Below are 55,565 nucleotides of genomic sequence, written 5' to 3'. Positions count from 1 at the left end.
CGCGCTGCCCCTGTGTATCGGCCCACTCCCGCAGCTCGTTGTTGCCCACCTCCTCGATCGCTGTCTGCAGCGTGGCCCGCGCCGCCGCATCGCGTTCCGCGGGCGGCAGCAGCAGATAGCGGTCGACGGCTCGTCGCAGGGTCTCATGGGACTGACCGCCGGCGATCCAGCGTGCGCCCGGGTTGAACAACTGCCGTACGCCGGTGAAGAAGACGGCGCCGCCCGCGATCAGCGCGGTCAGCCAGGCCGGGGCGTGCAGCCCGGCCGCCACGACCGTCGCCGACGTGGAGGCGAGGGCGCCCAGTTCCGTGGCGTGGTGCAGCCGTCGGGCCCGATCGCGGGAGCGCCCGTAGAACGCCAGGTCCTGCCGCGCGAGCGCGAGTACCGGGTCCGGCTCCGCGGACCAGTCCGGGTCGGTGACCGTGCTTCGTCTCATCGGCACATCATCGGGGGCGCACACGCGCGGAGGAAAGGCCGACCGGGCGGCAACCCGGCCGGCAGTACACCGATCCCGCCTCCGGGCCGTCTTACGCATGCCGCACGTACGACGCGCGAGAACGACGAGGCCTGGCTGCCGACACCTCGGATGCGCCGCCGGGCCCGTGACCCCGTATCCGCACCCGTGCCGCAAGAGGAGCGGTGTCTCTCCCTTGCGGTACCCGCATTCCGGCGTATTCCCGACCCCCCGGTTCTCTGCTTAGCTGCCTCTCGACAGCGCGGAGCACCGGGGATTGCCGCTGTCACTCAACTACGGGGGTACGGCTGTGAAAGCCTCTCAGAGAATGTGATCTCTCCCAGGCGGAAGGCGGCGAACAGCGCCGTCCGCCCCGCCGTTTCGTAGCTGCCACCGTTTCCAGCGTTTCCCGCCGTGCGGCGACGTGTGCCCGCGCGGCGTGACGGACGCGCCCCGCCCCGTCCGGGCCCGGCCGCGCTCCGCCCTGCCCTGCCCGCCGTGCGACGGCCGGCAGGTGCCCCGACACGCCCCGAGCACGAAGGAGGGTTCCTCATGCCTGTCAACGACCCGCTGGACCTCGACCACCTCAGGTCGGTACTCGACCAGGCGGGCAATCCCTGGCACATGACCACGACCAGCATGACGGCGCTCACCGAGGAGCAGCGCGTGGTGCGCCTCGGCGTCCCCGTCGAGTCGGGCGACCGCTCCGCGATCGAGAGCGCGAAGCAGAGCAACATCGCGGCCGCCGTGTCCGCCACCGCCGACTCGGTGGGCGCGCCCGCCGCGTTCGACCTGCGCAACATCGGCGGCGTCAACTACACGACGCCCGTCAAGAACCAGGGCTCGTGCGGTTCCTGCGTGGCCTTCGGCACCGTGGGCATGATGGAGCACGTCACGCGCTTCAGCTACGGCGCGCCCTATCTGCCGGTCGACCTCTCCGAGGCGCAGGCGTTCTACTCCTACGGCCGCCAGGCCGGCCGCACCTGTTCCACCGGCTGGTTCCCGGAGCCGCTGGCCGACCAGGCGCGCGACAACGGCCTCACCATCGAGGAGTACTTCCCGTACACGGCGGGCGACCAGGACGCCTCCAAGCTCAACGCGGACTGGCCCAACCGCCTGGTGAAGATCCGCTCCTGGCAGTCCGTCACCAACAACCCGGCGGCGATGAAGGAGAACATCGCCCGCTACGGCTCCATCACCGCATGCTTCCTGGTCTACCAGGACTTCTTCAGCTACTCGAGCGGCGTCTACCGACACCGCACCGGTGACCTCGCGGGCGGCCACTGCGTCACGCTCGTCGGCTACGACGACGCGCAGCAGTGCTGGATCGGCAAGAACAGCTGGGGTCCGGGCTGGGGCGAGCAGGGCTTCTTCCGCATCGGCTACGGCGAGTGCGGCATCGAGACCTGGCACAACGTGGCGGCGCTCGGCACGCTCATCCACAACTGGCTGCCCGACCAGCGCATCCTCGCGCTGTGGAGCAACGAGACCGACGCCAACGTGTGGGCGTACGGCGAGCTGCGCGGCTGGCTGAACCTCAACGGCTCCGTCGGCGCGACGGATTCGGCGATGCTCGCCGAGCTGGCCGCGTCCAAGGCGAACGGTGCCAAGGTCGGCCTGTACGAGGACAACGGCAGCGTCCAGCAGATCTACGCCTGGTGAGACCGGGGAACCAGGGAGAGGAGAGCACGACATGAGCCCGCAGAACAGCGGCCCCAAGCAGCCGAAGCAGCAGCCGCCCTCGACGCGGTCGGTCCGCTCCGCGGCCGAGCAGGACGAGGCCGGGCGGCCCGTACTGCTGCCGCCGGGCGTGGACATCGGCCTGAACGGCAGTGCGCTCACCGCGCCGGGCAAGCCGGCCAGTGATGTGATGGTCGCACGCTTCGAGCAGACGGCGTCCGGCGAGGCCCGGCCGACGATCACACCCGAACTCCGCGGAGACCTCCAGGCGTTCGCGGCGGCGCAGGCCGCCACGGCGATCACGGGCACGTGGACGCAGAACGCGATCGTCGACGCGATGTGGTCGATCAACCAGACCCGCAACGCCTTCCTGCACGTCAAGGGCGGCGCCTGGAAGAAGATCTTCAACGGCAGCGACTGGGCGTTCACCGCGCTGACGACGCTGGCCTCCCAGGCCCGTCAGACGGGCCGGCCGATCTCCTTCCGTGAGGAGGCGGACGGCCTGGTCCACGAGATCTACCTGCTGTAGCCCTGCCCGGCGAGGGGCCGCGTCCGGGCAATGCCGGGCGCGGCCCCTCACGCGTCACTCGACGGTGATCCGCAGCGCGTACCGGTCGGCCACGTCCTCGCCCCACGGTTGCCTGAGCACGAGCTCGAGGCGTCCCTCACCGGCCTTGGTCGGCCGCAGCCGCAGCACCCGGGTGCCGCCGGCGCCCGGGGCGAGCTCTCCCGGCGGCGCATAGTCGCTGGCCGCCACCTCAAGGCCGCCCTCGATGCCCTCGACGTGCCACCGGTAGCCGGTGGTGGCGTTCTCGGCCAGCCGCACCACGAGGTCGTCGCCGAGCCCCACCCGCACCTCGCCGTCCTGCGCCGTCACCTGCACCTCACCCACGGGACCGCACCTCCTCGGCTCTGGTCCTATCGGTGTACCCCGCCTTCCGGGGCCTGGCCAGCCGGTGCGTCGGCCGGACCGACCGCGGTGTCAGAGCCGGAACAGGGCCCAGACGAGCTTTCCGCCGACGGCCCGCGGGTTCCATCCCCATGCGTCGCTCAGCACCGAGACGACCTGCAGTCCCCGTCCCGACTCCGCGAGTTCGTCGGCCTGCACGGCGGCGGGGATCAGGTCGCTCTCGTCGGTGACCGCGCACACGACGCAGGACCAGCGGTCCCAGTACGCAAGCCACAGTGCCGGCTGCAACTCCGTCTCGCCGTCCGCTGCTCGGCCGTAGCGCAGGGCGTTGCTCAGCAGCTCCGACACGGTGACCGCCACGTCCTCGACGCGTTCCCGCGTGGCCCGGTCGACGAGCGTGGTCCGCGTGAAGTCGCGGGCGATGTGGGCGGACTGGGCGATCGGCGGTACGGCGAGCACCGAGCAGTGGGCGGGCCCGGGGACGTCCGCGGAACTCGGTGGGAGGGGAAAGCTCAGCCCGGGTCCGGGCCGGCCGATGTGGTCCACGGCCTGGCACAGCCACTGCCAAGTCGCCTCGATACGCAGGGGGTTGACCGGTTGTGCGACTTGCTCTGCGGACATCGCGACCCCTGGTACCCCTGCGGAGAGAACAACCGAGCGCTACACCTGTGCGAAGTATCGTGCTACGTCCGGCAGTCCGCACGCAAGTGCATCGGCAATTACCGCTGCAATTGCAGATGATCTTGCGAGCAGCGGGCGCCGGGCGCTATCGTCCCGCACACCACCCGTGGATGCAATTGAAGATGCAATTGCAGCGCCGACCACGGGTCCACTCAACGCGACTACATCTCAAAGAGGTTCAGATGCAGCACGTGAGCAACGGCATGCCCGCCACCGAGCTGGCGGGGGCGGTCTGGCGCAAGAGCCACCACAGCAACCCCGAGGGCAACTGCGTCGAGCTCGCCGCCCTCCCGGACGGCAGCGTCGCCGTCCGCAACTCCCGCCACCCCCAGGGTCCGGCGCTCGTCTACACCGGCGCCGAGATCTCCGCCTTCGTCCGCGGTGTGAAGGACGGCGACTTCGACGGCCTACTCCCCGCCGGCTGAGGTCGGGCACACCCGCGGACAGCCGGAGGGCGCGGGCCACCGGTCGGCGCCCTCCGGCCACTTCACGCACCGCAGCCGTACGACGCCTCGGTGCTACCCTCCTTGGTTGAGTCCCGAACACATGCAGCAGCCGGTGCGGCGGCGAGGGGATGACCATGACGGCAGTTCAGCGAGAACCCGCTCCCTCCGGTGCCGACGTCCTGAGCCCGGGGCGCGGCGGGCCGACCGTGCAGCGCATCATGCTGGGCACCCGGCTGCGCCGCCTGCGCGAATCCCTCGGCATCAGCCGGGAGAAGGCCGCCGCGGCCATACGCGCCTCGGACGCCAAGCTGTGCCGCATGGAGCTCGGCCGCGTCGGCTTCAAGCAGCGCGACATCGCCGACCTGCTCACCCTGTACGGCGTCCAGGACCCCGCCGTGCGCCAGGACTTCCTGGACTCGGTGCGGCGGGCCAACGAACCCGGCTGGTGGCGGGCGTACGGAGACGCCTTCCCGACCTGGTTCGAGCAGCACCTGGGCCTGGAGGAGGCCGCCTCCGTCATCCGGACCTACGAAGTCCAGTTCATTCCCGGCCTGTTGCAGACCCCGGAGTACGCCGAGGCCGTCATCCGGCTCGGCCACCCCATCACCTCCCCGGACGCGATCGCCCGCCGGGTCGAGCTGCGCATGACCCGGCAGGAGCTGCTCTCCGGGCCGGACGCGCCGAAGCTGTGGGTCGTGGTGGACGAGGCGGCGCTGCGCCGCCCGCTCGGCGGGGCCGAGGTGATGCGCGCCCAGCTCCAGCACCTGATCGAGGCGGCCGCCTGGCCGAACGTGACGCTCCAGGTGCTGCCCTTCCACGTCGGCGGTCACGCGGCGGCCGGCGGACCGATCACCGTGCTGCGCTTCCCCGTGCCGGACCTGCCGGACGTCGTCTACCTCGAGCAGCTCTCCAGCGCCCTGTACCTGGACAAGCCCGAGGAGGTCGACCACTACCTCGCGGTCATGGACCGCCTCAGTCTGGTGGCCTCACCGGCCGTGGACTCGGTGCCCTTCCTCGAAAAGGTCCTCAAGGAGATCTGAGCCCGCCGCACCGCGAGAACCTCGCACCCGGCGCTTCGATCGCGCATTCGATTCATAGGGCCGGCGAGCAAGGCCCCCGCTGCCGGGTACTCGTACCCGGCAGAGAAGGGGGTCGGCAGATGCACGCTCTTGTCGACTGGCTCGCCGACCTGTCCGGGCCCGTGGTCTACCTCGTGATCACGGCCCTGGTGTTCGCCGAGGACGCGCTGTTCTTCGGGTTCGTCCTGCCGGGCGAGACCGCAGTGATCGTCGGCGGTGTGCTGGCCCGGCGGGGCAATGTGGAGCTGGTCTGGCTGACGCTCGCCGTCGTCCTCGCGGCGATCGCCGGGGACAGCGTCGGCTACGAGATCGGCCGGCGCGCCGGACCGCCGCTGCTCTCCCGCGGGCCCCTGCGCCGACGGGCCGAGCGGGTGGAGAAGGCGCGCGACCTGATCCGTCGGCGCGGTCCGGCGGCGGTCTTCGTCGGCCGCTTCGTCGCCCTCTTCCGCTCCCTCGTCCCGGCGCTGGCGGGCGCCTCGAACATGCCGTACCGCCGCTTCCTGCTCTACAACGCCCTCGGCGGCCTGGTCTGGGGCGTCGGCAACGCCGTCCTGGGCTATGCCGCGGGCGCCGCCTACGAACACGCCGAGAGCCTGGTCGGCCGCACCGTCGCCCTGGCCTTTGCGGCACTCGTCGTCGTGGCCCTTGTCGTCTGGCGCATCCGCAGGCACCGCCGCTCCCACTCCTGAGTCTGCCGACGGGCGGTCACCGGCGCGCCGACGCTCCCTGAACTCACCCATGCCACTCCACCTTGAACACCCACACGTGCTGTCCCGACCTCCGGGCCGTCTCGGGTACGTCGATCACCAGTGCCCCCTTGCTGACGGTCCAGGTCAGTGGCCGGTCGTGGCCGAGCATCGTCACCTTGTCGCCGGCGCGGATCGGCACCGGTGCCTCGACGGTGAGCTTCGCGCCCGGACGGGTCAGGGAGTGGACGTAGAAGGCCTGGTCCGGGCGGACCGTGAAGCGCAGGTCGTCGCCGAGCTGCGCCATCCGCGACCAGTACGTCGTGTCGTAGATCGCCTCGCCGTTGACCTTGAGCCAGGCGCCCGTCTCGCGCAGCCGGGTCTGCATGATCCGGGGGATGGTGCCGTCGGCGCGCGGGCCGATGTCGAGCAGGAAGTTGCCGTTCTTGGAGACGATGTCGACGAGACTGTGCACCACCTCCTCGGCGGTCATGTAGGCGTCGTCGGGGGTCGCGCTGTTGTAGCCGTAGCTGAAGGGGTCCAGGCCGCGGCTGGACTCCCACTTGGCGACGACGGTGTTCTCGTAGGTCGTGTACTCGGGGGTCGTGAAGTCGTGGAAGGCGATGCCCGAGCGGTTGTTGACCGTGACGTCGATCGGACGGGCCCGGTTCTTGGCGTGGTTGAAGTACTCGGCGAGGACGTGGAGGCTGTCGTTCACGCCGCCGATGTCGCACCAGATGAGCTCCGGGTCGTAGCCGTGGATCAGCTCGAGCAGCTGCGGGGCCTGGTAGTCCTTCACATAGTCCTTGCCCGCGGTGTATCCGGTGTACGGGACCGGTTCGAGGGTGTACGGATTGCGCGGGGCGTGACCCGTCCACGGGTTGTCGGGGTTGAACCACTCGGGCATCGAGAAGTAGAGGCCGCGGTGGAGTTCCGGGGCGTACCGCCGGGACGCCTCGAACAGCTCCTTGACCAGGTCCCGTTTCGGGCCCAGCTTCACGGCGTTGCGGTCGGAGACCTTGGTGTCCCACAGGGCGAAGCCCTCATGGTGCTTGCTGGTCAGCACGTGGTACTGGGCGCCCGCGTCCCTGAACAGCTCCACCCACGCGCGCGGGTCGAACTTCTCGGCGGTGAAGCGCGGGATGAAGTCGTCGTAGGCGAAGTCCTCGCCGTAGGTGGCCCGGTGGTAGGCGTAGGTGGGGTTGTCGGGGTCCTGCATCTGGTCCCAGTACCACTCGGCGTACTGCTTGCCGACCGGCGCCCAGGCGGGCACCGCGTAGACGCCCCAGTGGATGAAGATGCCGAACTTGGCGCCCTGGAACCAGTAGGGGGCCTGGTGGGCGGAGAGGGAGGCCTCGGTGGGCTGGTAGTCGGCCGTGCCGAGCGTCAACGGGCCCTTCTGTACGGCGACTTCGGTACCCCGTCCGGCGACGGTCACCGAGCCGTCCCGCCGCGTTCCGGGTGCGGTGCCCGTGCGGTTGCGGATGCCGACGCGGACGCGGGCCTGTTCGCCGGGGTCGAGGCGGCGGATCCTGGCGGGTTCGACGGTGCGGGCGCCGGGGACGTCGACCCGGACGGAGACGTCGTCGGCGGGCAGGACGGCGACGGTGCCCGCGTTGACGACGGTGGCCTCGACGCTCTGGGCGCCGGTGGCGGGCAGCAGGCAGTGGGTGGAGTGGGCGTCCCGGAGGGCCAACGCCCTTCCGTGGGCGGCGGGTTGGAGGGAAAGCGCGAAGACGTGCAGCGCGGTCTTGTTTGCCTCGGCCGGACTCGTGACTGGCAGGGTGACTGCGACGGCCTCGCGCTGCGGGTCCAGCCACACCTCCGAGGTGCCGATGCCCACGCCGTGTTCGTCCTTGGTGCCGTCCGGCTTGTAGCGGTAGGGCGCGGAGAGGGAGCCGCCGGCCGCGTACCAGTCGGCGCCGGTGAGGCCGGCGGTGCTGGTCGAGCCGTCGGCGTAGTGGACGGTGGCCTTGCCGGAGGCGTTCCCGTAGCTGCCGGCGGTGAGGAAGACGGCCGACAGATAGCGGCCCTTGGGCAGGCCGATGCGCTGGCCCAGTGCGACGAGGTTGTTCTTGGCGCCTGCCGTCGCGGCCGGGAAGAGGAAGGGAATGCCGTCGACCTCGACACGGCCCGCGGGCAGTTCCTCACCCGGGAACGTGTAGCCGGAGCCGTCGAAGTCGCCGCCGGGGGCGGAGGCGGTGTCGATGCCGTCGTTGTCGTAGAGACCGTCGAGCGGGACGGGGACCGGGTCGGGGACGGGGACCCAGCCGGAGGTTGCGACCTGGTCATCGGCCGGTTCGGCGGCGTGCGCCTCGGTCGCGATCGTGAGGGGCAGGGCGGCCGCGGCGGTGACTGAGGCGGCGGCCGTCAGGACCTGACGTCTTGGGCAGGGACTCATACTCATGAGCGGCTCCTGATTCATCCGATGTCTGATGATTGGATGGACTCCGGGACCTGTCAATGGGGCCTGATCGCACGATAGTTACCGCATTGATCGGATGACCGGCGAGTGAAGGCGCAATGACCGACGGACGCCCCGCAAAAAGTCCAGGAAGACCCACCCGAATGTCCCGGAGCGAGTGCTCTCGACGCGGGGGCCGCGGCGGGGCAGAGTGCTCTGCGTACTGATGAGTAGTCGCCTGCACCGCACCCCGAGGAGCGCCCGTGACCAGCTGGGTCGGCCGGACCGCCGCCGAGATCGCCGCCGCCGTACGCGAGAAGCGGGCCACGCCCCGTGAGGTGGTGGCCGAGCACCTCGACCGGATCGAGCGACTGGACGGACGGGTCGGGGCCTTCCGGGTGGTGCGGGCCGAGGCCGCGCTCGCCGAGGCCGACGAGGTGGCCTCCCGCGACGATCTGGCCGAACTGCCGCTGGCCGGTGTACCGGTGGCGGTCAAGGACAACCTCGCCGTGCGCGGCGAGTCCCACCGCGTGGGCTCCGCCGCGACGCCGGACACCCCCGCCACCGACGATCACATCACGGTGGCCCGGCTGCGCGCGGCCGGCGCGGTGGTGGTGGGCCTGACGAACGTGCCCGAACTGTGCGTCTTCGGCACCACCGAGGGCGTCCACGGCACCGCCCGCAACCCCTGGGACCTGACCCGCACGGCGGGCGGTTCCTCTGGCGGCAGCGCGGCCGCGGTCGCCGCCGGCCTGGTGCCGATCGCCCTCGGCAACGACGGCATGGGCTCGCTGCGCATCCCGGCCGCCAACTGCGGCCTGGTCACCATCAAGCCGGGACACGGGGTCGTCCCGGCGGGCATCAGCGACGGCGACTGGTTCGGCATGTCCGAGAACGGTCCGCTCGCCACGACGGTCGAGGACGCCCGCCTGATGCTGGCGGTGCTGGCGGACACCGGGGCGGCGCCGCCGTCCGAGCCCGCCATGCGCAAGATCGCCGTCTCACTGCGCAGCCCCCTGGCCGGCGTCACCATCAGCACGCCGTACACCACCGCGGCCCGCGACGCGGCCGGCGTCCTGATCAAGGCAGGTCACCAGGTCCGCCGCGACGACCCGCCCTACCCGCTCTCCCTGAGCACGATGTCCCTCGCCCACTGGACGGCGGGCACGGCGGTGGACGCCCAGGGGCTGGACCCGCGCCTGCTCAACCGGCGCACCCGGGTGCACGCCACCATCGGGCGCCGATTCCTGAGCAGCGTCCGGGGCGGCGACAGCCGGGAGCGACTGCGCCGCCGGATGGAGCCCTTCTTCGCCGAGTACGACGTGCTGCTCACCCCGGCGCTCGCCCGCCGCTCCCCCAGGTCGGTGGCCTGGCACGAGCGGGGCTGGCTGGCCAACGTCCTCGCCAACACCAACTACTCACCCCTGACCCCGCCGTGGAACCTGACCGGCTGGCCCGCCATGTCCGTCCCCTTCGGCATCCTGCCCTCCGGCGCCCCCTGCGCGATCCAGCTGGTGGGCCGCCCGGGCTCGGAGGCGATGCTCCTGGAGGTGGCGCAGCAACTGGAGAAGCTGCATCCGTGGCAGCGGACGGCCCCGCTGGACTGACCTTGGTACGGTGCCCCGATGTCAGCGATCAAGAAGTTCCAAGTCACCTTTGACTGCGCCGAACCTGAGCGTCTCGCTCGTTTCTGGTGTGAGGTGCTGGGGTACGTCGTACCGCCGCCGCCCGAGGGGTTCGCCACTTGGGATGACTTCAAGCGTTCGCAGCCACCCGAGCAGCGGGATTCATGGTTCGCCTGTATGGATCCCACAGGTGTCGGCCCGCGACTGTACTTCCAGCGCGTTCCCGAAGGGAAGGCCGTCAAGAACCGGGTGCATCTTGATGTGCGGGTCGGCACCGGACTCGTGGGGGAAGAACGCCTCGCCGCACTCGAGGCCGAATGCGCACGGCTGGTCCCGCTCGGCGCGGTGCACGTGCAAACGCTCTACGACGGCAATGATGCGTGCATCCCGATGCTGGACATCGAGGGCAACGAGTTCTGCATCGACTGAGCGGAAGCCCGTGGTCCCCGGAAAACAGGGCTGAAGAGCGGCCCCTGCCCGTGCTTGCATGGATCGCATGATGTCCACCGACCGTCTGCTCGCCTTCGCGGCGCTGTCCTTCCTGCTGATCGTGATACCCGGACCCAGTGTGCTGTTCGTGATCGGGCGGGCGCTCGCGCAGGGGCGCCGGGCCGCGCTGACCACCGTGGTGGGCAACACGCTCGGCGCCTATCTGCTGGTGGTGGCGGTGGCGTTCGGCATCGGGTCCGTCGTGGAACGCTCGGTGCTGCTCTTCACCGTGCTCAAGCTGGCCGGCGCGCTCTACCTGGTGTATCTCGGGGTGAAGGCGTGGCGTGAACGAGGGTCGCTGCGGGCCGTGTTCACGGGCGGCGAGGTGCCGGCACACAGCGGGCTGCGCACCTTCTGGGAGGGGTTCGCGGTCGGCGTCACGAACCCGAAGACCATCGTGTTCTTCGCGGCCGTACTGCCGCAGTTCGTGGAGCGAGACAGCGGACACGTCACGGCGCAGATGCTGCTGCTCGGCCTGGTCTTCAACGTGATCGCGCTGGCCTCCGACAGCGTCTGGGGCCTGATCGCGTCCACCGCCCGCGGCTGGTTCGCGCGCTCCCCGCGCCGGCTCTCGATGGTCGGCGGCGTCGGCGGCCTCACCATGATCGGCCTCGGGGTGACGGTCGCCGTGACGGGGCGCAAGGACTAGGCAGTCCCTGGGCTGGGCGTGACCTCAGCGTGCGAACTTCTCGACGGCCTCCCGGGTGACGGGGGTGAAGAAGTTGACGAGGTTGCCGTCGGGGTCGCGGAACAGCAGCGACCGGTTGCCCCAGGGCATCGTGGTGGGCCCGGCTACGAAGTCGGTGACGAAGCCGGTCAGGTTCTGGTGGACGCGGTCCACGTCCTCGACGAGGAACTCGGTGATCACGCTGTGGTTGTCCGCCGGGCGGGCCGAGCCCGGGGCGAACAGCGGGACGGTGCGGGTGCCGGCGATCGCGAGGGTGGCGCCCGCGGTCCTGAGTTCGGCGAAGTCCTCGGTGGCCCACGTCGCCCGCGCCCCTGTGGCTCGTTCGTAGAACGCGACGAGCCGTGCGACGTCGCTGGTGATGATGCGGATCGAGACGAAGTCCATGGGGAATCTCCTTGGCCGTGCTGAAGGCGTGCATGTCGCAGGCTAGGAGAGATAGGGGACAGAATCGGTCCTGTATTCGCGTTAGGCTGCGAACATGCCACGACCCACCGGCCGGGTGCTGACACTCCTGGAGCTGCTGCAGTCGGGCGGCACCCGTACGGTGGCCGAGCTCGCCGACCGGCTCGGCGTCGAAGGGCGCACCGTGCGCCGGTATGTGGACCAGCTGATCGACCTGGACGTGCCCGTGGAGTCCTTGCGCGGCCGCTACGGCGGGTACCGGCTGGCCCCCGGGTACCGCCTGCCTCCGCTCATGCTCAGCGACGACGAGGCACTGGCCGTGCTGCTCGGCCTGGTCGCCGGCCGCCGAGCGGGCCTGACGACGGCGCAGCTCACGGCGAACGAGACGGCGTCGGCGAAGATCCGTCGGGTGCTGCCCCTGCACATCGCCCGCCGCTTCGACACCCTGCTGGACGCTCTCGCCTTCACCGATCAGCCGGGCGAGATGGACCACCCCGACGCCGGGCTCCTGCTCACCCTCGCCGATGCGGCGCGCCACCGCCGGCCGGTCTCGATCCGCTACACCGACCGCGAGGGACGGCGCAGCGAGCGCACCCTGCACGCGTACGGGATCGTCGCCCACGCGGGCCGGTGGTACGTCACGGGCAAGGACGCCCGGGTCGGCGAGGACCGGACCTTCCGGCTCGATCGCATCGCAGACGCGCGGACCCTGCCCGGTTCCTTCGAAGTGCCCGCGGGTCCCGGTCCGGCACAGCGCGTGCTGTCCGGATTCGCCACGGCCGAGTACCGGCACCGGGTGACCTTGCGGATCCACGGGACGGTCGAGCAGATCCGCGCCCGCCTTCCGGCCGGCGTCGCGAGCCTGGAGGAGCACGAGCCCGCCGCCGGCCAGGACCCGGCGGCCGAGCACTGGCTGCGCGTCGAGCTGCGCGCGGAGCGGCTCGACTGGTTGCCTCCGGTACTCGCCGCACTCGACCGGCCGTTCGTCATCGAGCGCCCCGACGAACTGCGCGAGCTCGTCGTCACGCTCGCCGATCGCCTCACGTCCTGCGCCCGCCGGGCCTGACGCAAGGAACCACCGTCATCGGACGGCACGACCGGCGGGCCCTACAGCGCCCGGTACATCACATGCAGTCCCACCCGCCCGTAACGCGGATGCTCGTACGCCTCCGGGACCGTGCCCAGGATCTCGAAGCCCAGGGACGTCCACAGCTGCACGGCCGGGTTCGTCTCGACGACGGCGTTGAAGACCATCCCCCGGAAGCCCTGGGACCTGGCGGCGGCCAGGACGTGTTCGGCGAGGGCGCGGCCGATGCCGCGGCCGGCCCGGTCGGGGTCGACCATGAAACCGGCGTTGGCGATGTGCGCCGCGGGGCCGCCGTAGTTGGGGGTGACGAAGGCCGAGCCGACGACGGCGCCGTCCTCGTCCTCGACGACGTAGACCCGTTTTGCCGGGTTCATCCAAAGGGCCCGGGCCGCCTCCTCGGAGGTGTCCGGGTCCCAGGTGTAGGTCTCTCCTGCGGCGACGATGCGGTGCCAGAAAGGCCAGATCCGCGGCCAGTCCTCGGCCGCGGCTTCTCTGATCTGCATGGGCGTGAGTCTCGCACGCCCATGCAGCCGGCGATCGCGAAGGTCCTGCCGGGTCAGTCCACGCTGGGCAGGATGTGGGGCTCGGCGAGGTCGTCCTCGTAGCCTGCCAGACGGATGGGGGCCGCGTGGGCCCAGACTTCCAGGCTGCCGAGTTCGTCCGACCGTCGGCCGGGGCGCTCCGTGCGTTCCTTGGGGCGCTGTTCGCGATTCGTCTTCTCCGGTGTCACCGCGCACTCCTTATGTGTCGGGTCACCCTCGGGGCATGCAGGCCACTGTGCAGTCCGGCGCCTGACGCCCGCTCGGGTGTGAGTCGAAAGCAGTTCGGACGCGGTGGCGCCGGCAACTCGTGTCAGAACAGGCCGTTGTCTGCCGGCTTGCCCCGGGACGGACGTGGGTGTGGGTTGGACCCGTTGGTGCTGTCCGTCCGCTCCAGATTAACCAAATGAGCGGGCGTCCGCTCTATGGGGCTGAAAACTTGGGGTTACTGTCATAAGTCGTCCGGTTTCCAACCCCTCTCCTGTCACTCGTTCGGTAGACAGGGCTGCCGAAAAGGCAACACCCGTTCCATGCTGGGTGCTAGGGGCCTGTCCGGGAGGGGGATGTCATGTCGTCCGTCACCTTCGACCGGGCCACCCGGTGCTTCCCGTCGATGGACCGGCCGGCCGTGGACTCGCTCGGCCTCGAGATCGGGGACGGTGAGTTCATGGTCCTGCTCGGTCCTTCCGGTTGTGGAAAGTCGACCTGTCTGCGCATGCTCGCCGGACTTGAGGACGTCGACTCGGGTTCGACCCTCATCGGCGTCCGGGACGTGACCCATCTTCCGCCCAGGGACCGCGACATCGCGATGGTGTTCCAGGACTACGCCCTCTACCCGCATTTGTCGGCTGCCGACAACATCGGCTTCGCCCTGAGGATCGCCCGCATGTCCCGGGCGCGTGCCCGGCAGCGCGTCGAGTACGCCTCGTTCGTCCTCGATCTGGAGCAGTTCCTGGGCCGTCCGCCCAGGTCGCCGGCGGGCGGCGAGCGGCAGCGTGTCGCGACGGGGCGGCTGCTCGTGCGGGATCCGCGGGTCTATCTGATGGACGAGCCCTTGTCCCATCTCGACGCCCGGCTGCGGGCGCAGACCCGGATGCAGATCGTCCGGCTGCAGCACCGTCTCGGCATCACCACGGTGTACGTCACCCACGACCAGGCCGAGGCGATGGCCGTGGGTGATCGCCTCGCCGAGCTCAAGGACGGTGCGCTGCAGCAGGTGGGCACGCCGAGGGAGGTCTACGCGCACCCGGCCAACACGTTCGTGGCCGGTTTCGTCGGCTCATCCGCGATGAACCTCTTCCGGCTTCCGCTGTCCTCGGCCGGGGCCCGGTTCGGCGCTCTCGACGTGCCGCTGCCCCGGGACACGGTGGCCGCGGCCGCGGCCGGGGGCACCGACGAGATCGTGCTCGGTGTCCGGCCCGAGCAGTTCGAGTTCCTCTCGCCCGAGGACCGGGACACCCCGGGGCTGGACCTCGTGGTGGAGAGGGTCGAGGACACCGGTGCCGTCGCCTACCTCCACACGACGGCGTGGTCGGGCGAGGGGCTCGCCCGGCTCGTCGTCCGGCTCCCGGGACGCCCCACGTACGGCGCCGGGGCCACGCTGCGGGTGGCGATCCGCGCGGAGGGCGTGCACTGCTTCTCGGCGCTGACGGGACAGCGGCTTCCCGGGGACACGGCTGCCTGACCGGTGACCCGAGGTCACGGAGCACGGTGAACCGGCCACGCAGTTCAAGTCCCGTTGGCCGAATCGCAAGGCGGCCATGATCTGCTGACGGGACGGCAACGGCTTGTCCGGCGGAAGGACTGGCGCATGGAGCTGCGCAGTGTCGAGGAGCTGATGGATCTGCTGTACGCCTGCCGGGGTTCGTGGGACGCCCCCGGCCTGCGAAGTCGCCGGGTCGATCTGCACCAGCATGCGCTGCAGACCGCCGCACTGCTGCGGCGCCGCCGCCCCGCCGACAAGGAGCTCCAGGTCGCGGGCCTGGTCCACGCGATCGGCCCCCTGCTGCGGCCGGGCGACGAGAGCGCCCACCCGCAGTGCGCGGCCGACGCGGTGCGGGGCCTGCTCGGGGAGCGCGTCGCCCGGCTGGTGCGCGAGCAGCATCGCGGCGGGCTGGCCGCCGACGAGGATCTGCAGTGCCTGCGCCAGGCGGACGAGGAGGGCCGCAGCGCCGGCTTCGACGCGGGCGTGCTGGAGGACTGGCGCACGGTGCTGGGGCTGGTCGCCGCACGCAACTCCCCTCTCGGGGCTGTCGACTGACGGCTCGTCATGAGACGGTACGGCGATGACGTCGTCGTACGCACACAAGGGCCACGCATTCGACGGGTACGGGCTCGACGGCAGGGCCGCGATCGTCACCGGGGCGACCCGCGGGATCGGACGGGCCGTCGCCGGACAGCTGGCCGCGGCGGGGGCGCTGGTGTGCGTGACCGCGCGGGACGCGGACGAGGTGCGCTCCACGGCCGAGGAACTGGGCGGCATCGGGGTGAGCGGCAGCGTCGCGGATCCGGATCATCTGCGGGAGGTCACGGAGCTGGCCCTGCGCGCGTTCGGCCGGATCGACGTCGTGGTCAACAACGCGGCGACGAACCAGCCGTACGGGCCGCTCATGGACGCCGATCCCGAGGCCTGGCGGGAGGCGTTCGCCGTGAACGTCGAGGCGCCGCTCCGGCTGGTGCAGTGGGCGTGGCGGGCCTGGATGCGCGAGCACGGCGGCTCGGTCGTCAACGTGTGCACGGAGGGGGCGGGGCATGTCGGGCCGAACGTCGGCGCCTACGGCACCAGCAAGGCGGCGCTGCTGCATCTGACGCAACAGCTCGCCGGGGAGCTGGCGCCGAGGGTGCGGGTCAACTCGGTCTCCCCCGGCCTTGTGCGCACCGAGATGGCACGGTTCGTGTGGGAGCGGGGCGAGAAGGAACTGGCCGCCGGGCTGCCGCTGGGGCGCATCGGTGAGCCGGAGGACGTCGCACGGGCCGTGGTGTGGCTGGCCTCGGACGCCGCGCAGTGGATCACCGGCGCGGATCTGCTGGTGGACGGGGGCACACGCGTCAGGACGGCGCACTCCGCGCGGGAGTACGCCGTCCACGACCGTCTTCGCTCATACGCACCACCTCGCTCGTGACGGTGGCTGTGGCTCCCTCACGGGAACAGTGCGATCCCCAGGAGGATCAGCAGGATGATGCCGGCGACGAGCGCGACCGTGGCCCACGTGCCGCGGTGCTTCACCGAACTCGTGCCCCCGCCGCCGCGCGGCCGGTCCTCCGGCAGTTCGGCATGGTCGGGGCGGTCGCTGCCATAGAACTGTTCGTCGGTCGGATAGCGGTTGCGCGGGTCGTTCTGCGCTCGCGGATCAATGCCGTGTGGACTGCTCATTGGTCACTCCCTGGCGCGGTAATCACCAGGGTCCGGGTTCCCTGCGGGCGCCGGGCCACACGTCGGGGCCGGTGGTTCACCACTTGCCTGGCGCGTAGTCCTTCAGGAAGACGCCGTACAGGTCCTCGCCCTGCTCGCCGCGCACAATCGGATCGTAGACCCGTGCGGCCCCGTCGACCAGGTCGAGCGGGGCGTGGAAGCCCTCCTCGGCCAGGCGCAGCTTGTCGTAGTGGGGGCGCTCGTCGGTGATCCAGCCGGTGTCGACCGAGGTCATCAGGATGCCGTCGGTCTGGAACATCTCCTGGCCACTGGTCCGGGTGACCATGTTCATGGCGGCCTTGGCGGCGTTGGTGTTGGGGTGGCCCGCGCCCTTGTAGCCGCGGCCGAAGACGCCCTCCATCGCGGAGACGTTCACGACGTACGCGCGCTTGCTGGCCGCCTTCCTGGCGGCGTCCGCCATGACCGGGCGCAGCTTGCTGATCAGGATGAACGGCGCCGTGTAGTTGCACAGCTGGGTCTCGAGGAGCTCGACCGGGGAGATCTGCTCGATGGTCTGCACCCAGGTGTTGGTGTCGACGACGTCGGGGACCAGGCCGCCGGCGTCGATGGCGGTGCCGTCGAGGTGCCGGGCGACGCTGGCGTTGCCCGCGACCAGGGCGAGGTCGGCGACCTGCTGGGCGTCCAGGCCGCTGGTGCCGAGGGGCAGTGCGGCCAGGCCGTCGACGGCGCCGGAGTTGAAGGCGCCGATGACGTGGTGGGCGGGCAGCTCACCGGCGGGCAGCGGGGCGCTCTCGCCGTCGACCAGGGCGGCGTAGGCGGAGGGCAGGCGGCGCACGGTCTGCGTCGCGTTGTTGACCAGGATGTCGAGCGGTCCCGCCTCGGTGACCTGGTCGGCGAGGGCCACGGCCTGCGCCGGGTCGCGCAGGTCGATGCCGACGACCTCCAGGCGGTGCATCCAGTCCGCGGAGTCGTCCATGGCCTTGAAGCGGCGGATGGCGTCCTTGGGGAAGCGCGTGGTGATGGTGGTGTGCGCGCCGTCGCGCAGCAGCCTGAGCGCGATGTACATGCCGATCTTGGCGCGGCCGCCGGTGAGCAGGGCGCGCTTGCCGGTGAGGTCGGCGCGGGCGTCGCGCTTGCCGCGGTTGAGGCGGGCGCAGTCGGGACAGAGCTGGTGGTAGAAGTAGTCGACTTCCACGTACCGGGTCTTGCAGGTGTAGCAGGAGCGGGGGCGCTGGAGTATGCCCGCGATCTTGCCCTCCTCCGTCGCCGACGACGGCAGGATGCCCTCGGTCTCGTCGTCGATGCGCTGGGCGGAGCCGGTCGCCGTGGCCTCCGTGACCGCCTTGTCGTGGGCCGTCTTGGCGGCCCGGCGCTCCTGGCGGCGGCGCTGCTTGACCGTGCGGTAGATGCCGGCGGTGGCCCGGCGCACGGCGATCGCGTCGGGGTGGTCGACCTCGAGCTTGTCGAGTTCCTCCAGCACGCTGAGGCAGACGGCGAGCCGCTCCGGGTCGATGCCGGGGCCGTACACGACCTCGTCAACAGGCTCGTGCACGACCTCGTCCGTGATCGCCGAGCCCTCGTCTGTCACCGTCATCGCGCTGCCGTTCCCTGATCACCCGCGCGGCGCTCCGACCGCGTCCGCTTTCGAACGGGGAATTGTACGGAGCGCCGGGCCAGTCCTCCAAAATCCGGGAGGCTAGGAACCGCAGGCGGTGAGGAGCGTGTCGACCTCCTCGGTGAGGGCGGCGGCCAGCCGGTCCAGGTCCGGTACGGCCCGGGCGTCGGCGACGAGGCCGTAGTGGACGTGTCCGCGGTAGGTGGAGACGGCCACCGCCAGGGACTGTCCGCGGGCCAGCGGCGCGAACGGGAAGACCTGCGTGACCGGGTTGCCGCCGAGCTTCAGACCGAGGCTGGGCAGCGGCACGCTGGTGACCAGGATGTCGAACCAGAGCCGGGCGGCCTGGCTGACCAGCGGTCCGCCGAGCCGGTGGCCGAGCGCGGGCACATGGTCGGCGAGCAGGGCGACGGCGCCCGCGCCCCGGTTGGGGCCGGCGTCCTTGTTGCGGTCCATGGCGGAGCGGACCGTGTCGAGGCGGCCGAGCGGGTCGGGGTCGTCGACGGGAAGCCGTATCACGTAGCCGGAGAGCCGGTTGCCCTGTGGGCTTGCGGTGCGCGGGCGGCGCTTGGAGACGGGGATCAGGGCGCGCGGCCGGACCCCGTCGCTGCCGTCGCCGCGCTCGTCCAGCCAGCGGCGCAGGGCGCCCGCCACGAGGGCGATCAGGACGTCGTTGACGGTGCCGCCCTGGGCCTTGCGGATGCGGTGGACGTCGTCGAGGTCGAGGACCACGCCTGCGGTGCGGCGGGTGCCGGTGGCCTCGGCGGTGAACGCGGGCGAGGAGCGCACCCCCAGGCTGGACACGGCCAGCGAGGCGCCGATGTCGAGGGCGCGTCCCACGTCGGACAGGGTGCCCCGGACCAGCCCGGGCAGCTTGCGCACGTCGGGCAGCAGGCCGGGCCCGGGCTCCGCGGGGCGGGGCTTGCGCTCCGGCATGTCCATCGGGTCCAGGATGGCGGCGGCGAGGGTCAGCGCTCGCAGGCCGTCGGCCAGGGCGTGGTGGAACTTGAACAGCACCGCGAAGGACACCCCGTCCTCCCCCGGCAGCACATGCGCCTCCCACGGCGGCCGCCCGCGCTCCAGCGACCGCTCCATGAGCCGGCCAGCCTCGGCGTGGAAGTCCGCGGTCGGCGCGTGCAGCCGCACATGGTGGAGCGGGTCGAAGCCGGGGTCGGGCTCACGGGTGGCGCTGCCGAAGGACAGCGGCCGCAGCGGGGACGGCTGCCATACGTCCCGGATGCGCATCCGCAGTCCGGGTACGGCCGCGGCCCGCGCGGCGAGCAGGTCGGCGGCGTGGGCGCCCGCGGTGGGCGAGTGCGCCGAGAAGATCCCCAGCGCGCCCAGGTGCATGGGGTGTTCCGCGGACTCGATGTTCCAGAACGCCAGGTCGAGAGGAGCGAGCAGGTCAGAAGTCAATGGCTTGCCTCGCGTCGACGAAGGGTGAGCCAGCAGTCAACCGCCCCCAGGCGATTACGGTCAAGTACGATCAAGCTACGCACAGTTAACAGCAGATTAAGTCCCGTCCCTCCGTGAGAGGCGGGACTCAAGACACACCCGAGGTCACTTCAGCACAGATGGCGCCACCCGCCCCGGCGCACCCCACTCAGACGGGCGCGAGCCGACCGTGAACTCGGGCGGGTGCGGGGAGCGCAGGGAAGCGGTTGTCAGGGGCGTGGACAGCCCCAAGGGCCCTTCAGGACACGGTCAAGTGCGGACCGGCCCGCGGGCCCCCAGTTCGGCTTGCCGCCGGGCAGGCCGTGGTCTCCGTTCCGGCCCATCGACATCAGGAACAGGCTCCTCATCGCGGCCAGTCCGCGCGCTCGCCGCACCGCTGCCTCGTCCGCCTGCGCGTAGCTGTCGAAAAACCGTGCAGCGCCGCCCGCGGGCAGTAGCAGCCAGGCGGCCGCGAGGTCCCACGCCGGGTCGCCGGCGACCAGGGCGCCGAAGTCGACGACCCCCGCCAGTGTCCCGTCCGCCACGACGACGTTCGCAGGATGCAGGTCTCCGTGCACCCACACCGGTGGGCCCTGCCACCGTGGGGCCGCCACCGCCTCGGCCCAGACCGCACGGATCTCGTCGGCGAGGTCGGCAGGGGCGACGGCCTCGAAGAAGTGCTCGAAGCCGTCCGCGCAGTCCTTGGGATGAGCACCGAAGTCCGAAGCGGTCGGTGCGTCGGCGGGCGCCTCCACGTGCAGCGCCCTGAGGAACTCCGACAGCGTCTCGGCCGCGTGGTCGCCGCGGGTGATCGAGCCGTGATCCAATGGCGTGCCCTCGACCCACGTCATGACGGTCCAGATCTTGGGGAAGCGCTCGGACGGTGCGCCGTCCCGTACGGGAACGGGAATCGGCAGCGGCAGGCGCGCGGCCAGCATCGGCAGCCACCGGCGCTCCTTGAGCTGCAGTTCGGGGCTCGTGTCCATCCGCTGCATCCGAACGGCCAACTCGTCACCGAGTCGCCACATCTGGTTGCCCCAGCCGCCCGCCACTTCGCGGATGGGCAGGTCGGCCAGGTCCGGATGCTGTTCGCGGAGCAGATGACGGACCAGATCCTCGCTGATCTCCATCTCCGATTCGATCATGCCGAGTCACCGTACTTGACGTGGGCGGAGGCCGCCCAGCACTTCGGGAGGCGAGGTCAGTCAGGCACGTAGGTGAGGATGACCGACCCGTTCTGCAGCCGTTTCTCGTCGGTGAGTCTGAGGTGCAGCCCTGCGGTGTCCACGTGTTCGAAGAGCCGTTGCCCTGAGCCCGCCACGACCGGCATGTACCAGAAGCGGAACTCGTCGATCAGGTGGTGTCGGACGAGGTCCGCGTCGAAACGAGTGGTGCCGTATTTGATGAGGTCCTTGCCGGGCCGGCTCTTCAGCTTCGCGATCGCGCCGGACGGGTCGGGACCGAGCAGGGTGGCATTCCACGTCGTCTCGGTCAGTGATCGGGACGCGACGTACTTGGGCATGGCGCTGATGCGCTCGATGTACGGGTTGCCGGTGACGTTGCCCCAGTTGGCGTAGAAGGTCTCGTAGGTCGTCCGGCCCATGACGAACGCCTCGTAGCTGCCGAGCTGTTCGAGCGAGTACGCCGAGGACTCGTCGTCGAAAAGGGACCAGCGTTCAGGGGCTTCGATGACGCCGTCAAGCGTGACGAGTGTCGATTCGATGAGTTTGCGCATGGTGGCTCTCCTGAGGGGTGATGTCGGTACGCCGGATGAGGAAGAAGGCGATGGGAACGGCGGCCAGGGCGATCAGTCCGCAGACCCACAGGGCGGTGTGGAAACCACCGGTGAGCGCGTCGGTGAGGGCGTGGCCCCGGGCCTGGAGGTCGCGGGCCCGGGTGGCCGCCAGGGTGGAGGCGACGGCGATCCCGACCGCGCCGCCGAGTTGCTGGGACGAGTCGATGAGGCCGGAGGCGATGCCTGCGTCCCGTTCGGTGACGCCGACCAGGGCTCCGATCGACACCGGGATGAAGATCCAGGTGACGGTTCCGGTGAGGAAGAAAGGGCCGGCCAGGTGCGCCCAGAAGCTGCCGTGGGCGGGCGCCTGGGCCGCCCACAGGATCCCGGCGCCGGTCAGGGTCAGTCCGGCCGCCATCACCAGCCTGATGGAGGTGCGGGTGACGAGCATCTGCGCGGGCCCGGCGAGGACCACTCCGGTCAGGCCTACGGTGAGCCAGGCGAGGCCGGTGTTCATCGCGGAGTAGCCGACCACCTGCTGCATGTAGAGGGTGCCGATGAAGATGTATCCGTAGAAACCGGCGCCGAGCAGAAACCCCACGGCGTTGGACCCGGCGAGGGTGCTCAGCCGGAACAACCGCAGCGGCAGCAGCGGCGCTTCTGCCCGGGCCTCGATGGCCACGAACGCGGCCAGCAGGACCGCCGACAACGCGAGCAGGGCCAGGGTCCGGGTGGCCGTCCACCCGGCGGTCGGCGCCTGCGAGATCGCGTACACCATGATCACCAGTGCCGCGGTCACCGTGACGGCGCCCAGCAGGTCGTAGCGGCGGCGTGCGTCCCGCAGCCTGCTTTCCGGCACCACTCGCCGGGTCAGCAGCAGCGCGGCGCCGCCGACGATCACGTTCAGGTAGAAGATGTAGGGCCAGCCGGCATACCGGGTGAGGGCACCGCCGGCCAGCACGCCGACGGTCGCACCGCTGGCTCCGATGGCACCCCACAGGCCGAGTGCCTTGTTGCGTTCGGCGCCCTCGGTGAACATGTTCATCACGATCGACAGCGCGGCGGGCAGCACCAGGGCGGCGCCCAGGCCCTGGACGCCCCGCATGATGATCAGGAAGATGCCGTTGTCGGCCAGCGCGCAGGCCAGCGAGGCCGCGGTGAACAGCGCCAGCCCGGCGGTGAACACGCGCCTGCGTCCGAGCAGGTCGGCGGCGCGCCCTCCCAGCAGCAGGAACCCGCCGAAGGTGAGGGCGTAGGCGGTCACCACCCACTGCAGGTCCGGCGGCGCGAAGTGCAACTCCCGGCCGATGGTCGGCAGCGCGACGTTGACGATCAGCATGTCGACGGCCGTCATGAAGTACGCCACGGCCAGCAGCGAGAACGCGCGCCACCGGTGCACGTGGCCTGATGGCACGGCATTGCCGCCGCCGAGGTCGTTGACGGGGTCTACCGCGGTGGCGCCTGTCGCACTGCGTTCGAGGCCTCGGCGTCCCGTCGCGGGCGGAGGTCCTTCTTTGCAGGGGTCCTTGATGAGGTCGTGTGACGGCTCCGGCATCGGTCTCTCCTGGTCTGATCGGGCGATCTCAGGAGGAGGACGAACGGCGGCCGCCGAAACCGGACACGCCTCTAGGAGATTTTCAGGCTTTCGATCCGGCGCTCGAAGGCCGCGCGCTCAGCGGGGCTGCGGGCCAGCGCGATCGCGTGCTCGTAGTGCTCCCGGGCCGGCACATGGCGACCCGCCCGCCGTTCCAGGTCGGCACGTGCCGCCCAGTAGAAGGGATACCGGGACAGCTTGGGCTCTTGTGCCAAGGCGATCAGCTCGCGGCGGCCCTCGTCCACGCCGTCCCGTTCGGCCACGGCCAGCGCACGGTTGAGCGCCACGACGGGGCTCGGGGACTGTTCGGCGAGGAGCTGGTAGAAGCCGATGATCCGGTCCCAGTTCGTCTCCTGGACCGACGGCGCGATCGCGTGCTCGCAGGCGATGCCCGCCTCCAGATGCCAACGGGACATGTGGTCCCCGGTGGCCGCGTGGGCGAGATGGATCAGACCGCTCTCGATACGCGCCCGATCCCAGCGGCTCCGGTCCTGGTCCTCCAGGGGGACGAAGACGCCTTGCCCGTCCATGCGGGTGGACAGACGGGCAGCGCCGAAGCAGAACAAGGCGGCCAGAGCGTGCACGTCCGGATGCGCGGTCGTCTTCGTCTGCAGCAGGAGCTCGGTGAGACGCAGAGCGTCGTCGCACAGAAAGGGACGGACCGGGTCCTGCGGGTTGCTGCCGTGGTAGCCCTCGTTGAACAGCAGATACAGCGATCGCAGGACCGAGCCCCGCCGGACGTCGAGGTCGGGCAGTTCGTCCACGTCGGGCAACCGGCCCAGCGCACGCAGGCGTCCGCGGCCGCGGTGCAGGCGCCGATCGATGGTCTGGGTGTCCACCAGGAACGCCTGACCGATTTCCTTGGGCGACAGACCACACAGCCACCGTAGGACCAGGGTGACTTGCGTCTCGCGGCTCAGGCTGGGATCACAGACAGCGAACATCATCGCCAGCTGGCTGGTTGCCTCGGCAGCCGGAGCCAGGGCCGCCTCGATGGTGTCGGTCAGCGCCGTCGTCGTCGCCAGTTCGGGCAGGAACGAGCGGCGCCGCTGTTCCCGGCGGATGATGTCGATCGCCCGGTTGTGGGCTGCCCGGATGATCCACGCCTTGGGGTCCCGCGGCAGCCCGAAGCGCCACGCCTGCATGGCGCTCACCAGCGCGTCCTGGACGACGTCCTCGGCGAGCGGGATGTCCGACGGGCCCAGGACCCGGACCAGCGCGCTGACCAGGTGCGCGTACTCCCTGCGGAACAGGTCCTCCACCAGCTCCGCAGGTGGGAGCGGATCGGGGTCTTCGGTCATGAGTGTCAGACCCGATGAGCGTGGGCCGGCCGCACCTCGACGGACCCGCCGAACTCGTACGTCGGGCACCCGCGCGCGACCTCGACGGCGTCTTCCAGCGAGGCCGCCTCGAAGATCATGCTGCCGGTCACCAGATCCTTCGACTCGGCGTACGGTCCGTCGGTGACCAGGTCGCGACCGTGAACTGTGGCCCCCGGACCCCCGAGCTCGATTCCGGTGTTGCGCCTGCCCTGTCCGGCCAGCTTCTCCGACCAGCGGTACCACTTCTCGACATGGGCCTGAAGCTCGGACGGCGACAGGTCGGGCCGCGAAACAGCACCCCCACGAAAGATCAACATGAACGTGCTGCGCGGGGCCTGGTCCTCGCCCACGGGTTCCGGCATCACGGCCTCCACATAACCGCCGTCAGGCGTGCTCGGGCTCAACAAATCCAGCTCGAAAGCAGTACCACACATCAAGACCGGCAGCGGCCCCATGCCCGGCCCTGTACTGCACAGCAGCAGATTGAGTCCCGCCCCTCCGTGAGAGGCGGGACTCCAGAGACATCTGAGGTCACTTCAGCGCAGGTGGCGCCGCCTGCGCCGAGGTTCCCCACTCGGACGGGCGCGGGCCGACCGTGAAGTCGAGCGCGCGCAGGGAGCGCAGGGAACCGGTCGTCAGGTATGTGCGCTCGTAGGGCCTCCCGTCCGTGCGGGCCGACTGGATGTACCGCTCGGCGGCGGACGTGCCGGGCGCGGTGATCGTCAGGGCTCCGCGCGGGAAGTAGCGGCGGTCCAGCGTCAGGTCGACACGGTCGAAGACCGGCGTGGACAGTCCCCAGGTGTCGTAGCCGGGCTGCACCGGGAAGATCCCGATCGACGACAGGACGTTCCAGGCGGACATGGTGCCCAGGTCGTCGTTGCCGGTCATACCGGTCGGGCCGTCCGTGAACAGGGTCAGCGCCGCGTGTACGACGTCGGTCGTCTTCCACGGCTCGCCGGTCGAGAGGTAGGTGTACGGGGCGATGAGGTCGGGCTCGTTCTGCGGGTTGTACTTGTCGGCGTTGTAGTAGTCGTACGGGCCGTTGACCCACACCTCGCGGGCCGTCTTCGCCGGGTCGGCCAGCAGCCGGTCGTAGGCGAAGAAGGAGTCGAGCCGGTCGTTCGCGGCCTGCTCGCCGCCGATCAGGCCCACCATGCCCGGCAGGTCCTGCGGCACCAGCCACTGGTACTGCCAGGACGTGCCCTCGTGGAAGCCCTCGCTCCGCGCCGGGTCGGACGGTCCGGTGAAGGCGCCGGAGGCGTCGCGGGCGCGGAAGAAGCCGGTCGACGGGTCGAAGAGGTGGCGGTAGCTCTGCGCGCGGGCGGCATACCGGTCAGCGTCCACCGCATGCCCGAGGTCGCGGGCCATCTGGGCGAGCATCGCGTCCGACAGGGCGTACTCCAGGGTCGCCGAGGCACCGTGGTCGTAGTCCGAATCGCCCGGCTTCACATGCGGGCGGCCCTTGATGTACGGCGCGAACCCCTCTGCGATGTACTCCCTGTTGGCCTCCCGGCCCACCGCCGGCGAGTCGGCGGGCGGCACCCCGTCCGCGTTCTGCTTCAGCGCCCGGTACGCCCGCGCTGCGTATCCTTCGGCCCCCTTGAGCAGCCCCTGCTGGTAGGCGTTGGTGAGGAACGGGGTGACCGGGTCGCCGGTCATGATGTTCGTCTCGACGGTGCCGTAGCCCCACTTGGGCAGCCAGCCGCTCTCCTCGGAGATCCTGATGACCGAGATCGCCATGTCACGCGCCTCGCGGGGCGCGAGCAGGGACAGCAGCTGGGACTGGGTGCGGTAGGTGTCCCAGAGGGACCAGTTCTGGTAGTAGGTGAAGCCGTCGGTGCGGTGGATCCTCTGGTCCCAGCCGGTGTAGCGGCCGTCGGCGTCGCTGCCGATGTTCGGGGCCAGGAAGGACCGGTAGAGCGCCGAGTAGAAGGTCCGGCGCAGGCTGTCCGCGCCGCCCTTCACCCGTACGTCGTCGAGGCGGTCCTCCCACGCCTGCTGCGCCGCATGGCGTACCGCGTCGAAGGAACGCCCGCCCTCCGCCCCCAGGTTGACCGCGGCGCCGTGCGCGTCGACGTAGGACAGGGCGGTGGTCGCCTCGACCGTGCGGTCCTTGGTGGTGTCGAAGCGGACGAACGCGCCGTCGCGCCCGCTCTTCGAGCCAGCGGTCACCGTCGAGCCGTCCCAGGTGCCGTACGCGGTGAAGGGACGGTCGAAGCGGGTGATCGTGTAGACGGTGTACGGCTGGGTGTCCTGGCAGAAGCCGCGGCCGGTGATGGCGGTGCGCACGGTGCGGCTGTCGAGGATCTCGACCTTGGTGGAGACCGTGGTGTGCAGCGACTGGGCCGCGTTGAGCAGGACGTCGGCCTTGTCGGTTGCCGGGAAGGTGTAGCGCTGCACGCCGGTGCGCGCGGTGGCGGAGAGTTCGGCCTCGATGCCGTTCTTCAGGCCGACCCGGTAGTAGCCGGGGCCGGCGGCCTCGTCGTCGTGGCTGAACTCGGCGGCGTACTCGGCGTAGTCCGTCTGCGTGACGTCACCCGTGGTCGGCAGCACGGGCAGATCCCCGCCGAGCCCGCAGCCGACGCCCGACAGATGGACCAGGGAGAAGCCGCGGATGTGGTTCTGGGAGTGGTCGTAACCGGTGTTGTGGCCGGTGTCCGGGGAGAGCTGCACCATGCCGAAGGGCACGGCGGCGCCGGGATAGGTGTTGCCCTCGTTCTCGGTACCGATGAACGGGTTGACCAGATCGGTGAGTTGACGGTGGTTCGGCTCGGTGGCCCGTGCGGTGGCGGGTGCGGCGAACAGCGCGGAGGCTGCCAGCGCACCTGCCGTGCACAGGCGCAGGCGCCGGGTCCATCTCATGGCGGAGGTCCTCCTCCGGGGTTCAGGGGGTGGGACAGCCTGCGGGAGTCGTCTGGGAAGCGTCGCGGATCAGGGCCTGCTGAGCGGTGCGCACACGCTGGACGTCCGGCTTGAGCACCTTGCGGTCGCACGTCAGCAGGCCGTTGAGCTCGCCCTCGACGTCGGAGATCTGGGTGTGGACCGCGCCGTTGCTCCCCTGGCAGGCCAGCGCGTGCACTTCGGCGAGTCTGGCCAGGTAGTCGTCGGTGCAGGCGGCCGGGTCGACGTCGACGTACGACTGCTGCACGGACCAGGCGTGTCCCGGCACGGCGAGGCCGAGGCCGCCGTACTCGCCGCTGACCAGGGCGCGTCGGCCGTCGGGGTGGGGTGGCAGGACGGGGCTGGGGTAGCCGTGCTCGTCCATGATGTCGCCGGTGCCTCCGTCGGCCCCGAGGTTGAGCCCGGACACGGAGTTGACCAGCCGGGTCGGGTCCCAGGCCTTCGCCTGGTCGGCGATGCGGGCCTCGTCGTACTGGCCCCAGCCCTCGTTGAAGGTGACCCACATGACGACCGACGGGCTGCTGATGTGCTCGTCGATCATCTGCTTCATCTCGCGCTCGTACTCGGCGCGGGCCTCGGCAGACGGGTTCACCCCGGCGGTCCTCGCGGGCATGTCCTGCCACACCAGGAGGCCCAGCCGGTCGGCCCAGGAGAACCAGCGGTCGGGCTCGACCTTGATGTGCTTGCGCACGGCGTTGAAGCCGAGCTGCTTGTGGACCTTCGGGTCGTACGCGAGGGCCTCGTCGGCGGGTGCCGTGTACAGGCCGTCGGGCCAGAAGCCCTGGTCGAGGGTGATGTGCACGGAACCCCCATAACAACGTTGTCATGGACAGCAGTTGGCATGACAACACGGATTCCGCCTTGCGTCCAGGGACATGACAAGCCGAGGCCCGAGCGACAAGTGGCCCCCTCGCCCGCACCGGCGAAGAATGGGGATGTCACTCGGCAGAAAGGGGTGAGGGAGATGTCGAAGGTATCCAGAGAGACGGCCAGCCAGGGCGGCGACTTCGGGATCGTTCTCGACCGCTCCGAGGAGCTGGACGACTACACGGTGGATTTCGTGACCTTCCGCGAGAACATCGATCACACACCACTGCTCAAGGGACTGCCCGACGACCGGTGCCAGTGCCCCCACTGGGGTTATGTCTTCAAAGGCCAGCTGACCTTCCACTACGCGGACCACGACGAGGTCTACGAGGAGGGCGACGCCTACTACACGCCGCCCGGTCACGTCCCCGTGCGCACCGCGCCCGGCACCGAGGCCCTGCAGTTCAGCCCGACCCGGGAGGTGCGACCCACCAGCGAGGCCATCATGAAGAACCTCAAGGCGATGCGGGAGGCCTCCGGCTGACCCGCCCGGCGCCTACGTGACCAGCTGTCCCTTCCCGAGCGCGATCACTCCGCCCTTGGAGACGGTGTACAGCTCCGCGTCCCGCTCCGGGTTGACGCCGATCGTCGCGCCCGGCGGCACCTCGACGTTCTTGTCCAGCACCGCCCCGCGCACGACCGCGCCCCGCCCTATGTGGACGTTGTCGTGCAGCACCGAGCCCTGGACGACGGCGCCCGGGTCGACCCTGACGCCGGGCGACAGGATGGAGCGGGTGACCTGGCCGCGGATCAGGCAGCCCGCGCTGATGATGGACTCGCTGGCCATGCCGCCCGCGTTGAAGCGGGCCGGGGAGAGCTGGTTGGAGTGGGTGTAGATGGGCCACTGCCGGTTGTACAGGTTGAAGGCGGGCCGCTCGGCGATCAGGTCCATGTGGGCGTCGTAGTACGCGTCCAGGGTGCCGACGTCGCGCCAGTAGCCGCGGTCGCGGTTGGTCTCGCCGGGCACGTGGTTGGCGCTGAAGTCGTACAGCTGGGCCTCGCCGCGCTCGGTGAGCTGGGGCAGGATCGAGCCGCCCATGTCGTGCACGGAGTTCTCGTCGTCGGCGTCCCGCTGCAGTGCCTCGATCAGCGCCTTGGTGGTGAAGATGTAGTTGCCCATGGAGGCGAAGATCGTCTCCGGGTCGTCCGCGAGACCGGGCGGATCGACGGGCTTCTCCAGGAAGCGCTCGACCGTCAGGCCGTCCGAGCCCGGGGTGATCACACCGAACTGCGAGGACTCGGAGCGCGGCACGCGGATGCCCGCGACCGTGACGCCCGCGCCGCTCTCTATGTGCTGGGCGAGCATCTGCCGCGGGTCCATGCGGTAGACGTGGTCGGCGCCGAACACCACCACGTACTCGGGCCCTTCGTCGTGCACCAGGTTCAGCGACTGCAGCAGCGCGTCGGCGCTGCCCAGGTACCAGCGCGGGCCGAGCCGCTGCTGGGCGGGGACCGGGGTGACGTAGTTGCCGAGCAGGCTCGACATCCGCCAGGTGGTGGTGATGTGCCGGTCCAGCGAGTGCGACTTGTACTGCGTCAGCACGCAGATGCGCAGGATGTCGCCGTTGACGAGGTTGGACAGCACGAAGTCGACGAGGCGGTAGGTCCCGCCGAAGGTGACCGCTGGTTTCGCGCGGTCCGCAGTCAGGGGCATGAGGCGTTTGCCTTCTCCGCCCGCCAGTACGATCCCGAGCACCGAAGGTCCGCCACGACGCATGGCCGCTCCCCTCACCGTGGTTGATCCATGCCTGCCCCTGAGCAGCGCCCAGTAAGCCTGTTCGAGGAACCCGGCCGTTCTATTCCTGTTTGAGGATCTCCTCGTAAAGACGGACCGTACGGCGGGCGACGGCGTCCCAGCCGAACTCCCCCACCGCGCGCTCCCGGCCGGCCTCGCCCATCCGCCCGGCGGCCTCCGGGTCGCCGATCACCTGGTCCAGCGCTCGCGCGAGGCCCGCCTCGAAGTCCTCGTCCACGTCGACGAGCAGGCCCGTCTTGCCGTCGTCCACCACCTCGGGGATGCCGCCGACCCGGGACGCCACCACGGGTGTCCCGCAGGCCATCGCCTCCAGGTTGACGATGCCGAGGGGTTCGTACACCGAAGGGCAGACGAACGCGGCGGCGTGGGTGAGGAGTTGGATCACCTCGGGGCGGGGCAGCATCTGCGGGATCCAGTGCACGTGCTCGCGGACGCGGCTGAGCTCCTGGTAGAGGTCGCGGAACTCCCGGTCGATCTCCGGAGTGTCGGGCGCCCCGGCGCAGAGCACGACCTGCACGCCCGGGTCGATGTCCCGGACCGCGCGCAGCAGATGGGGCACACCTTTCTGGCGGGTGATGCGGCCGACGAACAGGATGTACGGGCGGTCGGCGTCCAGGCCGATGCGGTCGAGCACGTCGGTGCCGTGGTCGGGCCGGTACAGCGTGGTGTCGATGCCGTTGTGCACGACCTGCACCTTGGCCGCGTCCAGGGCCGGATAGCAGGTGAGGATGTCCTCGCGCATGGCGCCGGAGACGGCGATCACGGCGTCGGCGCTTTCGATCGCGGTGCGCTCGGCCCAGCTGGAGAGGGCGTACCCGCCGCCGAGTTGCTCGGCCTTCCAGGGGCGCAGCGGCTCCAGCGAGTGGGCGGTCATCACATGCGGTATGCCGTACAGCATCTTGGCGAGGTGGCCGGCGAGGTTGGCGTACCAGGTGTGGGAGTGCACCAGTTCGCGGCCTTCGAGGCCGGCGGCCATCGCGAGGTCCACGGAGAAGGTGCGCAGCGCGTCGTTGGCGGTGTCCAGGACGGCCCAGGGGCGGTGGCGTACGACGCCCACTCCGCGGCCCTCGCCCCAGCAGTGCACCTCGATGTCGACCAGGGAGTTCAACTCCCGGGCGAGGAACTCGACATGGACGCCGGCGCCGCCGTACACATCCGGCGGGTACTCCCGGGTCAGCAGTCCGACTCGCACCCGCAACCCCCAGCTCTCGGCGACCGGTTCCCTCATGGTCACCCAGATGCGCCGTGCGCGGAAGAGCGCGGCGGTCGTGTGAAGCAACAGTCACCGCATATGCCCCCGCCGGGCACACGGTAGTAGAGGCAGCAGCTGCGGCGCCGGAAGGAGGTGCCGGTGAGGGCGCCGGTGCCCGACAGGAGGGGGTGGGCGAGGAGTTCCGCGGCGAGGGTGCGGGTGCGGGCGGCGGTCTCGGTACGGCCGTGCAGGCGCGCCCACTGGTCCAGTTGCCGGGCGGCTCCCGCCAGCGCGGAGGCCGCGTTGCCCCACAGCAGGCCGGGGGCGATCCGGTGGTGCGCCCGCAGGGCCGTCGCCAGCGGGGCGAGGTGGCCGTGCAGGACGACGTCCGCGAGGGTCACGGGCTCCGCGGGCAGCGGGCGGACCTGGGTGAGCCACAGGTCGTCGGGGGCGGAGGCGTCGGGGCTCCAGTGCAGCAGCCCGGGATCCAGGTCGGGTACGCGGCCGTACAGCGCCGCACAGCCGAGTGTCACCGACCAGAGCCGGGCCGCCAGCCCCTGCTGGGCCACCGAGGCCGCGATCCGCAACTCGGGGGCACGGAGGACATGGGCGACCTTTTCGACCCGGAAAGTAATAGCATTTCCGTACATATCGGATGACCGGTTCTCGTACGCGTCGGCGAGCGTCGGCAGTGGCGTGCCTGGCGCTCCGCCCGTCCGCAGTGCGAAAAAGCCGCCGAGCGGTCCGAGGGCGGCAAGATCCTGATCGAGGTCCACGAAGAGCAGTAGTACCAAGCTCCCCAGGGGCTCCCACGGGAGGGTGTCCACCCCGTGTCGCCCACCCTGGGGAGGACGGCGCCCGATTCGTACTCCATCGGCAGTAGGACCCATTGACTGCTCTGGGACGACGACGGGAACAGATCGACAAGGCATCGTGTTCGCTATGAAGGCCGACCGTTCGCCGCGCAGGGCTCAGCGCCCCCGCCACACGCAGAGGAGCAACTCATGAGTGCCCTCGCGTTGTCCGTCCTCCTCTCGCTCGTCTCCGCCGTCGCCTACGCCGGCGGGGCGATCGTGCAGGAGTACGTGGCGGTGTCCTCGCCCGTTCAGGAGTACGCGCCGCTGCGCCGGCCGACCTGGTGGGCCGCGGTGGCGCTCAACGGCCTCGGCGGACTGCTGCACGTGGTGGCGCTGGCCTACGGCCCGCTGAGCCTGGTGCAGCCGCTGGGCGCACTGACCATAGTGTTCGCGCTGCCGATGGCGGCCCTGTTCGTGGGCCGCAAGGCCGGTGCGACCGCCTGGCGGGGCGCGATCATGGCGACCGTGGGTCTCGCCGGTCTGCTGGCCCTGGTCGGCTCCTCCGACGCCCAGTCCCTGGACACGGCCCAGCGGATCGCCGTCGCGGTGGTCTCCGGCAGCGTCGTGGTGGCCCTGATGATCGCGGGCCGGGCCGCCCACCGGCACCCGGCGGTGCGCAGCATGCTGCTCGCGACCGCCTCCGGCATCGCCTTCGGCATGTCCTCGGTGTTCACGAAGACCGTCGCGGTCGACTGGACGGCCGGCGTCTCCGCGGCCGACATCCCCGCCCTGGCCGTGATCGGCGTCTTCGCCACGGCCGGCATGCTGCTCTCCCAGGCCTCCTACCGGGGCGCCGGACTCGCGGCCCCGCTGGCCACGCTGACCGTCGTGAACCCGGTGGTGGCGGCCGCGGTCGGCATCACGATGTTCGGTGAAACCTTCCGCTACGGCAGCACGGGCACCGCGCTCGCCCTGAGCTGCGGCGTGGTCGCGGCCGGCGGCCTGATCCTGCTGACGACGGAGCGCCTCGCCCGCACCGCAGCCGAGACCGCACCGCAGCCGACCACCGGGCCGACCCCCGTCACGGAGCCCGTCGAGGACCTGCTCGCCGCGATCCCCGAGCAGCCGGTGGCCGCACTGCCCGCGGAGATCCTCGTCCCCGCCCAGGTCGGCCCCACCGTCCTCGCGGTGGCCTACGACGAGGACGACGAACGGCCCCCGGACCCCGCCCGCTACCGCTTCTACGGCCCCTTCTACGGCGGCTCGTACATCCCGTCGCCGGACGTCGACCGGCACCGGGAACGCGTCAGATCCTGACGCCACCGGCCCTGAGATACGCGAGAGGGTCGATGTCGCTACCGAAATCGGGCCCCGTCCGCACCTCGAAGTGCAGATGCGGGCCCGTTGCGTTGCCCGTCGACCCGGAGCGGCCTATGCGCTGCCCGCCGCCCACGCCCTGCCCGGCCTTCACGGAGATCGCCGAGAGATGGGCGTACTGGGTGTAACGGCCGTCGGCGTGCCGGATCACCACCTGATAGCCGTAGGCGCCGCCCCAGCCGGCGGAGACGACCCGGCCCGCGGCGACCGCCTTCACCGTCGTGCCGGTGGGCACGGGGAAGTCGACGCCGGTGTGGTAGCCCTTCGACCAGGAGGCCCCGGCCACGTGGTACGGAGTGCCGATCGGGCCGCTCACCGGAGCGACCAGCAAATGGCTGGTGGTGGCCTTCTCCTCGGTGGCCGAAGAGGCCGTCTCCACCGAGGACTTGGAGGCCGTGTGGTGCGTGGCGGGGGCCTTCGCCCGCAGGCTCAGCCGCTGCCCCGGAAGGATCAGGTCGGGGTCGGCACCGATGGTCCTCCGGTTCGCGGCGTACAGCCGCTGCCAGCCGCCCCGGACGTGCTCGGTCTCGGCGATCCGGGAGAGGGAGTCACCGCGGACCACGGTGTACATCTCGGCCCTACCGGCCCGGGACTGGGGCGTGGAGTGCGGCTTCACGTCCTCGACGGAGCTCTTCGCGGGGGTCTTCCTGGCGGCCGGGTGGACGTCCGGGCTGCCGCCGCCCCGGGTCAGCCCCGCCTTCTGAGAACACACTGGCCAGGCACGCGGCCCCTGCCCCTCCAGGACCTTCTCCGCCACGGCGATCTGCTGGTCCTTGGTGGCCAGGTCGGCGCGCCGCGCGTACTTCCCGCCGCCGTAGGACTCCCAGGTGGACTGGGTGAACTGCAGCCCGCCGTAGAAGCCGTTGCCGGTGTTGATGCTCCAGTTGTTCGTCGACTCGCAGGCGGCGACCTTGTTCCAGGTGGACACGTCGGCCGCGTGGGCGGTGCCGGTGCCGATCAGCGGGATCGCCATGCCGGCGCCGCCGACCGTGACGGTGAGTGAGGCGCGGTTGATCCTGTTCGGCTGATACCGGCGGTGCCGGCCGCGTACGGCCATGGAGATCCCCCTCGACCTATGCCAGAAGGGCCAAAACTAAGCGCCCCGAACAGGCCATGACAAGACGGCAATCGGCCGCCCTGTCCCTCAAACAACCAGCGGGGCACGCCGGTTGCAGAACGGCTGAGGCGGCTGGGGCCCGTCGTGCGTATCTGCCTGCGAAAAGTCGGCCACCCCGGACATGCGCTCGGCGTACCGGCACGTCAGGATGGTCCTCGGGGCGATACTGACGTGCACGACCGGCACCACCGATACCGGATCCTTTAGGAGCCAACCGAATGAGCAACTCAGCCCAGATCGGCGTCACGGGACTCGCGGTCATGGGCCGCAATCTCGCCCGTAACTTCGCGCGCAACGGCTACACGGTCGCCTTGCACAACCGCACAGTGGCGCGTACGAACGCCCTGGTCGAGGAGTTCGGGCACGAGGGCGACTTCATCGCGGCGGAGACCGCCAAGGAGTTCGTGGCGGCGCTGGAGCGGCCGCGGCGCCTGGTCATCATGGTCAAGGCGGGCGACCCGACCGACGCGGTGATCCAGGAGTTCGCCCCGCTCCTGGAGCCCGGCGACATGATCATCGACGGTGGCAACGCGCACTTCGCGGACACCCGCCGCCGGGAGCGCGAACTGCGCGAGCAGGGCATCCACTTCGTCGGCATGGGCGTCTCCGGCGGCGAGGAGGGCGCGCTCAACGGGCCGAGCATCATGCCGGGCGGCCCGAAGGAGTCGTACGACTCGCTCGGCCCGATGCTGGAGAAGATCTCCGCGAAGGCGAAGGACGGCGCGCCCTGCGTGACGCATGTCGGTCCCGACGGCGCCGGGCACTTCGTGAAGATGGTCCACAACGGCATCGAGTACGCCGACATGCAGCTGATCGGTGAGGCGTACCAGCTGCTGCGCGATGTGGCCGGATACTCCCCCGCGCAGATCGCGGACATCTTCCGCACCTGGAACACCGGCCGCCTGGACTCCTACCTGATCGAGATCACCGCCGAGGTGCTGTCCCACGTGGACGCGGCGACGGGCAAGCCGTTCGTGGACGTGGTGGTGGACCAGGCGGAGCAGAAGGGCACCGGCCGCTGGACCGTCCAGATCGCCCTCGACCTGGGCGTTCCGGTGTCGGGCATCGCGGAGGCGGTCTTCGCCCGCTCGCTGTCGGGCCACGCGGCGCTGCGCGAGGCCTCGCGCGGGCTGGCAGGTCCGAAGGCCTCCCCGCTGTCCGAGTCGGAGGCGGGGGCGTTCGCGGACCGCGTGGAGCAGGCCCTCTACGCCTCGAAGATCGTGTCGTACACGCAGGGCTTCCACGAGATCGCGGCCGCCCGCGAGGAGTACGACTGGGACATCGACCTGGGCGCGGTCTCCGCGATCTGGCGCGGCGGCTGCATCATCCGCGCGGCCTTCCTGGACCGCATCCGCTCGGCGTACGACACCCGGGCCGACCTGCCGAGCCTCCTTTCGGACGAGACGTTCGCGCAGGAGATCGCGGACGCCCAGGACGACTGGCGCGAGGTCATCGTCGCCGCCACCCGCCAGGGTGTCCCGACCCCCGGTTTCGCCGCGGCGCTCGCCTACTACGACGCCCTGCGCGCGGAGCGCCTGCCGGCCGCCCTGACCCAGGGCCAGCGTGACTTCTTCGGCGCGCACACGTACCGGCGCACGGACCGGGACGGCTCGTTCCACACGCTGTGGGGCGGGGACCGGTCGGAGGTCGACGCGTAGCAGGGGCACCTGTACGAGGCGGCGGGCGGCCCGAGCGGCTGCCCGCCGCCTTTGTCTGCCCCGCCTCGCCGACCGCGGCGGTCGAGGCCCTGTCGGCGCGGGTGCGGGGCGGTGATGCGGCAGCCGTACGCCAGTCGCCGGGTTCAGGTCAGCGGCGGACCCGGCTCCGGGTTCGGCACCGGTTCCGGTCCCGGCGGGATCGGCGAGGGCGACGGCCCGGGTGTCGGGTCCGGGGGTGAGGGCGGTGTGGGCTCCGGACCCGGAGGGGCGGGCGGGGTGGGTTCCGGGCCGGGTGGTGCCGGTGGGGTGGGCTCCGGGCCGGGCGGTGGCTGGGGGTCGGGGACCGGCGACGGGTACGGGTCCGGCGGCTGCGGGCCCGGACCAGGCGTGGGGCTCGGCGGTACGGGGTCGGGGTGTGGATGGGTCATGGTGTCCTCCGGCCAGTCGGTCGAGGTCGGCTCTGGACTACTGCCCCGCGTACCCGACGGCCGCCTTCGCACTCACCCGCCCGCAGGACGGCACGTCGTCCAGCCGGGCCTACCCGGCGCGCACCGCCCGGGCGCCCGCAGCGAGGCCGGAACGCGGGCTGGACAGCACCGGGATCGCTGTGCTGGTCAGGTGCTGGGCCGGGGCCATGGAGCCCTGGGCGAGGACGATCGCGTCGGCGCCGGTGACCGCATCGGCCGCGGCCGCCACGAGACGGGCGCAGCCCTCGCCGTCACCCGCCGCGAAACGGTCCCAGGCACCCTCGACGAGCCGGGTCCGCACCTCCACGGGCCGTCCGGCGCGGCGTGCCTCGTCCTCGGTCAGGGCCACCGTCGGCCCGAAGGTGCTCTCCACGCCGGCGAGCACGACGATCCGCGAACCGGCGGCCACCGCGGCCGCCGCCATCGGACGGTCGCTGCGCAGCACCGGCACACCGGGGGCGGCCGCCTCCGCGACGCCGCCGATGGTCGAGCAGGTGCACAGGACGGCCCGCGCACCGTCTCCGACCGCCTCGTCCAGCGCGGCCCGCACCTCGTCCGCCACCGCCTCGGGCCCCTCCCGGCGGGCCCGGGCCAGCAACTCCTCATCGACGAAGTGCCGCAGTTCCAGGCCTTCGTGATCCTCGTCGCGCAGGGCCTCGAAGACGGGGATGTGCGCGGGCGAGGTGTGCAGGAGGGCGAGCATGCGGGCGACAGGCCTTTGTGAGAAGGGATACGGCGGGCTCAGAAGCGACCGGGGTGCGCCACCAGCCACTCCTTCGCCGCCCGCAGCAGCTCCGGGTCGGCGGCCGGCGCCTCGTCGGGGTGGCGTTCGGCCCACTTGGTGACGTACGGGCACAGCGGGGCGACGACGACGCCTTCGCGCCCGGCGATGGCGTACAACTCACGCGCCAGCGAACCCGCGATGCCCTTCCCCTCGTGAGCCGGTTCCACGATCGTGTGGACGGGGACCAGGGCGGGCCCGGGAGCTTCGAGGACGAAGTACTCGATGTGGCCGACGACCTCGCCGTCCGTACCGTCGCCGAAGGCCTCCAGGCGGCCCGCCGCCCGGTCGTCGCGGATCTCGATGTCGCTCATGGGCACGCTCCTGGTTCGAGGGGGGCGGAGTGCGGATCAGGCCGGTACGGCCTGCGGGCTGCGCTCCTGGTCCGAGCCCGGTACCGGCTCGGACGGGTCGGCACCCAGGGCCACGATGCGGTTGTCGCGGTCCACGTGCACGACGCGGGGTTCCAGCGCCCGCGCCTCGGCGTCGGTCACCTGAGCGTAGCTGATGATGATCACCAGGTCGCCGGGATGGACGAGATGGGCGGCGGCCCCGTTGATCCCGATCACACCGGAGCCGCGCTCACCCTCGATGACGTACGTCTCCAGACGGGCGCCGTTGGTGATGTCGACGATGTGCACGAGCTCACCGGGCAGCAGGTCGGCGGCGTCGAGGAGATCGGCGTCGATGGTCACCGATCCCACGTAGTGCAGGTCGGCCTGGGTGACGGTGGCGCGGTGGATCTTGGACTTGAACATGGTACGCAACATCGGGGCACTCCCACAGGTAGGCTCCCTGCCTGCGTTTTTGCAGGTCAAGGGCTGTTTCCACACCTTACAGCGAGTCGCATGTCCGGGCAGCTTTCCCCAGGTTTTCCAGGACTCATGCTGACCGGATGCTGACTTTCCTGACGGTGCATCAGGCGTCGGGAGGAGCACTCGGGGTCGCCCTCACGCTCCCGGGGCGCCCCTCACGAACGGCCGCGATCAGCGTACGCAACGGCTCCCGAAGACTCTCGTGACGCTCACCACAGCAGGACTCGACCACCCGACATCAGGTCGAACAAGATCCGTCATCGACCCGCATCCTGGAGGAGACGGGACGCGGGGACGCGCTCTCCCCGCGAGGAGCGGCCCGCGAGGCCGGACGAGCCCGCCGGGGCCTTCCAGGTCTTCCCGTCGTAGGTGAAGGCCGGCCCGGTGACCGAGGTGGTCATCGGCAGCCAGGTGCCGTCGCCGTCGACGATCGGGTCCATGGAGGTCACCCAGTCGACGATCTTGCGCTCGAGATTTCACGCTCGAGATCGCAATCTGACACAAACCCCCAACACGCCATCGGGGATGCCCCGGACGTCTTCGCCGCCCAGGAGCGAGAACGCCTTCGGGCCAAGACAAGCCAAACTCTTTCTTTCTTCCTCAACCTCTAGTCAAATAGCGCCACTTGAAGCACACGTTGTCGTGCGTTGCGGATGTCCCTGACCAGGACCCCATCGACCTGCAGCCGACCGCGTCACGGGAAGGACCCCCACAAGTGACCTACAGCCCCTGGATGCTCAGGGCAGCGGCGACCGGTGTCGCCCTTGCAGCGGCGGCAACCACGTTCTCGGCCTTCGCGGTGGCGCAGGCCACGAGGGCGCACCGACGGCGGCCGTGGACCGGCACGATCCGATGGACCACGCCGAGCACGACCACGACCTGGCGCCAACACCGAGATCGTCAAGGAGTCCAGGGACGGCTCCACGATCTTGCTCAAGGTCGGCCCCGCGGTGAAGTACGCACTCCGACCGGAGAAGCCGCGACCGGCCGCAACCTCGGACAGAGCCGTCGCCGGCCCCCACGGCAACCCGATCACCTGGGCCCTGACCACCCTTTCCGACTCCTCATCCCCGTCGGAGCCCACGGGGATGACATCACGACCGATGCAGTCCTCGCATCGTGCCCACGCTCGTCGTCTTCCTGTTCCTCCAGCGCTGCACCTGCGACGGGTCCGCGCGAGGCGCCACGAAGCAGTCCGGGCCCGGTTCACGGCTCTGGGCCGCAGACCTGCGAGTGGAAGACGGCTCGTCCCCCGGAGTACGACGACTGTTCGACGGCCGACTGAGCAGGCCGAGCAGCCGCCTGTCCACAGCTACCTGAGTCCCCCCGGCCCGGCATACGACTACGGCGACCAGCCGCCGTACCCGACGACGCCTGGCGCCGCCGACGGGGGCGGCCCACGACACCCCTCGGGGCGGTGCACCCCGGCCCCCGGGGGTCACCTCCCCTTGGCGAGAGATCGCCACGTCAAACGGAGACACACATGCCCAGCTCTCCCCTGAACCGTCGCACGTTCATCCTCCTCGGTGCCACAGTCGCCGCGGCAGCCGGCGCCCGGACCTCGGTGGCCGCCGCGGCGACCTCCCCCACGGCGCTCGCCGGCGCGCCGGCACCGGTCCGGATCGTCGACGACAAGGCGACCCCCGCCACCCGCGCGCTGTTCGCATACCTGAAGCGGCAGCAGGGCAAAGGCATCCTGTTCGGTCACCAGCACGACCTCACCTATGGCTTCACCTTCACCACCCCCGACGGCAAGGCGTCCGACACCAGGGCCGCGGTGGGCGACTACCCCGCAGTCTTCGGCTGGGACACCCTCATCCTCGACGGCGACGAACGCCCCGGCGTCGAGGGCGGGACCGAAGCCGAGAACATCGCCGCGCTCAGCCGGTGCATCCGGCAGGGGGACGCCCGCGGCGGGATCAACACCCTCAGCGCTCACCTGCCGAACTTCGTCACCGGCGAGAACTTCTACGACACAACGGGCCGAGTGGTCAGCCAGATCCTTCCCGGAGGCGCGAAGCACGCGGACTTCAACACCTTCCTCGACCGCGTCGCGAAGGCGGTCAAGGGCGCGCGGCGGCCGGACGGCACCGCGATCCCGGTCATCTTCCGCCCCTTCCATGAGAACAACGGAGGCTGGTTCTGGTGGGGCGCCGGCCACACCACCTCGGCCGAGTTCATCGAGGTGTTCCGCTACACCGTCGAGTACCTGCGCGACACCAGGGGCGTCCACAACCTGCTCTACGCCTATTCGCCCAACTCGAGTTTCGGAGGCGACCCGACCGGTTACCTGAAGACCTACCCCGGCGACCGTTTCGTCGACATCCTCGGCTACGACTCCTACGACGAAAACGCCGGACCGACCCCCTGGCTGGACGGTGTGGTGAAGGATCTGGCGATGGTGGTCCGGCTGGCGAACGAGCGAGACAAGGTGCCGGCCTTCACCGAGTTCGGGGAGGGCGGCACCGAGGTCCGCAACCTGGAGTGGTTCACCCAGCTGCTGCAGGCCGTCAAGGCGGATCCGCTGGCCCGTGAGATGACGTACATGCTCACCTGGGCCAACTTCGGAGGCACCAAGCGTGCTTATGTCCCGTACCCGGGCCACGTCCTGCTGCCGGACTTCGTCGCCTACCACCAGGACCCCTACACCCTGTTCGCCGCCGATCTCCGAGGGGTGTACTCCGCTCGCACCACCGCTGTCCGGAACGCCCCGTTCATGCACCTCGTTACCCCTACGGACCGGCAGCGCGTAGCGGCCTCCAAGACCACCGTCCGGGTGCGTGTCACACCCGCGAGGGCGAGCCGGGTCACCTACTGCGTGAACGGCGGACGCGCCGGACGGCTGTGCCTCGACGCCGACGGCTTCTACTCGGGCGACTGGTCGATCGACCCGGCCTTGCGGAACAACCGCTCGGTGGCCCTCACCGTGAGCGCGCGGGTGGACGGCAAGACGCTCACCGACTCGGCCGTGGTCCTCCTCGGTGAGGTCGCACCCCTGCCTGCCGGCTGGGTCGACGACTTCGAGGGATACGCCGGAGACGATGTCGCCCTGAGCCAGGCGTACACCCATGTCAACTCCCACACCCTCACCCTGTCCGCCGACCACAAGTCCTCGGGCTCCTACGGACTGGCCTGCGCGTACGACTTCACCGGCGCCGAGTTCACCGGCACAGGCAAGCCGGTCGACGCGGACTGGTCCGCCTTCACGTCCCTTGCGCTGTGGCTGCAGGGCGACGGTTCCGCAAACGGCGGGGCGTTCCAGGTCGTCGCCGGCGGAGTCGATTTCTGGTACCAGGTTCCGCTGTCCGACACGAGCGGGCAGGAGGTCAGGGCACCCTTCAACGAGTTCACGCCCGCTCCCTGGGACACCGCACACTCCGGAGCCGTGCTCGACGCGGCTCACCTCGCCAAGGTGACGGCGTTCAATCTGTACCTCGTCCATGGGAGCGGCGCGGCGACCAAGGGCATCGTGTACGTGGACAACATCAGGGCCGAATGACACACCGGCACGCGGTAACCCCTGCCGAATGACACACCCGGCGCGTGGTTACCGCCGCCCGAGTCCCCTTGCGTTGCCCGACAGGCCGAGCGCGAAGAGGCCGCGGCCAGCAGGCCGCCTGCGTGAGACGGAGGGCTGGAGCAGCGGTGATCGCCAAAAGCACGGCGCCCTGGCGTACTCGGCTCCGCCGGACGCGTCCGGCGCACCCTGCCACCACTGCCGACCCGCATCCGTCCATTCCGTCGCTCGACAACGACGTACTCCCAGTTCAGCACGGCCTGTCGAACCACCGCTCATCAACTCCCGCTGCCTCACCTCGTCCGGGGACGGTGTATCCGGCCCGGCGCCGGCGGTGATTGCCTCCGTGCCGAATCAGTCCGCGGCCAGGACGCGCACAGGGGCGATCCGGGTCAGGGTGCGGATCGGAACGGCCAGCGCCGCGCAGACCAGGCCGGTCGAGACGAGGATCGCCGTCCCCGCCGCGGCGGCCACCGGCAGCAGGTGCCCCGACAGGACTCCTTCGCCCAGTGCGAGGACGGTGGCCAGCCCGGCGGCGGCGCCCGTGAGGCTGCCGAGCAGGGCCAGGCCGAGGCCCTCGTAGAGGGTCGGGATCGGGGCGCGGCCGCTGTCCTCGCCGCTGCAGGTCTTGTGTCCCCCGCAGTTGGTGGAGGCATGGTCGGCGACCGTGCGGTACTGGGTGCCGGCGTTTTCCTCGGGAACGTCGGACAGCAACGCCGAGGTCCCCTCGAGGTTGTTCTTCCAGACGTCGGCGGGCTGCTGCGGCCGGGACCGTGCCACCAGGCCGTCGGCAGTGACGCCGTAGGCGACCGGACCGACGGTCCAGTAGCCGCCGGTGTCGAAGTTGACCGCGCGGTCGACGGAGCGGAAGGCCTTGTCGAGGTCGGCGCCGACGGTGCCGACGGTCTTGCCCCGCAGTGCGGTGACGAACCGGTGGGCGGCCGGACTGCCGAGCTTGCCGGGCAGCTGGCCGGGGTCGCCCGCGTCGAGGCGTTCCACGCTCGCCGTCAGAGTCGTGGAGGTCAGGGCGTGGCTGCTGAGCATGACCGGCACCTGGTAGTCGTGCTGGCGGCTTGCCGCCGGGCCGCTGTCGAAGGGGTCGGGGCCCCACACGGGGCGGTCCTTCGAGGTGAGCATCCGGCCGGAGGTGACCGTGTCGCCGAGGCCGACCAGCCGGTCTTCGGCTTCCGGATCGACGGCGGACAGCAGCACCGGGAAGGTGACCGGGATCTCCGCCGAGGCCTTGCCCTGTCCTGACCGGCAGGTCATCCTCGACCGCGCGTCCAGGTCGAAGGCGGACGTCGGTACCGGGTTGTAGCCGGGTTCGGCCTGGGGCGTCAGGGTCTTGCCGTCAGCGCCCGTCGTCGTATCGCCCACACCAAGGCCGACCTCGAACTCCTCGACACGGCCGCCCAACGCCTCGCCCCCATCACCCACCACCAAAAAGCCGCAGCCCCACAGGCCGACACCCGCGAGGCGGAGGGCCGCCAGGGGGCCTGACGGCTCTGAGACACGGCGCCGACGACGCAGGCACCAGGCTCGCGTCGATCACTGCACACGAGGCGGACACAACCTCTGAGCCGCTGACCGACGCGGGCGCGGTCACCGTGGCCATTCCCCGCGACCGCAACGGCTCCTTCGAGCCGCAGCTCGTGCCCAAGCACGCGAGGCGGCTGGCGGGGTGCAGATCCTCTCCCTCCTTGAAGAACGACCCCATGCCACGGGCGAGCTGTCGGGGCACGAATGAACCCTCCGGGTGGGGTTGGGGGACGCCCCTGGCCGGGTCACTCCCCGGCCCGGAGGTCAGCAACGCCAGGACGCCACACTGCGGAAATGACCAAGCGTTAGATCGTGGACCTGAACAGGGCGCGCAGCATGAGGAACATCGCTGCCCTCCGGGACGGAGGGATTCAGGGAGTCGCCCCCGTCATCGCACGGGCACCGCGAGGTACTGGTACTCCAGGAACTCCTCGATGCCGACCCGGCCGCCTTCGCGGCCGAGCCCGGACTGCTTGACACCGCCGAAGGGTGCGGCCGGGTTGGAGACGAGGCCGGTGTTCAGGCCGACCATGCCCACCTCCAGGCGTTCGCTGACCCGAAGCGCCCGGTCCAGGCCCTCGGTGAACAGGTAGCCGACCAGGCCCCAGGGGGTGTCGTTGGCGCGGCTCACGACCTCGTCCTCGTCGTCGAAGGTGAGGATCGCCGCGACGGGGCCGAAGATCTCCGTGTCCATCAGGCGGCTGTCGGGGGCGACGTCGGTGAGGACGGTCGGGGGGTAGAAGCAGCCCGGCCCTTCGGGGGTGCGGCCACCGACCAGCACCCTGGCGCCGCGGTCCACCGCGTCGGCGACCAGTTCCTCGACCTTGGTGCGTCCGGCCCTGTCGATCAGCGGGCCGACGTCGACGCCGCCCCTGGTGCCGGGGCCGACGACGAGGGCGCCCATACGTGCGGCGAGCCGCTGCCCGAACTCCTCCGCCACCGACCGGTGCACGAAGAAGCGGTTCGCGGCCGTGCACGCCTCGCCCATGTTGCGCATCTTGGCGACCATCGCGCCGTCCACGGCCGTGTCCATGTCGGCGTCGTCGAAGACGATGAACGGCGCGTTGCCGCCCAGCTCCATCGACGTCCGTACGACGGTGTCCGCGCACTGCGCGAGCAGCAGCCGGCCGACGGCCGTGGAGCCGGTGAAGGAAAGCTTGCGAATCCGCCCGCCGCGCAGGAGCGGTTCGCACACCTCCCCCGCACGGGAGGTGGTGACGACGTTCAGTACGCCGTCCGGCAGCCCGGCCTCCTTGAGGATCGCGGCGAGGGCCAGGCTGGACAGAGGGGTCTGCGGGGCCGGCTTGAGGACCATCGTGCAGCCCGCCGCGATCGCCGGGCCGATCTTGCGGGTGCCCATCGCGAGGGGGAAGTTCCACGGGGTGATCAGCAGGCAGGGGCCGACCGGGCGGCGGGAGAGCAGCATTCGGTTACGGCCGTCGGGGAGGGTTCCGTAGCCGCCGTCGATGCGGACCGCCTCCTCCGAGAACCAGCGGAAGAACTCGGCGGCGTAGGCCACTTCGCCGCGCGCCTCCGCCAGCGGTTTGCCCATCTCGGACGTCATCAGGTGGGCGAGTTCGTCGGTGCGGGAGACGATGATCTCGTGCGCGCGGCGCAGGATCTCACTGCGGGCCCTGGGCGCCGTGCGGGCCCATTCCTGCTGGGCGTCGACGGCGGCGTCCTCCGCACAGCGTGCGTCCTTGGGGCCCGCGTCGGCGACTTGGCAGAGGATCTCGCCGGTCGCGGGGTCGTCCACCGGCATGGTGGCGCCGGTCGCGGCGTCCACCCAGGCACCGCCGATGAACAACTGCGTGGGGGTGTCGGTCATGAGGTCTCTCCTGCTCGGTCGGCACTGGGGTCGAGTAGTTCCGCGAGGTGCAGGGCACGGACGCCTCGGTCACCGGCGAGGTGGTCGATCTGGGTGGCGCAGCTGAATCCGTCGGCCACGACGACGGTCCGTGTGGTTTCGTCGAGGTCCTCGAGGCGGGGTAGGCGTAGGAGCCCGTGGCCCCCGGGCCGGTCTCCACGCGCAGGCCGGGGGCTGTCTCGGCGAGCGACGCGATGAGTGGCTCGAGGGCCGTGGTGGTGCCGGTCATCGAACCGAGGCTCCCGATGTCCCGGCCTCCACCGCGGTCGCCCACGCCATGAGACCCTCGTCCACCGCCGTCTCGTCGATCACCAGTGCCGGGATCATGCGCACGACCTGGTTCCAGGCCCCGCACAACAGCAGGAGCAGTCCCTCGTCGACGGCGGCGCGCTGTACCCGGGCGGCGGTCTCCGGGTCGGGGCTGCCGTCCTCGGTGACGAACTCGGTGGCCAGCATCAGCCCGAGGCCCCGCACGTCCCCGATGCCGGGGGTGCGGTCGGCCACCGTCTCCAGGCCCTGCCGAAGCCGTGCCCCCATCGCCTCGGCGTTCTCGACGAGCTTCTCGTCGCGGACGACGTCGAGGGTGGCGCAAGCGGCCGCGCAGGCGACGGCGTTGGCACCGTAGGTGCCGCCCTGCGAGCCGGACCACGCCTTGCTCATCAGTTCCTCGGAGGCGGCGATGCCGGACAGCGGGAAGCCGCTGGCCAGGCCCTTTGCGGTGATCAGGATGTCCGGGGTGACGCCGAAGTGCTCATGGCCCCAGAAGCGGCCGGTGCGGCCCACGCCTGTCTGCACCTCGTCGAGGATCAGCAGGAAACCGTGCCGGTCAGCGCGCTCCCGCAGCCCTTCGAGAAAGGCACGGGTGGCGGGCACGTACCCGCCCTCGCCGAGCACCGGCTCGACGATGATCGCGGCCGTGTCGGCGGGCGAGGAGATCGTCTGGAGCGTGTAGTCCAGCTCCTTCAGGGCGAAGCGGGTCGCGGTCTCCTCGTCCCAGCCGTATCGGTACGCAGACGGGAACGGAGTGACGACGACACCGCTCATCAGCGGGGAGAAGCCGGACCGGAAGCGGGTGCCGGAGGTCGTCATGGAGGCGGCGGCGACCGTACGGCCGTGGAAGCCACCGTGGCAGACCAGGATGTTCGGCCGACCGGTGGCCTGCCGGGCCAGCCGCAGCGCCGCCTCCACCGCCTCGCTGCCGGAGTTGGTGAAGAACAGGCTGTCGAGCCCCTCCGGCAAGACCTCGCCCAGCTTGTCGACCAGCCGCTGCAGCGGCTGGTGCATGACTGTCGTGTACTGGCCGTGGACGAGGGTGCCCACCTGTTCCTGGGCGGCCGCTACGACCTTGGGGTGGCAGTGCCCGGTGCTGGTGACGCCGATGCCGGCGGTGAAGTCGAGGTAGCGGCGGCCGTCCTCGCCGTAGAGGTGGACGCCCTCGCCCCGGACCGCCACCACGGGCGTGGCCTGGCGAAGGTGCGGCGACAGTGCGGTCATGTTCATCTCCCGGCCGTGTCTGGTGGGTTGCGTGACCTGCGTGGTCCGCTCTGCACTGCGAGCATCCCGGCCGTCTTCCGGTGCGACAACGCGTGATGTGTCCACTCAGGGAACCGCGACCGGACGTTGTGTCAACCTCGTCGGCGGACAGACCCAGTCCCTCGCCGCGGCAGCCGCTGTGGAAGGCCTCTTGCGCAGGTCAGCAGCGCTTGTCAGAGTGACCGGGCACTCCCCGAGCTCGGCCCCGTTCGAGCAGGGGATCCCCAGGGAGACACCGTGAACGACAACCGCCCTACGGATCGTCCAGCGGAGAGGGACGACCTCGCCACCACGGCCACCGGCCACGCGCCCACGGTCGCCGATGTCCTCGCGCTTCCCGTCCTGGCCGCCGGTCAACCCCAGGTCGTCACCGGCGTCACCCACCTCGACCGGCCGGTCCGCTGGGTCCACATCACCGAACTGACAGACCCCGCCTCTTTCCTCAAGGGTGGCGAACTCGTCCTGACCACCGGCATGCCCCTGCCCGACGACCCCGCGGGCGTGCGCCGGTACGTCGACGAACTCGCCGATGTCCGAGCGGCCGCCCTGGTGATCGAGCTCGTACGGCGCTATCACCGCCCGCCTGAAGCGCTCGTCCGCGCCTGCCGTGCCCGCGGCCTCCCGCTGATCACCCTCGCCGAGGACGTCAACTTCCTGGAGGTCACGCAGGTCGTGCACTCCCTCATCCTCGGCAGCCAGGCCGAGGCGATGCGCCGGACCCAGCGCATCCACGAGGCGTTCACCGCGCTGACTCTGCGCGGGGCGGGAGCGGAGGAGGTGGTGCGCGCGGCGGCCGAGATGAGCGGCCACACGGTCGTCCTGGAGAACCTGATGCACCAGGCACTGATCTGCGAGCCCTCCGGCAGCACCGTGGAAGAGGCACTCACCAGCTGGGAGCAGCGTTCCCGAGCGATCCCTCACGACGAGTCAGAAACCGGCAGCGACGGTACGACGGACTGGCTCGTCGCCTTCGTGGAGTACAAGGGTGAACGCTGGGGCCGGGTGGCCATGCTCCCGGCCGGAGCCGACGGGCCGGCGTTCGGACCGGAGCACTTGACCGTGCTGGAGCGGACGGCGATGGCCCTGACCGTCGCCCGCCTCATCCACCCCACCCCCTGGGAACGCACAGCCCACCGGAACGCCCTGCGCGACCTGGCCGGACAGCGCCACCACTCCCCCGCGGACGCCCGCGCCCGCTTCAGCGCACTCGGCCTGCCCACCGAGAACAGCCGGTACCGTGCGATCCTCGTCGACCTCGGCACGGCGGACGGGGGTGCGGTGCTGGAGGCACATCTGTCCCAAGAGCTGCGGGCCACGGGGACTCGGGCACTGGTCGGCGAACTTGCTCCCGGCCGAGTCGGTGTGCTGCTGGCCCTGCGCCCCGGCCAGCCGTGGCGACCTGTCGTGCAGGAGTTGAGCAATGCCGCACGGGAGCCGGCACCACAGGCGATCGTGACCGTCGGCTCGGAGGCCACGGATCTCCACGACAGCGCCCGCTCCTTCCGCGAAGCGTCCCGCGTGGCGGAGGCCACCCCGCCCGGCCAGCCCCTCCCTGCGGACCGCTCCTTCCACGAGCTGTCCGACATCGGGCTGCGCCGCCTCCTGTACGCACTCCGCGAGGACACCCGTATCCAGGAATACGCCCAACGACGGCTCGGCCACCTCATCGACCACGACATCCGGCACGGCACCGATCTGCTGACAACCCTGCGTCACTATCTGGACGTGGCGGGGAACAAGACGACGGCCGCCCGCCGTGGCGGGCTGTCGCGGGAGACCGTCTACCAACGACTGCGCACCATCGAACGCCTCCTGGAGTGCGACCTCGAATCCGGCGAGCAGCGCACTGAACTGCACGTGGCGCTCACCGCACTCGACGTCGTCAGATTCCGCGCAGCAGGCGGTCATGGACCTAGGTGACCAGGCGTCATACGCCGGGAACAGCTGCTTCTCCCGCGTCGAGGACCAGTGGCGCGGTTACGTGGTCGACGACCCGCACCGCGCCTGAAGACGAGTGGCACGCGCCCGCTTCCCGGGCGGCGACGCCGAGCAGTACGGGATGGGACCGGGCGGTAGCCGCCCGGTCCCATCGCCGCGTACCCGCGGGTCATCCGAACAGGCGGCGCTGGATCTCCCGCCGGTAGTCCTCCAGCGTCCGGTCGAGGTGCACGGCGGTGGCCTCTGCGGCCTCGTCGGGGCGGCCGTCGCGAATGGCGCGGTAGATCGCCTCGTGCTCCTCCACCGCCGCCGGCGTCCCCTCGCCGAAGGCGTCGTGGATGCCGATCGCGCTGGACTGGCGCTGCAGCCGGCGGGCGTCACGCACCGCACTGCCGAGGAACGTGTTGTGCGAGGCCGCGGCCACCGCCTCGTGGAAGTCGTCGTCGGCCTGGTTGAAGACGCCGACCTCGCCATGGACGTACCCGTGCCGGCACTGCTGCATGGCGACCTCGAGGGCGCGCAGTTCGGCGGGCGTGGCCCGGGTGGCAGCGAGTCTGGCGGCGGCCGTCTCCTGCACCCTTCGGAACTCGAACAGCATGAGCACGTGATCCAGGTCCACCGGACGGAAGAAGCCTCCCCAGCGACTGGCGACCAGCATGCCGTCGTCGTTCGCGACGAACAGTCCGCGCCCCTTGTGCGCCCTGACCCGGCCGAGCGCCGAGAGGACCTTCACGGCTTCCCGAACCACCGCCCGGCTGGTGTCGAGCCGCTGAGCCAGGTCGTTCTCCGTGGGCATCCGGTCACCCGGGGCCAGGCGGGCCTCGGCGATGAACTCGAGGATCCGCTCCGCCACGACCTCGTATCCGGGCCGGTAGACGCGCCGCTCGTCCGCGCCGTTCACCACCACTGCCACGGCGGGCGTGTCCTTCATATGTACTGCCTCCGGGGGACTGCGAGGACGGTGACTGATCGGCCCTGAAGCCGCGGTCATCGTACAGCAGAGCAAGATAAGTAGTACTCATCAAGCAGGCCTCAATCCAAGAGATCGATTCCGTTTGCCGCGTAAATGCCGATTCAGCAGCTCGTGACGCCTCGAATCGACTCCACATCCTCCGCACGCTGTTCCAAAAAAAGACATACTCACCTCTTGACGGGCTTCGTGATGTGGCGGCTAATTTCTTCCGCAGCGGTAATGACAGAGCCGCCAGCCGCCCTCATGGAAACCCAGTGGAGTCGCTCATGTCCGTCTACAAGCCTTCGGCCGACCAGGAGACAGGGACCAGCAGGAGAAGCGCCGCGGTGCTGGCCGGTTGTGCGGCGACCGTGCTGCTCACCATGACCGCCTGTGGGGGCGGCACCACCGGCGGCACCACCAAGGACGGATTCACCCAGGCCGCCCAGGACAAGGGGGCGTTGACCGTCTGGGTGGACGCGACCCGCATGGCCGCCGCGAAGCAGTACCAGGCGTCGCACCCGGGCGTGAAGCTGCACATCGTCAGCTACGACGGTGACGCCAACGGCTCGAACTACCTCCAGACGAAGGTGCAGTTGTTCAACCGCACCGGAAAGGGCTGGCCGGACGTCGTCTTCAGTTCGCAGAACAACGAGGCGAGCTGGGCGGTCGACGCGGGCTTCGCGGCGCCGCTGAACAAGGGCCTGATCCCGGAGGCGACCCTCGGCGGGTTCGCCAAGGGTGCCAACGACGTCTGCACGGTGGACGGGACCCTGTACTGCCTGCGCAACGACCTCTCCCAGGCGGTGCTCTGGTACAACGAGCCGCTGCTGAAGCAGTTCGGCTACAAGGTGCCGACGACCTGGGAGGAGTACCAGGCGCTCGGTGAGAAGGTCGCCAAGGAGCACCCCGGCTACCTCGTGGGCGACGCGGGTGACACCTTCACCCCGGAGATCTACCTGTGGGCGAGCAAGTGCGGTGCCAACCACATCACCGGCCCGAAGGCCGTGTCGGTGAACACGACCAGCGAGGCCTGCACCAAGATGGCCAAGCTGCTGGACGTCCTGATCAAGAACAAGTCGATGTCGATCAGCGGCGTCTTCAGCACCGACTTCGCCAAGAACGAGGCCCACAAGGTCCTGCTGATGCCAGGCCCGGCGTGGTACGGCGGCGCGGTCTTCCAGAGCGGGCTCAAGACCCCGGCCAAGCAGATCGCGGTGGCACCCATCCCGCAGTGGCAGGGCGACACCTCACCCTCCACCGGCAACGTCGGCGGCGGCACCTGGCTGCTGTCCAAGCACTCCACGCACCTCAAGGCGGCCACCGACTTCCTGAAGTGGGTCACCACCGACAACGCCTACCAGGGCGCCAAGGCCCCCGGCTTCCCTGCCTACGCACCCGCCGCCGAGAACTGGCTGAAGGCGCAGGCCGCCTCCGGCTACTACGCCGGTGACCTCACCGCCCTCAAGGACGCCGCCTCGCAGGTGTGGTCCGACTGGGGTTCGGGCCAGTTCAGCCAGGAGGCGATCTGGGCCGCCACCGTCAAGCCCGGCCTGACGCAGGGCAAGACCATCGAATCCCTGTTGCCCGCCTGGCAGGACTCGATCGTCAAGTACGCCCAGGCCGACGGATACAAGGTCTCCAAGTGACCCTCACCCAGTCCTCGGCCGGCGCTGTCCGGGGGCGCCCTCGCGGCGCCTCCCGGCAGAGCCGGGCCGGCGTGGCATTCGTCGCCGGTTACGTACTGCTGCTGATCGCCTTCGGTGTCCTTCCGACCTGCTACGCGATCTACTTCGCGTTCACGGACGCCGGGGGTGCGGTCACGGGCCTCTCCAACTTCGTCACCACGGCGAGGGACTTCCGCTTCGTCGACTCCCTGGGCCATGTGGCCCTCTACCTGGTCTTCTGGCTGCTGTCGCTCGTGGTGTTCGTGGTCGTCCTGGCGCTGCTCCTGCACCGGCTGTCCTCCGGGCCGCTCAGCCAGGCGCTGCGCTTCCTCTACTACATCCCCGGCGCTCTCGCCGGCGCCGCGAGCGTCCTGGTGTGGCTGTTCATGCTCGACCCGACGGTCAGCCCGGTCAGCTCCCTGCTGGACACACTGGGCTTCCACACCTTCGGCGAGGTCATCGCCCCCGGAAACCTGGCGCTGCTGTTCACGATCATCGCGTTCTGGACCGGCGCGGGCGGCTGGATCGTCGTCATGTACGGCGCGCTGAACAACATCCCCAGGGACGTCATGGAGGCCGCCCGCATCGACGGCGCGAACGGCTGGCAGACCGCCTGGCACGTGCAGATCCCCATGCTCCGCAAGTGGATCGTCTACATGGTGATCCTGGCCTTCGCCGGCGGCGCCCAGCTGTTCGTCGAGCCGCAACTGCTCTCCCTCGCCAGCACGGGCGTGGCCGGCCGCGACTACTCGCTCAACCAGCTGACGTACGACTTCGCCTTCCAGATGAACAACATCAACGGCGCCGCCGCGGTCTCGGTGGAACTCCTGGTCGTGAGCGTGTCGGTCGCCGGTGTCTTCGTCGCACGATCGGGGTTCTTCGATGCCGACTGACACCCGACCCACTCCCCCTGCCACCGCCCCACGCACGGAACGGGATGCGAACGTCATGAGCCGAACCCGGCACGGGGAACGACGGAAGCGCCGCCGCCCCCCGCAGCACGTGGCCTCCCGGCTGCTGGCGGGCTCGGTACTCACCGTCTTCGTGGTGTTCTTCGTGCTGCCGGTGGTCTGGCTGCTGCTCGCGGCGACCAAGACCGACCAGCAGCTGGTCCACGACAACCCGCTGTCCTTCGGGTCCTGGCACGCGCTGACGGCCAACTGGCACGCGCTCACCGCCTTCCAGGACGACGCCATCCTGCTGTGGCTGCGCAACTCCGCGCTCTACGCCGCGATCTCCCTGGTCATCACGCTCTGCCTGGCCATCCCGGCCGGATACGCCCTGGCGATGACCGAGTTCCGCGGCCGGCGCACGCTGCTGATCGCGACCCTGGTCGTGATGCTCATGCCGAACGCCACACTGGTGGTACCGCTGTTCCTGGAGATCAACGCGGTGCACCTGATCGGCACCATGTGGTCGGTCATCCTGCCGTACTCGTTCTACCCGTTCGGCGTGTACCTCACCTACATCTACTTCACCACCGCCGTACCCAAGGACCTCCTGGCCGCGGCACGGATGGACGGCTGCTCCGAGTTCGGCGTCTTCCGGCACGTGGCGCTGCCGCTGGCGACCCCCGTCATCGCGCTGGTCGGGTTCTTCAGCTTCGTCGCCAACTGGACCAACTACTTCCTGCCCTACGTCATGCTCCCCGACAGCGACCAGATGCCCATCCAGGTCGGCGTCGGCAGCCTGCTCAGCAACGTGCCGTCCTTCAACCCGACCGTCGGCGCCCTCGCCATCCAACGCCCGCAACTGGCCCTGGCCACGCTGGTCGCCATCACACCCGTCCTCGTCGTGTTCCTGTTCGCCCAGCGCTTCCTGGTCAGCGGAATGCTCGCCGGCGCCACCAAGGAGTGACCGCTCTCATGCCCTTCGACTCTCACCCCGACGCCTCCGGCGACTCGACACCCGATGTCCAGGCGACCGTCCCCCTGCTCGAACCCCCCGGCTGGGCCGTCGCCCAGCGCGCCCTGTTCGACCTCCTCGACCACGCCTGGCGCCGCTTCGCCCGCGACTTCACCGGCCCCGACGGGCGCCTCAACTACACCGGCCCGCTCACCACCCGCGACGGCGTGGACGACTTCTACGAGGTGTTCTTCAACTGGCCCCAGCTCTACCTCCTCGGCGGCGCCGACGACCTCCTGCCCGCCAGCGAGAAGCACTGGGAGGGCGTCACCAAGCAGCTGACCGAACTGGACATGCTGCGCGACGAGTACGAGCGCGGCTACGACTGGTTCCACCAGGGCGAGAGCCTGCTGCTGATGTACTTCCTGTGCATGGCCGCCCCCGACCGCTGGCGTGAGCGCGCCCTGCGCTTCGCCGAGCTGTACGTCGATCCCGCCAAGGGCAACTACGACCCCGAGCAGCGCATCATCACCCGCCCGCACAACGGCAGCGACCCCGAGCGCACCGGCCTGTTCGACGGCGACGTCTACCCCTGGCTGCTCAAGGAGGCGGAGACCTACGGCTACCCGCTCGAATGGCTGCCCGAGGCCCAGGACGGCCCGTACCCGCTCTCGGCGGACCCGCGCCTCGGCGACCAGATGCGGGACCGGCTGGGCGTCGGCGACACCGCGGTCAACCTCGCCGCGGCCGGTCTGGTCCTCAACGCCTGGATCCTGTCCGGCGAGGACCGCTACCGCGACTGGATCGTCGAGTACGTGGACGCCTGGCGCGAGCGCACCCGCGAACACGGCGGCCTGATCCCCGACAACGTCGGCCCGGACGGAGTCGTCGGCAGCCTCCTGGAAGGCCGCTGGTACGGCGGCCACTACGGCTGGTCCTGGCCGCACGGCTGGCACAGCGTGGGCCACGCGGCCTGCGTGGCGGCGCTCGCGGCGGCCACGGTCACCGGCGACGACGACTACCTCTCCATGGTCGCCACCTCCCTCGACACCCTCATCGGCCACGCCAAGGTCATGCCCCACACCGAGGCCGACTCCAGCCTGCCCTCCAAGTGGGCGGTCGAACTCGGCCCCGACCGGCACACCCCCACGCTCCACCTGCCGTTCCGCCACAACGACTCCGGCTGGTTCGACTACAACCCGGCCACTCCCCCCGTGCCGGTGGCCCTGTGGCACCACACCTCCTCCCCGGCCGACCGGACCCGGCTGGAGGGACTGCGCGAAGCGGACGGCATCGACTGGCGCACGGTGCGGCCGTTCCGGTCCAAGGAGGACTCCGGGCACGAGAAGGCCTGGTTCGCCTTCCTCGCCGGCGACGACCCCGACTACCCGGAGCGCATCCTCGCCACCGCCCAGGCCCAGGTCCGCCACCGGCTGCGGCGCATCGACCGCTACCGCGACCTGAACGTGCCCGAGGCCGACATCCACGTCTGGCAGCTGTGCAACCCGGTCGTCACCGAGGCCCTCGTCCAGCTCACCTGGGGCGGCCCCCAGGTCCTGTACAACGGCGGTCTTCAGCAGGCCCGGCTGCGCTACCACGACGCCGAGGCCCGCCGCGCAGGCCTGCCCGCCGACGTCGCCGCCCTGGTCACCTCCATCGACCCCGAGGCGACCACCCTCGAACTGGTCAACCTGGCCCCCGAAACCGACCGCACGCTCATCGTCCAGGCGGGCGCCTTCGCCGAACACACCATCACCGCCGTCCGCTACACGACCTGCACGGACGACGGCTGGATCGGCGACATGTACGACTACGGCCACACCGAGCCGGTCGTCACCGAGGCCGAGGCCCCGTGTGACTCCCCGTTCCTGACGGTGCATCTGCCCGCTTCCACGCGCGTCCGGCTCACCTTGCGGCTGGGGCTACGCACCCGTACTCCCAGCTACCGCACGCCGTTCGACGCCTCCAACTCCCGTGACACGACAGGGGAATCGGCATGAAGCGCATCGCCCAGACCATCAGGCTCCGCCCCGAACACCGCGAGGAATACCTCCGCCTCCACTCCGCCGTGTGGCCCGGCGTCGAAGCCGCCCTGCTCCGGGCAAACATCCGCAACTACAGCATCTACCTCCACGGTGACGTGCTCTTCGCCTACATGGAGTACATCGGCGACGACTTCGAGGCCGACATGGCGTCCATCGAGGCCGACCCCGAGACCCAGCGCTGGTGGAAGCTCACCGACCCGTGCCAGGAACCCTTCCCCGACCGGGGCGAGGGCCGCCAGTGGACCGAGCTCCCCGAGATCTGGCACCTGAGCCCGCCCAGCGACGACGCCACCGCCTGAACCGACTTGGATCCCCCTGTGAACGCACCCTTGCTGGTCGACGCCCACCACCACCTCTGGGATCTCTCCCAGCGCCCGCAACCCTGGCTCGACGACCCCGCCGTGGCCTCGATCCGCCGCACCTTCACCCCCGATGACCTGCGCTCCTCCGCCACCCACTCCGTCGCGGGCCGGCGGCTGCACGGCACGGTGGTCGTCCAGTGCATCGCGGACGTACCCGAGACCGAGGACCTGCTCGCGCTGGCCGAACAGGAACCGCTGATCCAGGCCGTGGTCGGCTGGGCCGACCTGGCCTCCCCGGCCATCGGTGACGTGCTCGACCAACTGATCGCCGGTCAGGGCGGCCGATATCTGCGCTCCCTGCGGCACCTCGTCCAGAGCGAGACCGACCC

The 55,565-nt window shown here is 70.5% G+C and carries 51 protein-coding genes and 2 pseudogenes (2 of these 53 running past the window's edge); 24 read left to right on the top strand and 29 right to left on the bottom strand.

Annotated elements, in window-relative coordinates; all coding sequences use genetic code 11:
* A protein-coding gene (locus tag ACIBW9_RS18665; RefSeq protein ID WP_398956247.1) for a DUF4231 domain-containing protein crosses the window boundary here: on the bottom strand, nt 1-436 show its 5' portion. It extends 32 nt beyond the left edge of the window; 436 of the gene's 468 nt are visible here — the first part of the coding sequence; the start codon lies at nt 434-436; its stop codon lies beyond the left edge, outside the window.
* Nucleotides 437-1,006: 570 nt separating this feature from the next.
* Here ACIBW9_RS18665 and ACIBW9_RS18660 point away from each other — a divergent pair.
* The gene (locus ACIBW9_RS18660) at nt 1,007-2,116 is read left to right on the top strand and encodes a C1 family peptidase (RefSeq protein ID WP_398956245.1); all 1,110 of its coding nucleotides are present in this window, start codon (nt 1,007-1,009) and stop codon (nt 2,114-2,116) included.
* Nucleotides 2,117-2,147: 31 nt separating this feature from the next.
* Nucleotides 2,148-2,663 (top strand): hypothetical protein, encoded by a 516-nt coding sequence (locus ACIBW9_RS18655; protein ID WP_398956243.1) that lies wholly within the window; start codon nt 2,148-2,150, stop codon nt 2,661-2,663.
* Between the two features lie 54 nt (nt 2,664-2,717).
* Here the strand turns inward: ACIBW9_RS18655 and ACIBW9_RS18650 are convergent, their stop codons facing one another.
* Nucleotides 2,718-3,026, bottom strand: a complete 309-nt coding sequence (locus tag ACIBW9_RS18650; RefSeq protein WP_398956241.1) for a protease inhibitor I42 family protein — start codon at nt 3,024-3,026, stop codon at nt 2,718-2,720.
* Nucleotides 3,027-3,116: 90 nt separating this feature from the next.
* Complete coding sequence (locus ACIBW9_RS18645; protein WP_398956239.1) at nt 3,117-3,665, bottom strand: ATP-binding protein; 549 nt, start codon at nt 3,663-3,665, stop codon at nt 3,117-3,119.
* A 242-nt stretch (nt 3,666-3,907) separates the two neighbouring features.
* Between ACIBW9_RS18645 and ACIBW9_RS18640 the strand changes: the two genes are divergently transcribed.
* The 3 genes from ACIBW9_RS18640 (at nt 3,908) to ACIBW9_RS18630 (ending at nt 5,939) form a co-directional block, all read left to right on the top strand.
* A complete protein-coding gene (locus ACIBW9_RS18640; protein WP_266951850.1) occupies nt 3,908-4,150 on the top strand; it encodes a DUF397 domain-containing protein in 243 nt (80 codons plus the stop codon).
* Between the two features lie 155 nt (nt 4,151-4,305).
* A complete protein-coding gene (locus ACIBW9_RS18635) occupies nt 4,306-5,211 on the top strand; it encodes a helix-turn-helix domain-containing protein (protein WP_398956235.1) in 906 nt (301 codons plus the stop codon).
* Between the two features lie 119 nt (nt 5,212-5,330).
* A complete protein-coding gene (locus tag ACIBW9_RS18630; RefSeq protein WP_398956233.1) occupies nt 5,331-5,939 on the top strand; it encodes a DedA family protein in 609 nt (202 codons plus the stop codon).
* Between the two features lie 43 nt (nt 5,940-5,982).
* Here ACIBW9_RS18630 and ACIBW9_RS18625 read toward each other — a convergent pair whose 3' ends face one another.
* Nucleotides 5,983-8,337 carry an alpha-L-fucosidase gene (locus ACIBW9_RS18625; RefSeq protein ID WP_398956507.1) on the bottom strand — a complete coding sequence of 785 codons (2,355 nt, stop codon included), beginning with the start codon at nt 8,335-8,337 and terminating at the stop codon, nt 5,983-5,985.
* Between the two features lie 266 nt (nt 8,338-8,603).
* On the opposite strand from ACIBW9_RS18625, the gene ACIBW9_RS18620 reads away from it, so the two are divergent.
* The 3 genes from ACIBW9_RS18620 to ACIBW9_RS18610 all read left to right on the top strand — a co-directional run bounded on the left by ACIBW9_RS18620 (nt 8,604) and on the right by ACIBW9_RS18610 (nt 11,103).
* Complete coding sequence (locus tag ACIBW9_RS18620; protein WP_398956231.1) at nt 8,604-9,947, top strand: amidase; 1,344 nt, start codon at nt 8,604-8,606, stop codon at nt 9,945-9,947.
* A gap of 18 nt (nt 9,948-9,965) precedes the next feature.
* A complete protein-coding gene (locus tag ACIBW9_RS18615; protein WP_398956229.1) occupies nt 9,966-10,394 on the top strand; it encodes a VOC family protein in 429 nt (142 codons plus the stop codon).
* A gap of 67 nt (nt 10,395-10,461) precedes the next feature.
* On the top strand, nt 10,462-11,103 hold the full coding sequence (locus tag ACIBW9_RS18610; protein ID WP_398956505.1) for a LysE family translocator: 642 nt from the start codon (nt 10,462-10,464) through the stop codon (nt 11,101-11,103).
* 24 nt (nt 11,104-11,127) lie between these two features.
* On the opposite strand, the gene ACIBW9_RS18605 is transcribed toward ACIBW9_RS18610, so the two are convergent.
* The gene (locus ACIBW9_RS18605) at nt 11,128-11,526 is read right to left on the bottom strand and encodes a VOC family protein (protein ID WP_398956227.1); all 399 of its coding nucleotides are present in this window, start codon (nt 11,524-11,526) and stop codon (nt 11,128-11,130) included.
* Nucleotides 11,527-11,620: 94 nt separating this feature from the next.
* Here ACIBW9_RS18605 and ACIBW9_RS18600 point away from each other — a divergent pair, with 94 nt between their 5' ends.
* Nucleotides 11,621-12,610 (top strand): helix-turn-helix transcriptional regulator, encoded by a 990-nt coding sequence (locus ACIBW9_RS18600; protein WP_398956225.1) that lies wholly within the window; start codon nt 11,621-11,623, stop codon nt 12,608-12,610.
* Nucleotides 12,611-12,651: 41 nt separating this feature from the next.
* Here ACIBW9_RS18600 and ACIBW9_RS18595 read toward each other — a convergent pair whose 3' ends face one another.
* Complete coding sequence (locus ACIBW9_RS18595; protein WP_398956223.1) at nt 12,652-13,134, bottom strand: GNAT family N-acetyltransferase; 483 nt, start codon at nt 13,132-13,134, stop codon at nt 12,652-12,654.
* Nucleotides 13,135-13,187: 53 nt separating this feature from the next.
* Nucleotides 13,188-13,361, bottom strand: coding sequence for a hypothetical protein (locus tag ACIBW9_RS18590; protein WP_180292383.1), 174 nt, complete (start codon nt 13,359-13,361; stop codon nt 13,188-13,190).
* Between the two features lie 377 nt (nt 13,362-13,738).
* Between ACIBW9_RS18590 and ACIBW9_RS18585 the strand changes: the two genes are divergently transcribed.
* The 3 genes from ACIBW9_RS18585 to ACIBW9_RS18575 all read left to right on the top strand — a co-directional run bounded on the left by ACIBW9_RS18585 (nt 13,739) and on the right by ACIBW9_RS18575 (nt 16,292).
* The gene (locus tag ACIBW9_RS18585; RefSeq protein ID WP_398956221.1) at nt 13,739-14,854 is read left to right on the top strand and encodes an ABC transporter ATP-binding protein; all 1,116 of its coding nucleotides are present in this window, start codon (nt 13,739-13,741) and stop codon (nt 14,852-14,854) included.
* Between the two features lie 126 nt (nt 14,855-14,980).
* Nucleotides 14,981-15,430 (top strand): hypothetical protein, encoded by a 450-nt coding sequence (locus tag ACIBW9_RS18580; protein ID WP_398956219.1) that lies wholly within the window; start codon nt 14,981-14,983, stop codon nt 15,428-15,430.
* Between the two features lie 25 nt (nt 15,431-15,455).
* Nucleotides 15,456-16,292, top strand: coding sequence for an SDR family oxidoreductase (locus ACIBW9_RS18575; protein ID WP_398956217.1), 837 nt, complete (start codon nt 15,456-15,458; stop codon nt 16,290-16,292).
* A 17-nt stretch (nt 16,293-16,309) separates the two neighbouring features.
* Here the strand turns inward: ACIBW9_RS18575 and ACIBW9_RS18570 are convergent, their stop codons facing one another.
* The 10 genes and pseudogenes from ACIBW9_RS18570 to ACIBW9_RS18525 all read right to left on the bottom strand — a co-directional run.
* A complete protein-coding gene (locus ACIBW9_RS18570; protein WP_115910705.1) occupies nt 16,310-16,543 on the bottom strand; it encodes a hypothetical protein in 234 nt (77 codons plus the stop codon).
* A gap of 76 nt (nt 16,544-16,619) precedes the next feature.
* Complete coding sequence (locus ACIBW9_RS18565; protein ID WP_398956214.1) at nt 16,620-18,137, bottom strand: SDR family NAD(P)-dependent oxidoreductase; 1,518 nt, start codon at nt 18,135-18,137, stop codon at nt 16,620-16,622.
* A gap of 102 nt (nt 18,138-18,239) precedes the next feature.
* Complete coding sequence (locus ACIBW9_RS18560; protein WP_398956212.1) at nt 18,240-19,574, bottom strand: wax ester/triacylglycerol synthase family O-acyltransferase; 1,335 nt, start codon at nt 19,572-19,574, stop codon at nt 18,240-18,242.
* Between the two features lie 248 nt (nt 19,575-19,822).
* Entirely contained in the window at nt 19,823-20,737 is a 915-nt protein-coding gene (locus tag ACIBW9_RS18555; protein WP_398956210.1) for an aminoglycoside phosphotransferase family protein, read from the bottom strand.
* Between the two features lie 56 nt (nt 20,738-20,793).
* The gene (locus ACIBW9_RS18550) at nt 20,794-21,327 is read right to left on the bottom strand and encodes a dihydrofolate reductase family protein (RefSeq protein ID WP_398956208.1); all 534 of its coding nucleotides are present in this window, start codon (nt 21,325-21,327) and stop codon (nt 20,794-20,796) included.
* A complete protein-coding gene (locus tag ACIBW9_RS18545) occupies nt 21,290-22,882 on the bottom strand; it encodes an MFS transporter (RefSeq protein ID WP_398956206.1) in 1,593 nt (530 codons plus the stop codon). Before ACIBW9_RS18545 ends, ACIBW9_RS18550 begins: the two co-directional genes overlap by 38 nt.
* A 71-nt stretch (nt 22,883-22,953) precedes the next feature.
* Nucleotides 22,954-24,222, bottom strand: a complete 1,269-nt coding sequence (locus tag ACIBW9_RS18540; RefSeq protein ID WP_398956203.1) for an RNA polymerase sigma factor — start codon at nt 24,220-24,222, stop codon at nt 22,954-22,956.
* 5 nt (nt 24,223-24,227) lie between these two features.
* The gene (locus tag ACIBW9_RS18535; RefSeq protein ID WP_398956201.1) at nt 24,228-24,698 is read right to left on the bottom strand and encodes a YciI family protein; all 471 of its coding nucleotides are present in this window, start codon (nt 24,696-24,698) and stop codon (nt 24,228-24,230) included.
* A gap of 76 nt (nt 24,699-24,774) precedes the next feature.
* Complete coding sequence (locus tag ACIBW9_RS18530) at nt 24,775-27,105, bottom strand: GH92 family glycosyl hydrolase (RefSeq protein WP_398956199.1); 2,331 nt, start codon at nt 27,103-27,105, stop codon at nt 24,775-24,777.
* 22 nt (nt 27,106-27,127) lie between these two features.
* Nucleotides 27,128-27,937 (bottom strand): annotated as a pseudogene (locus tag ACIBW9_RS18525) (glycoside hydrolase family 2 TIM barrel-domain containing protein); the annotation flags it as partial.
* Nucleotides 27,938-28,108: 171 nt separating this feature from the next.
* Between ACIBW9_RS18525 and ACIBW9_RS18520 the strand changes: the two are divergent.
* Nucleotides 28,109-28,495, top strand: a complete 387-nt coding sequence (locus ACIBW9_RS18520; RefSeq protein ID WP_398956197.1) for a hypothetical protein — start codon at nt 28,109-28,111, stop codon at nt 28,493-28,495.
* 12 nt (nt 28,496-28,507) lie between these two features.
* Here the strand turns inward: ACIBW9_RS18520 and glgC are convergent, their stop codons facing one another.
* The 3 genes from glgC to ACIBW9_RS18505 form a co-directional block, all read right to left on the bottom strand.
* Nucleotides 28,508-29,728, bottom strand: coding sequence for a glucose-1-phosphate adenylyltransferase (gene glgC / locus ACIBW9_RS18515; RefSeq protein ID WP_398956195.1), 1,221 nt, complete (start codon nt 29,726-29,728; stop codon nt 28,508-28,510).
* A 79-nt stretch (nt 29,729-29,807) separates the two neighbouring features.
* Complete coding sequence (gene glgA / locus ACIBW9_RS18510; protein WP_398956502.1) at nt 29,808-30,959, bottom strand: glycogen synthase; 1,152 nt, start codon at nt 30,957-30,959, stop codon at nt 29,808-29,810.
* 38 nt (nt 30,960-30,997) lie between these two features.
* Nucleotides 30,998-31,735, bottom strand: a complete 738-nt coding sequence (locus ACIBW9_RS18505) for a (2Fe-2S)-binding protein (RefSeq protein WP_398956193.1) — start codon at nt 31,733-31,735, stop codon at nt 30,998-31,000.
* Nucleotides 31,736-31,963: 228 nt separating this feature from the next.
* On the opposite strand from ACIBW9_RS18505, the gene ACIBW9_RS18500 reads away from it, so the two are divergent.
* The gene (locus ACIBW9_RS18500; protein WP_398956191.1) at nt 31,964-33,073 is read left to right on the top strand and encodes a DMT family transporter; all 1,110 of its coding nucleotides are present in this window, start codon (nt 31,964-31,966) and stop codon (nt 33,071-33,073) included.
* Here the strand turns inward: ACIBW9_RS18500 and ACIBW9_RS18495 are convergent.
* Nucleotides 33,063-34,190: a transglycosylase family protein gene (locus ACIBW9_RS18495; protein WP_398956189.1), complete on the bottom strand. Its 1,128-nt coding sequence runs from the start codon at nt 34,188-34,190 to the stop codon at nt 33,063-33,065. The genes ACIBW9_RS18500 and ACIBW9_RS18495 overlap by 11 nt on opposite strands.
* Nucleotides 34,191-34,468: 278 nt before the next feature.
* Between ACIBW9_RS18495 and gndA the strand changes: the two genes are divergently transcribed.
* Nucleotides 34,469-35,908, top strand: a complete 1,440-nt coding sequence (gene gndA, locus ACIBW9_RS18490) for an NADP-dependent phosphogluconate dehydrogenase (RefSeq protein WP_115910697.1) — start codon at nt 34,469-34,471, stop codon at nt 35,906-35,908.
* A gap of 537 nt (nt 35,909-36,445) precedes the next feature.
* Here gndA and ACIBW9_RS18485 read toward each other — a convergent pair.
* From ACIBW9_RS18485 to ACIBW9_RS18470, 4 genes are all read right to left on the bottom strand, one after another.
* Nucleotides 36,446-37,078 carry an arylsulfatase gene (locus ACIBW9_RS18485; RefSeq protein WP_398956186.1) on the bottom strand — a complete coding sequence of 211 codons (633 nt, stop codon included), beginning with the start codon at nt 37,076-37,078 and terminating at the stop codon, nt 36,446-36,448.
* Nucleotides 37,079-37,116: 38 nt separating this feature from the next.
* Nucleotides 37,117-37,470 carry a GNAT family N-acetyltransferase gene (locus ACIBW9_RS18480; protein WP_398956185.1) on the bottom strand — a complete coding sequence of 118 codons (354 nt, stop codon included), beginning with the start codon at nt 37,468-37,470 and terminating at the stop codon, nt 37,117-37,119.
* A 36-nt stretch (nt 37,471-37,506) separates the two neighbouring features.
* On the bottom strand, nt 37,507-37,926 hold the full coding sequence (gene panD, locus ACIBW9_RS18475; RefSeq protein WP_115910693.1) for an aspartate 1-decarboxylase: 420 nt from the start codon (nt 37,924-37,926) through the stop codon (nt 37,507-37,509).
* 302 nt (nt 37,927-38,228) lie between these two features.
* Nucleotides 38,229-38,420, bottom strand: a complete 192-nt coding sequence (locus ACIBW9_RS18470) for a hypothetical protein (protein WP_398956182.1) — start codon at nt 38,418-38,420, stop codon at nt 38,229-38,231.
* A gap of 1,034 nt (nt 38,421-39,454) precedes the next feature.
* Between ACIBW9_RS18470 and ACIBW9_RS18465 the strand changes: the two genes are divergently transcribed.
* The gene (locus ACIBW9_RS18465) at nt 39,455-41,470 is read left to right on the top strand and encodes a glycosyl hydrolase (RefSeq protein WP_398956180.1); all 2,016 of its coding nucleotides are present in this window, start codon (nt 39,455-39,457) and stop codon (nt 41,468-41,470) included.
* A 372-nt stretch (nt 41,471-41,842) separates the two neighbouring features.
* Here ACIBW9_RS18465 and ACIBW9_RS18460 read toward each other — a convergent pair whose 3' ends face one another.
* Entirely contained in the window at nt 41,843-42,904 is a 1,062-nt protein-coding gene (locus tag ACIBW9_RS18460) for a hypothetical protein (RefSeq protein WP_398956178.1), read from the bottom strand.
* Between the two features lie 167 nt (nt 42,905-43,071).
* Here ACIBW9_RS18460 and ACIBW9_RS18455 point away from each other — a divergent pair.
* Nucleotides 43,072-43,170: pseudogene (locus ACIBW9_RS18455) on the top strand (transposase); the annotation flags it as partial.
* 245 nt (nt 43,171-43,415) lie between these two features.
* On the opposite strand, the gene ACIBW9_RS18450 reads toward ACIBW9_RS18455, so the two are convergent.
* Together ACIBW9_RS18450 and ACIBW9_RS18445 are read right to left on the bottom strand one after the other, a co-directional pair.
* Nucleotides 43,416-44,855, bottom strand: coding sequence for an NAD-dependent succinate-semialdehyde dehydrogenase (locus tag ACIBW9_RS18450; RefSeq protein ID WP_398956176.1), 1,440 nt, complete (start codon nt 44,853-44,855; stop codon nt 43,416-43,418).
* Between the two features lie 264 nt (nt 44,856-45,119).
* Complete coding sequence (locus tag ACIBW9_RS18445; protein ID WP_398956174.1) at nt 45,120-46,388, bottom strand: aspartate aminotransferase family protein; 1,269 nt, start codon at nt 46,386-46,388, stop codon at nt 45,120-45,122.
* Between the two features lie 276 nt (nt 46,389-46,664).
* Between ACIBW9_RS18445 and ACIBW9_RS18440 the strand changes: the two genes are divergently transcribed.
* Nucleotides 46,665-48,347, top strand: coding sequence for a PucR family transcriptional regulator (locus tag ACIBW9_RS18440; RefSeq protein WP_398956172.1), 1,683 nt, complete (start codon nt 46,665-46,667; stop codon nt 48,345-48,347).
* A 187-nt stretch (nt 48,348-48,534) separates the two neighbouring features.
* Here ACIBW9_RS18440 and ACIBW9_RS18435 read toward each other — a convergent pair whose 3' ends face one another.
* Nucleotides 48,535-49,296, bottom strand: coding sequence for a FadR/GntR family transcriptional regulator (locus ACIBW9_RS18435; protein ID WP_398956170.1), 762 nt, complete (start codon nt 49,294-49,296; stop codon nt 48,535-48,537).
* Nucleotides 49,297-49,604: 308 nt separating this feature from the next.
* Here ACIBW9_RS18435 and ACIBW9_RS18430 point away from each other — a divergent pair, with 308 nt between their 5' ends.
* The 6 genes in view from ACIBW9_RS18430 to ACIBW9_RS18405 are tightly spaced (at most 55 nt apart) and all read left to right on the top strand, a layout consistent with a single transcriptional unit that may run on beyond the window.
* A complete protein-coding gene (locus tag ACIBW9_RS18430; RefSeq protein ID WP_398956168.1) occupies nt 49,605-50,966 on the top strand; it encodes an ABC transporter substrate-binding protein in 1,362 nt (453 codons plus the stop codon).
* Complete coding sequence (locus ACIBW9_RS18425; protein WP_398956165.1) at nt 50,963-51,877, top strand: carbohydrate ABC transporter permease; 915 nt, start codon at nt 50,963-50,965, stop codon at nt 51,875-51,877. Before ACIBW9_RS18430 ends, ACIBW9_RS18425 begins: the two co-directional genes overlap by 4 nt.
* Before the next feature lie 55 nt (nt 51,878-51,932).
* Nucleotides 51,933-52,841 carry a carbohydrate ABC transporter permease gene (locus ACIBW9_RS18420; protein WP_398956163.1) on the top strand — a complete coding sequence of 303 codons (909 nt, stop codon included), beginning with the start codon at nt 51,933-51,935 and terminating at the stop codon, nt 52,839-52,841.
* Between the two features lie 8 nt (nt 52,842-52,849).
* Complete coding sequence (locus ACIBW9_RS18415; RefSeq protein WP_398956161.1) at nt 52,850-54,829, top strand: hypothetical protein; 1,980 nt, start codon at nt 52,850-52,852, stop codon at nt 54,827-54,829.
* Entirely contained in the window at nt 54,826-55,173 is a 348-nt protein-coding gene (locus tag ACIBW9_RS18410; RefSeq protein WP_351478252.1) for an L-rhamnose mutarotase, read from the top strand. The genes ACIBW9_RS18415 and ACIBW9_RS18410 overlap by 4 nt, the downstream gene beginning before the upstream one ends.
* A gap of 18 nt (nt 55,174-55,191) precedes the next feature.
* On the top strand, nt 55,192-55,565 hold the 5' portion of the coding sequence (locus ACIBW9_RS18405; protein ID WP_398956158.1) for an amidohydrolase family protein. Its footprint extends 532 nt past the window's final position; 374 of the gene's 906 nt are visible here — the first part of the coding sequence; the start codon lies at nt 55,192-55,194; its stop codon lies off the right edge, out of view.

It is taken from the genome of Streptomyces sp. NPDC049541, assembly GCF_044465725.1.
Taxonomy (GTDB): Bacteria; Actinomycetota; Actinomycetes; order Streptomycetales; family Streptomycetaceae; genus Streptomyces.
Note: the sequence above shows the minus strand (reverse complement) of the source record. Positions and strands in the feature narration are given on the sequence as shown.

Coding starts and splice junctions, on each gene's coding strand:
- ACIBW9_RS18660 (WP_398956245.1), top strand. CDS start 1,007: ATGCCTGTCAACGACCCGCTGGACCTCGACCACCTCAGGTCGGTACTC.
- ACIBW9_RS18655 (WP_398956243.1), top strand. CDS start 2,148: ATGAGCCCGCAGAACAGCGGCCCCAAGCAGCCGAAGCAGCAGCCGCCC.
- ACIBW9_RS18645 (WP_398956239.1), bottom strand. CDS start 3,665: ATGTCCGCAGAGCAAGTCGCACAACCGGTCAACCCCCTGCGTATCGAG.
- ACIBW9_RS18640 (WP_266951850.1), top strand. CDS start 3,908: ATGCAGCACGTGAGCAACGGCATGCCCGCCACCGAGCTGGCGGGGGCG.
- ACIBW9_RS18635 (WP_398956235.1), top strand. CDS start 4,306: ATGACGGCAGTTCAGCGAGAACCCGCTCCCTCCGGTGCCGACGTCCTG.
- ACIBW9_RS18630 (WP_398956233.1), top strand. CDS start 5,331: ATGCACGCTCTTGTCGACTGGCTCGCCGACCTGTCCGGGCCCGTGGTC.
- ACIBW9_RS18625 (WP_398956507.1), bottom strand. CDS start 8,337: ATGAGTCCCTGCCCAAGACGTCAGGTCCTGACGGCCGCCGCCTCAGTC.
- ACIBW9_RS18615 (WP_398956229.1), top strand. CDS start 9,966: ATGTCAGCGATCAAGAAGTTCCAAGTCACCTTTGACTGCGCCGAACCT.
- ACIBW9_RS18610 (WP_398956505.1), top strand. CDS start 10,462: ATGATGTCCACCGACCGTCTGCTCGCCTTCGCGGCGCTGTCCTTCCTG.
- ACIBW9_RS18605 (WP_398956227.1), bottom strand. CDS start 11,526: ATGGACTTCGTCTCGATCCGCATCATCACCAGCGACGTCGCACGGCTC.
- ACIBW9_RS18600 (WP_398956225.1), top strand. CDS start 11,621: ATGCCACGACCCACCGGCCGGGTGCTGACACTCCTGGAGCTGCTGCAG.
- ACIBW9_RS18595 (WP_398956223.1), bottom strand. CDS start 13,134: ATGCAGATCAGAGAAGCCGCGGCCGAGGACTGGCCGCGGATCTGGCCT.
- ACIBW9_RS18585 (WP_398956221.1), top strand. CDS start 13,739: ATGTCGTCCGTCACCTTCGACCGGGCCACCCGGTGCTTCCCGTCGATG.
- ACIBW9_RS18580 (WP_398956219.1), top strand. CDS start 14,981: ATGGAGCTGCGCAGTGTCGAGGAGCTGATGGATCTGCTGTACGCCTGC.
- ACIBW9_RS18575 (WP_398956217.1), top strand. CDS start 15,456: ATGACGTCGTCGTACGCACACAAGGGCCACGCATTCGACGGGTACGGG.
- ACIBW9_RS18570 (WP_115910705.1), bottom strand. CDS start 16,543: ATGAGCAGTCCACACGGCATTGATCCGCGAGCGCAGAACGACCCGCGC.
- ACIBW9_RS18565 (WP_398956214.1), bottom strand. CDS start 18,137: ATGACGGTGACAGACGAGGGCTCGGCGATCACGGACGAGGTCGTGCAC.
- ACIBW9_RS18555 (WP_398956210.1), bottom strand. CDS start 20,737: ATGATCGAATCGGAGATGGAGATCAGCGAGGATCTGGTCCGTCATCTG.
- ACIBW9_RS18550 (WP_398956208.1), bottom strand. CDS start 21,327: ATGCGCAAACTCATCGAATCGACACTCGTCACGCTTGACGGCGTCATC.
- ACIBW9_RS18545 (WP_398956206.1), bottom strand. CDS start 22,882: ATGCCGGAGCCGTCACACGACCTCATCAAGGACCCCTGCAAAGAAGGA.
- ACIBW9_RS18540 (WP_398956203.1), bottom strand. CDS start 24,222: ATGACCGAAGACCCCGATCCGCTCCCACCTGCGGAGCTGGTGGAGGAC.
- ACIBW9_RS18535 (WP_398956201.1), bottom strand. CDS start 24,698: ATGGGGCCGCTGCCGGTCTTGATGTGTGGTACTGCTTTCGAGCTGGAT.
- ACIBW9_RS18530 (WP_398956199.1), bottom strand. CDS start 27,105: ATGAGATGGACCCGGCGCCTGCGCCTGTGCACGGCAGGTGCGCTGGCA.
- ACIBW9_RS18520 (WP_398956197.1), top strand. CDS start 28,109: ATGTCGAAGGTATCCAGAGAGACGGCCAGCCAGGGCGGCGACTTCGGG.
- glgC (WP_398956195.1), bottom strand. CDS start 29,728: ATGCGTCGTGGCGGACCTTCGGTGCTCGGGATCGTACTGGCGGGCGGA.
- ACIBW9_RS18500 (WP_398956191.1), top strand. CDS start 31,964: ATGAGTGCCCTCGCGTTGTCCGTCCTCCTCTCGCTCGTCTCCGCCGTC.
- ACIBW9_RS18495 (WP_398956189.1), bottom strand. CDS start 34,190: ATGGCCGTACGCGGCCGGCACCGCCGGTATCAGCCGAACAGGATCAAC.
- gndA (WP_115910697.1), top strand. CDS start 34,469: ATGAGCAACTCAGCCCAGATCGGCGTCACGGGACTCGCGGTCATGGGC.
- ACIBW9_RS18485 (WP_398956186.1), bottom strand. CDS start 37,078: ATGCTCGCCCTCCTGCACACCTCGCCCGCGCACATCCCCGTCTTCGAG.
- ACIBW9_RS18480 (WP_398956185.1), bottom strand. CDS start 37,470: ATGAGCGACATCGAGATCCGCGACGACCGGGCGGCGGGCCGCCTGGAG.
- panD (WP_115910693.1), bottom strand. CDS start 37,926: ATGTTGCGTACCATGTTCAAGTCCAAGATCCACCGCGCCACCGTCACC.
- ACIBW9_RS18465 (WP_398956180.1), top strand. CDS start 39,455: ATGCCCAGCTCTCCCCTGAACCGTCGCACGTTCATCCTCCTCGGTGCC.
- ACIBW9_RS18450 (WP_398956176.1), bottom strand. CDS start 44,855: ATGACCGACACCCCCACGCAGTTGTTCATCGGCGGTGCCTGGGTGGAC.
- ACIBW9_RS18445 (WP_398956174.1), bottom strand. CDS start 46,388: ATGACCGCACTGTCGCCGCACCTTCGCCAGGCCACGCCCGTGGTGGCG.
- ACIBW9_RS18435 (WP_398956170.1), bottom strand. CDS start 49,296: ATGAAGGACACGCCCGCCGTGGCAGTGGTGGTGAACGGCGCGGACGAG.
- ACIBW9_RS18430 (WP_398956168.1), top strand. CDS start 49,605: ATGTCCGTCTACAAGCCTTCGGCCGACCAGGAGACAGGGACCAGCAGG.
- ACIBW9_RS18420 (WP_398956163.1), top strand. CDS start 51,933: ATGAGCCGAACCCGGCACGGGGAACGACGGAAGCGCCGCCGCCCCCCG.
- ACIBW9_RS18415 (WP_398956161.1), top strand. CDS start 52,850: ATGCCCTTCGACTCTCACCCCGACGCCTCCGGCGACTCGACACCCGAT.
- ACIBW9_RS18410 (WP_351478252.1), top strand. CDS start 54,826: ATGAAGCGCATCGCCCAGACCATCAGGCTCCGCCCCGAACACCGCGAG.